Source organism: Catenulispora sp. GAS73 (assembly GCF_041262085.1).
GTDB lineage: Bacteria > Actinomycetota > Actinomycetes > Streptomycetales > Catenulisporaceae > Catenulispora.
Window position 1 is genome coordinate 115,344 of the sequence record NZ_JBGCCM010000027.1, and the last position, 46,499, is coordinate 161,842.

General features: G+C 70.9%; 47 protein-coding genes (1 of these 47 only partly in view). 19 read left to right on the forward strand and 28 right to left on the reverse strand.

From position 1 onward, the window contains the following. Positions 1-562 carry the 3' portion of a phosphate signaling complex protein PhoU gene (phoU, locus tag ABH935_RS34410; RefSeq protein ID WP_370382130.1) on the forward strand. Its footprint begins 92 nt before the window's first position, so only the last 562 of its 654 coding nucleotides appear in the window; its start codon lies beyond the left edge, outside the window; its stop codon occupies positions 560-562. An 84-nt stretch (positions 563-646) separates the two neighbouring features. On the opposite strand, the gene ABH935_RS34415 is transcribed toward phoU, so the two are convergent. The 7 genes from ABH935_RS34415 to ABH935_RS34445 all read right to left on the reverse strand — a co-directional run bounded on the left by ABH935_RS34415 (position 647) and on the right by ABH935_RS34445 (position 8,858). Continuing rightward, the gene (locus tag ABH935_RS34415; RefSeq protein WP_370382131.1) at positions 647-1,936 is read right to left on the reverse strand and encodes a hypothetical protein; all 1,290 of its coding nucleotides are present in this window, start codon (positions 1,934-1,936) and stop codon (positions 647-649) included. 7 nt (positions 1,937-1,943) lie between these two features. Continuing rightward, positions 1,944-2,477 (reverse strand): SigE family RNA polymerase sigma factor, encoded by a 534-nt coding sequence (locus tag ABH935_RS34420; protein ID WP_370382132.1) that lies wholly within the window; start codon positions 2,475-2,477, stop codon positions 1,944-1,946. 78 nt (positions 2,478-2,555) lie between these two features. Further along, a complete protein-coding gene (locus tag ABH935_RS34425) occupies positions 2,556-4,490 on the reverse strand; it encodes a GTP-binding protein (protein ID WP_370382133.1) in 1,935 nt (644 codons plus the stop codon). Between the two features lie 207 nt (positions 4,491-4,697). Beyond that, the gene (locus ABH935_RS34430) at positions 4,698-5,453 is read right to left on the reverse strand and encodes a phosphoglyceromutase (protein WP_370382134.1); all 756 of its coding nucleotides are present in this window, start codon (positions 5,451-5,453) and stop codon (positions 4,698-4,700) included. Positions 5,454-5,462: 9 nt separating this feature from the next. Then, on the reverse strand, positions 5,463-6,011 hold the full coding sequence (locus tag ABH935_RS34435) for a YbjN domain-containing protein (protein WP_370382135.1): 549 nt from the start codon (positions 6,009-6,011) through the stop codon (positions 5,463-5,465). Between the two features lie 57 nt (positions 6,012-6,068). After that, positions 6,069-7,352 (reverse strand): D-inositol-3-phosphate glycosyltransferase, encoded by a 1,284-nt coding sequence (gene mshA, locus ABH935_RS34440; RefSeq protein WP_370382136.1) that lies wholly within the window; start codon positions 7,350-7,352, stop codon positions 6,069-6,071. Between the two features lie 786 nt (positions 7,353-8,138). Further along, the gene (locus tag ABH935_RS34445; RefSeq protein WP_370382137.1) at positions 8,139-8,858 is read right to left on the reverse strand and encodes a hypothetical protein; all 720 of its coding nucleotides are present in this window, start codon (positions 8,856-8,858) and stop codon (positions 8,139-8,141) included. 185 nt (positions 8,859-9,043) lie between these two features. Between ABH935_RS34445 and ABH935_RS34450 the strand changes: the two genes are divergently transcribed. The 4 genes from ABH935_RS34450 to ABH935_RS34465 all read left to right on the forward strand — a co-directional run bounded on the left by ABH935_RS34450 (position 9,044) and on the right by ABH935_RS34465 (position 11,567). Further along, positions 9,044-9,517: a helix-turn-helix domain-containing protein gene (locus ABH935_RS34450; protein WP_370382138.1), complete on the forward strand. Its 474-nt coding sequence runs from the start codon at positions 9,044-9,046 to the stop codon at positions 9,515-9,517. Positions 9,518-9,532: 15 nt separating this feature from the next. Beyond that, complete coding sequence (locus ABH935_RS34455; protein ID WP_370382139.1) at positions 9,533-10,222, forward strand: hypothetical protein; 690 nt, start codon at positions 9,533-9,535, stop codon at positions 10,220-10,222. A gap of 161 nt (positions 10,223-10,383) precedes the next feature. Next, positions 10,384-10,710 carry a DUF2516 family protein gene (locus ABH935_RS34460; RefSeq protein WP_370382140.1) on the forward strand — a complete coding sequence of 109 codons (327 nt, stop codon included), beginning with the start codon at positions 10,384-10,386 and terminating at the stop codon, positions 10,708-10,710. Further along, complete coding sequence (locus ABH935_RS34465) at positions 10,707-11,567, forward strand: alpha/beta fold hydrolase (RefSeq protein WP_370382141.1); 861 nt, start codon at positions 10,707-10,709, stop codon at positions 11,565-11,567. The genes ABH935_RS34460 and ABH935_RS34465 overlap by 4 nt, the downstream gene beginning before the upstream one ends. 514 nt (positions 11,568-12,081) lie before the next feature. Here ABH935_RS34465 and ABH935_RS34470 read toward each other — a convergent pair. Continuing rightward, positions 12,082-12,585: a MarR family winged helix-turn-helix transcriptional regulator gene (locus ABH935_RS34470; RefSeq protein WP_370382142.1), complete on the reverse strand. Its 504-nt coding sequence runs from the start codon at positions 12,583-12,585 to the stop codon at positions 12,082-12,084. 287 nt (positions 12,586-12,872) lie between these two features. Between ABH935_RS34470 and ABH935_RS34475 the strand changes: the two genes are divergently transcribed. Beyond that, a complete protein-coding gene (locus ABH935_RS34475; RefSeq protein ID WP_370382143.1) occupies positions 12,873-14,396 on the forward strand; it encodes an MFS transporter in 1,524 nt (507 codons plus the stop codon). Here the strand turns inward: ABH935_RS34475 and ABH935_RS34480 are convergent. Further along, entirely contained in the window at positions 14,317-15,327 is a 1,011-nt protein-coding gene (locus ABH935_RS34480; protein WP_370382144.1) for a permease prefix domain 1-containing protein, read from the reverse strand. The genes ABH935_RS34475 and ABH935_RS34480 overlap by 80 nt on opposite strands. A gap of 82 nt (positions 15,328-15,409) precedes the next feature. Then, on the reverse strand, positions 15,410-15,781 hold the full coding sequence (locus tag ABH935_RS34485) for a PadR family transcriptional regulator (protein WP_370382145.1): 372 nt from the start codon (positions 15,779-15,781) through the stop codon (positions 15,410-15,412). Between the two features lie 148 nt (positions 15,782-15,929). On the opposite strand from ABH935_RS34485, the gene ABH935_RS34490 reads away from it, so the two are divergent. Together ABH935_RS34490 and ABH935_RS34495 are read left to right on the forward strand one after the other, a co-directional pair. Beyond that, on the forward strand, positions 15,930-16,349 hold the full coding sequence (locus ABH935_RS34490; protein WP_370382146.1) for a YciI family protein: 420 nt from the start codon (positions 15,930-15,932) through the stop codon (positions 16,347-16,349). 39 nt (positions 16,350-16,388) lie between these two features. Then, the gene (locus ABH935_RS34495) at positions 16,389-17,738 is read left to right on the forward strand and encodes an RNA polymerase sigma factor (RefSeq protein ID WP_370382147.1); all 1,350 of its coding nucleotides are present in this window, start codon (positions 16,389-16,391) and stop codon (positions 17,736-17,738) included. A 45-nt stretch (positions 17,739-17,783) separates the two neighbouring features. Here ABH935_RS34495 and ABH935_RS34500 read toward each other — a convergent pair whose 3' ends face one another. After that, the gene (locus ABH935_RS34500) at positions 17,784-18,296 is read right to left on the reverse strand and encodes a hypothetical protein (protein WP_370382148.1); all 513 of its coding nucleotides are present in this window, start codon (positions 18,294-18,296) and stop codon (positions 17,784-17,786) included. 208 nt (positions 18,297-18,504) lie between these two features. Between ABH935_RS34500 and ABH935_RS34505 the strand changes: the two genes are divergently transcribed. Both ABH935_RS34505 and ABH935_RS34510 read left to right on the forward strand, forming a co-directional pair. Beyond that, positions 18,505-19,410: a M64 family metallopeptidase gene (locus tag ABH935_RS34505; protein WP_370382149.1), complete on the forward strand. Its 906-nt coding sequence runs from the start codon at positions 18,505-18,507 to the stop codon at positions 19,408-19,410. Between the two features lie 102 nt (positions 19,411-19,512). Then, positions 19,513-19,911, forward strand: coding sequence for a hypothetical protein (locus tag ABH935_RS34510; RefSeq protein ID WP_370382150.1), 399 nt, complete (start codon positions 19,513-19,515; stop codon positions 19,909-19,911). 67 nt (positions 19,912-19,978) lie between these two features. On the opposite strand, the gene ABH935_RS34515 is transcribed toward ABH935_RS34510, so the two are convergent. The 4 genes from ABH935_RS34515 to ABH935_RS34530 all read right to left on the reverse strand — a co-directional run bounded on the left by ABH935_RS34515 (position 19,979) and on the right by ABH935_RS34530 (position 23,839). Further along, a complete protein-coding gene (locus tag ABH935_RS34515) occupies positions 19,979-20,974 on the reverse strand; it encodes a DUF5996 family protein (RefSeq protein ID WP_370382151.1) in 996 nt (331 codons plus the stop codon). Positions 20,975-21,057: 83 nt separating this feature from the next. Then, complete coding sequence (locus ABH935_RS34520) at positions 21,058-22,014, reverse strand: asparaginase (protein WP_370382152.1); 957 nt, start codon at positions 22,012-22,014, stop codon at positions 21,058-21,060. 8 nt (positions 22,015-22,022) lie between these two features. Continuing rightward, positions 22,023-22,583 (reverse strand): aerial mycelium formation protein, encoded by a 561-nt coding sequence (locus ABH935_RS34525; protein WP_370347925.1) that lies wholly within the window; start codon positions 22,581-22,583, stop codon positions 22,023-22,025. A gap of 248 nt (positions 22,584-22,831) precedes the next feature. Continuing rightward, positions 22,832-23,839, reverse strand: a complete 1,008-nt coding sequence (locus ABH935_RS34530) for a folate-binding protein YgfZ (protein ID WP_370382153.1) — start codon at positions 23,837-23,839, stop codon at positions 22,832-22,834. A gap of 95 nt (positions 23,840-23,934) precedes the next feature. Between ABH935_RS34530 and ABH935_RS34535 the strand changes: the two genes are divergently transcribed. Then, positions 23,935-25,317: a hypothetical protein gene (locus ABH935_RS34535; RefSeq protein WP_370382154.1), complete on the forward strand. Its 1,383-nt coding sequence runs from the start codon at positions 23,935-23,937 to the stop codon at positions 25,315-25,317. On the opposite strand, the gene ABH935_RS34540 is transcribed toward ABH935_RS34535, so the two are convergent. The 11 genes from ABH935_RS34540 to ABH935_RS34590 all read right to left on the reverse strand — a co-directional run bounded on the left by ABH935_RS34540 (position 25,277) and on the right by ABH935_RS34590 (position 33,223). Continuing rightward, entirely contained in the window at positions 25,277-25,738 is a 462-nt protein-coding gene (locus tag ABH935_RS34540) for a Fur family transcriptional regulator (protein ID WP_370382155.1), read from the reverse strand. The two genes, ABH935_RS34535 and ABH935_RS34540, sit on opposite strands and share 41 nt — an antisense overlap. Before the next feature lie 68 nt (positions 25,739-25,806). Continuing rightward, complete coding sequence (locus ABH935_RS34545) at positions 25,807-26,340, reverse strand: FABP family protein (RefSeq protein WP_370382156.1); 534 nt, start codon at positions 26,338-26,340, stop codon at positions 25,807-25,809. A 271-nt stretch (positions 26,341-26,611) separates the two neighbouring features. Next, positions 26,612-26,911 (reverse strand): DUF1416 domain-containing protein, encoded by a 300-nt coding sequence (locus ABH935_RS34550; RefSeq protein ID WP_015796793.1) that lies wholly within the window; start codon positions 26,909-26,911, stop codon positions 26,612-26,614. Continuing rightward, complete coding sequence (locus tag ABH935_RS34555; RefSeq protein WP_370382157.1) at positions 26,908-27,771, reverse strand: sulfurtransferase; 864 nt, start codon at positions 27,769-27,771, stop codon at positions 26,908-26,910. Before ABH935_RS34555 ends, ABH935_RS34550 begins: the two co-directional genes overlap by 4 nt. A 207-nt stretch (positions 27,772-27,978) precedes the next feature. Then, positions 27,979-28,059, reverse strand: coding sequence for an Ms5788A family Cys-rich leader peptide (locus ABH935_RS34560; protein WP_370382177.1), 81 nt, complete (start codon positions 28,057-28,059; stop codon positions 27,979-27,981). A gap of 100 nt (positions 28,060-28,159) precedes the next feature. Further along, positions 28,160-28,849 carry an anti-sigma factor gene (locus tag ABH935_RS34565; protein ID WP_370382158.1) on the reverse strand — a complete coding sequence of 230 codons (690 nt, stop codon included), beginning with the start codon at positions 28,847-28,849 and terminating at the stop codon, positions 28,160-28,162. Next, on the reverse strand, positions 28,846-29,379 hold the full coding sequence (locus tag ABH935_RS34570; protein ID WP_194910193.1) for a sigma-70 family RNA polymerase sigma factor: 534 nt from the start codon (positions 29,377-29,379) through the stop codon (positions 28,846-28,848). Before ABH935_RS34570 ends, ABH935_RS34565 begins: the two co-directional genes overlap by 4 nt. 251 nt (positions 29,380-29,630) lie before the next feature. Then, complete coding sequence (locus tag ABH935_RS34575; RefSeq protein ID WP_370382159.1) at positions 29,631-30,392, reverse strand: DUF2993 domain-containing protein; 762 nt, start codon at positions 30,390-30,392, stop codon at positions 29,631-29,633. Next, the gene (locus ABH935_RS34580) at positions 30,389-31,582 is read right to left on the reverse strand and encodes a hypothetical protein (protein ID WP_370382160.1); all 1,194 of its coding nucleotides are present in this window, start codon (positions 31,580-31,582) and stop codon (positions 30,389-30,391) included. The genes ABH935_RS34575 and ABH935_RS34580 overlap by 4 nt, the downstream gene beginning before the upstream one ends. A 55-nt stretch (positions 31,583-31,637) precedes the next feature. Next, a complete protein-coding gene (locus ABH935_RS34585; RefSeq protein WP_370382161.1) occupies positions 31,638-31,889 on the reverse strand; it encodes a MoaD/ThiS family protein in 252 nt (83 codons plus the stop codon). Beyond that, positions 31,889-33,223 (reverse strand): alpha/beta hydrolase, encoded by a 1,335-nt coding sequence (locus ABH935_RS34590; protein ID WP_370382162.1) that lies wholly within the window; start codon positions 33,221-33,223, stop codon positions 31,889-31,891. Before ABH935_RS34590 ends, ABH935_RS34585 begins: the two co-directional genes overlap by 1 nt. Positions 33,224-33,338: 115 nt before the next feature. Between ABH935_RS34590 and ABH935_RS34595 the strand changes: the two genes are divergently transcribed. Both ABH935_RS34595 and mshD read left to right on the forward strand, forming a co-directional pair. Continuing rightward, complete coding sequence (locus ABH935_RS34595; RefSeq protein ID WP_370382163.1) at positions 33,339-34,136, forward strand: response regulator transcription factor; 798 nt, start codon at positions 33,339-33,341, stop codon at positions 34,134-34,136. Continuing rightward, positions 34,133-35,071: a mycothiol synthase gene (gene mshD, locus ABH935_RS34600; protein ID WP_370382164.1), complete on the forward strand. Its 939-nt coding sequence runs from the start codon at positions 34,133-34,135 to the stop codon at positions 35,069-35,071. The genes ABH935_RS34595 and mshD overlap by 4 nt, the downstream gene beginning before the upstream one ends. A gap of 487 nt (positions 35,072-35,558) precedes the next feature. Here the strand turns inward: mshD and ABH935_RS34605 are convergent, their stop codons facing one another. Then, positions 35,559-36,266 carry a class F sortase gene (locus ABH935_RS34605; RefSeq protein ID WP_370382165.1) on the reverse strand — a complete coding sequence of 236 codons (708 nt, stop codon included), beginning with the start codon at positions 36,264-36,266 and terminating at the stop codon, positions 35,559-35,561. Continuing rightward, positions 36,256-36,960, reverse strand: coding sequence for a hypothetical protein (locus tag ABH935_RS34610; protein WP_370382166.1), 705 nt, complete (start codon positions 36,958-36,960; stop codon positions 36,256-36,258). Before ABH935_RS34610 ends, ABH935_RS34605 begins: the two co-directional genes overlap by 11 nt. A gap of 216 nt (positions 36,961-37,176) precedes the next feature. Here ABH935_RS34610 and ABH935_RS34615 point away from each other — a divergent pair, with 216 nt between their 5' ends. The 6 genes from ABH935_RS34615 (at position 37,177) to pstB (ending at position 45,941) form a co-directional block, all read left to right on the forward strand. Continuing rightward, positions 37,177-39,270 carry an RNA degradosome polyphosphate kinase gene (locus ABH935_RS34615; RefSeq protein ID WP_370382167.1) on the forward strand — a complete coding sequence of 698 codons (2,094 nt, stop codon included), beginning with the start codon at positions 37,177-37,179 and terminating at the stop codon, positions 39,268-39,270. A gap of 273 nt (positions 39,271-39,543) precedes the next feature. Then, on the forward strand, positions 39,544-40,485 hold the full coding sequence (locus tag ABH935_RS34620) for a CHAD domain-containing protein (protein ID WP_370382168.1): 942 nt from the start codon (positions 39,544-39,546) through the stop codon (positions 40,483-40,485). Continuing rightward, positions 40,485-41,402, forward strand: coding sequence for an NUDIX domain-containing protein (locus ABH935_RS34625; RefSeq protein WP_370382169.1), 918 nt, complete (start codon positions 40,485-40,487; stop codon positions 41,400-41,402). The genes ABH935_RS34620 and ABH935_RS34625 overlap by 1 nt, the downstream gene beginning before the upstream one ends. 287 nt (positions 41,403-41,689) lie before the next feature. Beyond that, positions 41,690-42,877: a phosphate ABC transporter substrate-binding protein PstS gene (gene pstS, locus ABH935_RS34630; RefSeq protein WP_370382170.1), complete on the forward strand. Its 1,188-nt coding sequence runs from the start codon at positions 41,690-41,692 to the stop codon at positions 42,875-42,877. A 214-nt stretch (positions 42,878-43,091) separates the two neighbouring features. Continuing rightward, entirely contained in the window at positions 43,092-45,152 is a 2,061-nt protein-coding gene (pstC, locus tag ABH935_RS34635; RefSeq protein WP_370382171.1) for a phosphate ABC transporter permease subunit PstC, read from the forward strand. A 12-nt stretch (positions 45,153-45,164) separates the two neighbouring features. Beyond that, entirely contained in the window at positions 45,165-45,941 is a 777-nt protein-coding gene (gene pstB / locus ABH935_RS34640) for a phosphate ABC transporter ATP-binding protein PstB (RefSeq protein ID WP_370382172.1), read from the forward strand. The last annotated feature ends 558 nt before the right edge of the window (positions 45,942-46,499 follow it).

The window sequence follows — 46,499 nt, forward strand, 5'->3', positions numbered from 1 at the left end:
CACCGCGCTCCTGGACGCGGACCTGACCCTGGCCGAGTCCGTGATCGACGCCGACGACAAGGTCGACGAGCTCCAGCACACGCTGGACGACAACAGCTTCGACCTCCTGGCCCGCCAGCAGCCGGTGGCCGGCGACCTGCGCACCATCATCACCAGCCTGCGCATGAGCGCTGACCTGGAGCGCATGGGCGACCTGGCCCGGCACGTGGCCAAGGTGGCCCGCCGCCGCTACCCGCAGTCGGCGATCCCGCCGGAGATCCGCGGCACCATCGTGGAGATGGGCGACATCGCCTCCGAACTGGTCGCCAAGGTCGGCTCGATCATCGCCGCCCGCGACGTCGAGGCCGCGCTGGCCCTGGAGTCCGAGGACGACGAGATGGACCGCCTGCACCGCGGCCTGTTCAAGTCGCTGATGGACGACAAGTGGAAGCACGGCATCGAGACCGCCGTCGACGTCACCCTGTGCGGGCGCTACTACGAGCGGTACGCCGACCACGCGGTGTCGGTGGCCAAGCGCATGGTGTTCCTGGTGACCGGCGAGCACCCCGAGGCCATCAGCTGAGCGAATCGCTCACCGAGACACGGCTCCGGCCGGCCGCCGGGAACGGCAGCCGGCCGGGGCCGTGTCTTTTCGCTGGTCAGCGGGTCAGTACAGTGCGGCCAGCTTTTGGACGTCGGCGATCACGGTGGCCACGTTCGGCGCCTTGACGATCGCCATCGCCTGCTGCGGCGTCAGCCCGGGGCCCTGAGGCCCGGTCTCGGTGGGCTTGCCCATCTGCGTCGGGTCCACCGACGTGCCCAGCTCCGACTTGCCGAAGACATGGATCACGACCGACGAGTCGGCGGACTTCCCGGTCCATCCCCCGTACACACCGAGCCGCGCTTTGCTGTCGGGGCCGACCGTGCTTCCGAGCCCGTCGCCGCTGTACGGAGCGAAGCACAGCGACTGGGCCGGGCAGGAGATCTGCTGGTCCTTGCCCAGGAGACTGAACCACTCGAAAGTGTTGACCCCGCCGGGGCCGACGAGTTCGAGCCCACCGGGCGCGCCCGGGTTGAGCTTCAGCCGGAATCCCGGCGGCAGGGCCTTCTGCGCCTCGGCGTTGATCTTCGCCTCGGTGGCGTACCGCTGCCGGACCGCGTCGGCCGAGGCCGGGACCGACGGGTCGAGAAGCTGCCGGAGCTTGGCGAACGCCGGCGACTCCACCATGTGCTGGAAAGCCGTGGGGCTGATGGGAGTGGTACTGCCGGAGCCGTAGAGATAGAAGTGGAACGCCTGCTTGGAGTCGGTGGGTGTGAATTCGTACCACGCGGAGAACCCGTGCTGCGGTGACTCGGTGCCGCCCTGCACAACCGCGACCCGGATCGTGCCGCCGGCCACTGCGATCGAGGGGGAAGACGCTCTCGCGAAGGCGCTGGCGTACCCTGCCGCGTCGGTGTTGTCGAAGCGCAGGGGGTAGTCGTCGCCTCCGGAGCGCAGCACGATCCCCGGCACGTAGTCGCCGGTCAGCATGGACGAGCCACCGGCGGCCTGCGTTTGGTTCGGGCTCACCGTCACCCCCGCCGGGAGCAAGGGGCGGAACACCGACGGCAGCTGCTCGACGATCTCCCGCTGCCGGTCCGCGTAGGTGGGACCAGTGTCCTCATAAGCCTGCGGCGCGATGTTCGCGGTGGGGTCCGGGCCGAGCGACCAGTCGCCGCCTCCCGTCCTCGGCCCGCCGCCGGCCATCGCGACAGCCCCGCCGACCACCACGAGCACGCTCAGCGTCGCCCCGGCGACGGTGAAGCCCCGGCGGCGCGTCACGGCCATGCCCTGCGCGATCGCGCCGTCTGCCAAGTCGGTGCGGTGCATCGGCTCCGGCTCCTCGAAGAGCCGGCCGATCATGTCGTGGACCATCAGGTCCGTGGTGTCTCGGTTCTCTGAGTTAGCTGGTGTCATTTCCAACTCACCTGGTTTCTACGGAGTCGGGAAGCAGGCTCGCGAAGTCGCCCAGCCGCTCACGCAGCTGCGCCAGCCCGCGCGCGGACATGCTCTTGACGGTGCCCGGGCTCATGCCCAGCGCGGCCGCCGTCTGCTCGACGCTCTGGTCCTCCCAGTAGCGCAGGGCGACGACCGCGCGGGTGCGCGGGGCCAGCTCGGCCAGCGCCGCCAGGATCGTCAGCCGCATCGCGGCGTCGCCCTCCTGGACCGGCCGGTCGATCAGCGCCTCGATCGAGGCCGCCTCCCGCTGCCATTTGCGGCTGTCGAGATAGCAGCGGTAGACGACGCGGCGCGCGTACGCGTCCGGCATGTCCACCAGCCGCACCCGCTGCCAGGCCCGGAAGATCCGCTGATAGGCGGTCTGGACGAGGTCTTCGGCAAAGTGCCAGTCGCCGCACAGCACATAGGCCGAGCGCCTCAGGTGGCCCTGACTTCCCGTGACGAAGGCCCGGAATTCCTCTTGGTACTCCGGGCTGGTGCCTTTCCTGAGAGATCTCACGCAGATATAACCCGCGTCTGCGCGCTCGGGGTTCTAGCGCCTCTCCGTACTTTCTCCGGGCCCTTTCTCATAACGGCTCTACGCCTTCTCCAACGCCAGGTGACGCAGGTATTCGCCGAGCTCGGCCGGGTTCCCGTCGGTCCGCTCCCGGGCCGCCGGCCGGCTCCGCGCCGGCCGGTCCCCCGCCGCCTGCGACAGCCAGACCGCCTCGCCTCGGGTGAGCGCAGGCAACGTCTTCTCGACGTCCTGCACCGTGCGCGCCGGCAGGTTCCCCCGCAGGGACCAGGACGCGGTACCGCCCTCGGACACCTCGATCTCGGCCTCCGCCGCGATCAGCGCCGACAGCACCGCCGACACCGTGTCCGCCGGGACGTCGAGTTCGAAGGCGTGGCAGGGCTCGTGGACCTCGGTCCCGGCCTCGGTCAGCGCCCGCATCAGCACGAACGGCGCCAGCTTCCGGAAGTCGGCCGCGGTGCTGGTCACCGAGCAGAAGCCGCTGTGCACCATGGTCACCGCCACGTCCGTCACCTCCCAGCCGTCGAGCCCCTGGTCCAGTGCCCGCAGCACGGTCTCCTCAGTCGCCCGGTGGTACACCGGCGGCAGCGCGCCGAGCTCGGTCTCGTAGCGGAACACCCGGCCGCTGCCCGCCGGGCCCCGGGCGACCCGGAATCCGAGGGTCGCACGGAACCGGGTGCTCGGGTCGTGGGTCATGTCCTCGCGGTACTCGCCGACGCCGACGGGGCGCTCGGTGTAGACGGTCCGGCTCGGCTCGAAGAGCGCCTGGACGCCGTACTCCTCGGCCAGCGTCGCTGCGACGACCTCCTTCTGGACCTCGCCGTAGAGGAGCACCGAGCTTTCGCCGCCGGGCAGTGCGCGGGTGCGGATCAGCGGGTCCTGATCCGCCATGGCGACCAGGGCGGCGTGCAGGCGGGTGCGGTCGCCGTCCGCCGCTCGGACCACGGTTTCCAGGCTTGGTGTCGCGAAGTCGGCGGCGGTGTTGGTGGCGGTGTCGGCATGCACAGCTCGGTCGGTCTCGCCGGATCCGAAGCGGTCGCCGACCCGGATCCCGGGCAGCCCTCTGACCTTCGCGATGTCGCCGGGGCGGGCCTCGTGGGCGCCGTGGAGTCCGACCACCTCCAGGCCGGTGACCGTGCCGAACTCGGTGCGGTCTCGGACACGGAGGACACCGTTGCGCACGCGTACGTAAGCGATCTTCTCTCCCGCACGCCCGCGCTCGATGGCGAAGACGGTGCCGCGGGTCTCGCCGTCGGCGTCTCCGCCGGCGCGCGGCAACAGATCACGTACTCCGTCGACGAGTTCGGCGACCCCGACTCCGGTGATCGCCGAGCCGAAGTAGACCGGGTACGCGCGGCCGAGCGCCGTCTGGCGCGCCAGGGCTGCGCGCAGCTCGGACTCGACCGGGAAGCGGTCGTCGACCAGGGCGGCCAGGATGGCGTCGTCGTGTTCGGCCAGCCGCTCGGCGTCGGCAGTGCTGAGGATCGCGGACCGCACACGCGCCACCTTCGTCCCGGCGTCCTCGGCTGCGGTCACGGCGACGGCGCCGGGCGTCAGCAGCCTGCGCACGTCCGCGAGCAACTCGTCGTGCCGCGCCCCGACCCGGTCGATCTTGTTCACGAACAGCAGCGTCGGCACCCGCAGCCGCCGCAGCGTCTTCATCAGCCGCCGGGTGTGCGCCTGCACCCCCTCGACCGCCGAGAGCACGAGCACCACGCCGTCCAGCACCCCCAGCGCCCGCTCGACCTCGGCGACGAAGTCGGAGTGCCCGGGGGTGTCGATGAGGTTGACGCGCAGATCCCCGACGCCGAACGCGGCGACCGCGGACTTGATGGTGATCCCCCGACGCCGCTCGATCTCACCACGGTCGGTCTGCGTGGTCCCGGCATCCACACTCCCGAGCCGGCCAATGACCCCGGTCTCGAAGAGCAGACGCTCGGTCAGGCTGGTCTTACCCGCGTCGACATGCGCGAGGATTCCGATGTTCACAGTGGGCACGGTTGGTTGCGTCCTCGAAAGCTCGATCCATAGGGGAAACGAAGATTTCGGAACGACGGCGCATGCCCATGGCCTTTCCAGAGAACGACAGTGCCGCCGTGCAGGCTCGCACGACGGCACCGGTGGGGCAAACGATTATTCGGCGCTGCTTTGCCCTGGCTGCTATCAGGCCCTGACTTCTTCCAGCCGGGCTGATTCCAGCTCGGACTACTTCTTCCCCTGGTTCTTGACCGCCTCGATCGACTCCGCCGCGGCCGCCGGGTCCAGGTACTCGCCGCCGGTCTTGGTCGGCCGGAAGTCGGCGTCCAGCGTGTAGAGCAGCGGGATGCCGGTGGGGATGTTCAGGGCGGCGATGTCCGCGTCGGAGATGCCGTCCAGGTGCTTCACCAGTGCGCGCAGGGAGTTGCCGTGCGCGGCTACCAGGACCGTGTTGCCGCCGCGGAGGTCCGGGACGATCGCGTCGTACCAGTACGGCAGCATGCGGCCGACGACGTCCTTCAGGCACTCGGTCTGCGGGCGCAGCTCGGTCGGGAGGCCGGCGTAGCGCGCGTCGTCGAACTGCGAGTACTTGTCGTCCACGGCGAGCGGGGGCGGGGGGACGTCGTAGGAGCGGCGCCAGAGCATGAACTGGTCCTCGCCGAACTCCGCCAGGGTCGCGGCCTTGTCCTTGCCCTGCAGGGCGCCGTAGTGCCGCTCGTTGAGGCGCCAGCTGCGGCGCACCGGGATCCAGTGGCGGTCGGCGGCCTCCAGCGACAGGTTCGCGGTGCGGATCGCGCGGCGGAGCACCGAGGTGTGGACCACGTCCGGCAGCAGGTCGTGCTCGCGCAGCAGTTCGCCGCCGCGCACGGCCTCGGCCTCGCCCTTGGCGTTGAGGTTGACGTCCACCCAGCCGGTGAACAGGTTCTTGGCGTTCCACTCGCTCTCGCCGTGGCGGAGCAGGATGAGGCGGTATTCGGCGGTCATGGCGCCAGCCTACTTCGGGGGTTCGATCCCGTTCTCGTCCCGGGTGTCGGGTGTCCGCTCGATGAGATGGCGGAACGCCGCGAGGTTCGCCAGCGACTCCCCGCGGGAGGTCCGCCACTCCCACTCCCGGCGGATCGCCGAGGCGAAGCCCAGCTCCAGCAGCTGGTCGAAGGACGAGTCGGAGGCCGCGACCGCCTCGCCGAGCAGCTGGTCCACGGTCTCGGCGGTGATCAGCCCGAGCGGCAGCCGGCCCACCAGGTAGACGTCGCCGAGCCGGTCCAGCGCGAAGGCCAGCGAACCGAGCCGGGTGTTGCGCTCCAGGAGCCAGCGGTAGACGCCCTCGTGGTTCTCGTCGGGACGGCGCGCCACGAAGGCGTTGAGCGACAGTGTGTGGTCGCCGACCACCAGCGAGCACGTGGTCCACAGCTTGTGCTCGCCGGGGAGCTTCACGACGAACGTGCCCTCGTCGGGCTGCTCGTATTCGACTCCGGCGTCGGCCACCGCGTCCCGTACCGCCGCGCGCGCCGCGGCCTTGAGGCTCTCTCGATCACCACCCATGGGACGACCTTATTGCCGCCGCGGCGCCGGGCAACTCCCGCCCTACTACTGCGACCGCTACTGCCCGGCGCACAGCTCCCGGTACCGAAGTGCGCGCAGATCCTCGATCGAGCGGCTGTAGACGTCGGCGGTCGCGGCCGCGGTGGCCGACCAGCCGAACCGAGCGGCGTGCTCGACGGCGTTCTCCCCGTAGTCGGCCAGCAAGTGCGGCGCGTCGAGCAGCCGGGCGGTCGCCGTGGCGTAGTCGCCGGGGTCGTGCCCGGTGACCAGCGTGCCGGAGCGGCCGTCGGCCACCGCGGTGGCCAGCCCGCCGACCCGCGCGGCCACCACCGGGGTGCCGCAGGCCTGCGCCTCGATCGCGACCAGCCCGAAGGACTCGCTGTAGGAGGGGACGACGGCTATGTCCGCGGCCCGGTACCAGTCGGCCAGCCGGGTCTGGTCCACCGGCTTCACGAAGCGCACCACGTCCGCGATGCCGAGCCGGCGCGCCAGCCGGTGCAGGTGCGTGGGCTCGGCCAGCCCGGACCCGCTGGGCCCGCCGACCACCGCGACGACCAGCTTCTCGCGCCGCTCCGGGTCGCGGGCTATCAGCTCGGCGGCGGTCCGCAGCAGCACGTCCGGGGCCTTCAGCGGCTGGATCCGCCCCACGAACAGCAGGACCGAGGCGTCCGGCGGCAGCCCCAGCGACTCCCGGGCCGCCCGCTTGTCCCCCGGACGGAAGCGGTCCAGGTCCACCCCGGGGTTCACGGTCGAGACCCGGTCGGGGTCGGCGCCGTAGAGCCGCACCAGTTCCGAGGCCTCCTGGTCGGTATTGGCGATCAGCCGGTCAGCGGCGTCCACCACCTGGTCCTCGCCGACCAGCCGGGCCGTCGGCTCGGGGTCGTCACCGAGCGCGAGGGCGGCGTTCTTCACCTTGCCGAGGGTGTGCATGGAGTGGATGAGCGGGACGCCCCACCGCTCCTTGGCCAGCCAGCCCACCTGGCCGGAGAGCCAGTAGTGGGAGTGGATCAGGTCGTAGTAGCCGGGCTCGTGCATGGCCTCGGTCCGCAGGACGCCGGAGGTGAAGGCGCACAGCTGCCCCGGCAGGTCCTCCTTGGACAGCCCCTCGTAGGGACCGGCGGTCACGTGCCGCACCAGAACCCCGGGCGCGAGATCCACGGCCGGCGGCAGCGCGCCGGTGGTGGCCCGCGTGAAGATCTCCACCTCGATGCCCAGATCGGCCAGCCGGCGCGAGAGCTCGACGATGTAGACGTTCATGCCTCCCGCGTCGCCGGTACCCGGCTGGTGCAGCGGAGAGGTGTGCACGGAAAGGAGCGCCACACGCCTGGGCAGCGATTCCACGGCGCTCTACCTCCTACATCGGGGCCATCCGGGGGCGTCGTCGCAGGCACGCAACCGGGCCACGCGAACGTGGCCGGCGGCCGTGGCCGACAACGATGCAACGGCAGGACCTCGGCGGCGCATTCCCGGCGGGACGGGCGCCACCCGGCGGTCCGATCATCGGATGACTTTACGGGGCAGCAGCACGGCGGGCTCAAACGCGACTGACCTGTGAGACGGGCAGCTTGAGCACGCACACCCGGCCACGGCCGCCACAGGGGAAGCCCTGCGGGACGGCTGCGTGTGAGGAGGAACACGCCAGGCGCGAAGCGGCGGAAGGAGCCCCGAAAAAGGACCCGGCCCCGCACAACCGATCACGCGGGGACGCGAACGGAGCGGGGCCGGGCAGGCGCGCGGGTCTGCACTCGCACACCGCCGAGGGTCGGGCTCCCTCGGAGGGCTCTCAGAGTGGCATGTCCGATGTCAAAACCACATAAGAAAATTGACTACGCATCGTAGTAGATACCTGGCACTGGGCCTCCCTCCGCAGGTCAGAGCCCAATCCGGCGGCGTATGGCGCGGGGGTGGCGAGTATCGGTGTCTTTATTTCGGGCGGTTTTTCGGGGCCCCGAAGGGCATCCGGCGGGCCCGCGAGGCCGATCGGAGCAGCGCCGCCAAGGGAACCGCCACCGGAAAAATGCCGCCAGGGATTGGGTGGTTTTGCCGTCGCGGAGGGTTGGCGGACGCTGGGCCGTCGTCGCGCGGTTACGGAGCGGAGGCCGCAGGACGGCCCCTCCCGCCCAGGCCTCAGCTCCAGTCGAAAGTCAGCAGCGCGAGCCGCTCGACAGGCTCGAAGAACAGCAGAATCCAGTCGGCCCCGCTACGCCGGTAGTGCCAGCCCGGCACCGCCGCCACGAACCGGAACGGATTCCCGGCCGGGCTCACGGGCCACGCGATCCGGTCGTCGTGCTCGATGTCGAACAGATCGGGCTGAGCCCAGTTGCCGTGCGCGTCCGCCTCGCCGCCGAGTTGCTCCAAGAAAGCCACCGCCTCGGCCCCGTCGAACTGCGGAGAGCCGTCCTCGCGCCGCATGAGCAGGACGCCTTCACGGCGGAAGGCGTCCCGGTGTGCCAGGTAACTGCGTTCCTCGGACTCGCAGTGCTCGTCGAGCTGCGCACGGAACCCGGGCCAGGGATCAGGCAGCTCCTCGGGGGTCGTCGCCCGCGCGAAGTAGCGCCAGTCGCCGAGCAGACGGTAGCGGTCGTCCTCCATCGAGAAGCCGAGCCAGTTGGTTTTCTGCAGGGGCGAGTGGAAGGCCTCCGTGTGGTCGCCGAGATAGCCCTCGGACGGCTCCAACGGGCTGACCAGGTGGATCCACCCATGCCAGGCCGCGTCCACCCCGGCGAGGTCGATCGAGATCAACGGGTGCAGGTGCTCGGCCAGTCCGGCCTGGTCGGCGACGAACACCTCCGCGGGCTCGGGGTAGACCCGCAACCCCGCCCCGGCCGTCATGACGTCTTCCTGCATCGTGAACCTCCACCGCTGTCCCCCCCCGGTATTCGGCCGAGGCCGCCGGGCTGTAGATCGATCGGGGGACAGTCAACCGTCCCCATCGGACACTCGGGCGGTCAGCGGCGGGCGTCGCAGTGCCCTCCATCACATCAGCAAGCACCCGCTTGCAATTGCAAGCACCCGCGTGCGACCCTGAACGCATGCCCCACAACCCCCTGGGAGCTATCCCGATCGGACCGCTCGGCGAGTACATCCGCGAGCAGCGCCGCAACGCGCAGTACTCCGTGCGGCAGCTGGCGCAGGCCGCGGGGGTGTCGAATCCCTACCTCAGTCAGATCGAGCGGGGGTTGCGGAAGCCCAGTGCGGAGATCCTGCAGCAGTTGGCCAAGGCGCTGAGGATCTCGGCCGAGACCCTTTATGTGCGGGCCGGGTTGCTGGACGGGGGCGTCGACGTCGATGGGGACGCGGCGACCGACGGCCATGATGTGCGCTCCGCTGTGGCGGGCGATCCGTGGCTCAACGCGCGGCAGAAGCGTGCGCTGCTCGACATCTATGAGGCGTTCCGTATTGAGAGCGCTCGGGATGCGGCGGTGTCTGATGAGCTGGCTGCCCAAGACGACGAATCCACCGAAACCACCCATGGTCCGGCGAAGGCCGGGCTCACCGAGCAGTGAATCGAGAGGCATCTCATGAACCTCGTGGACAACGCCCGTAAGACCGTGGCGACCACCGTCACCAACCCCAAGCCCTTCTACTTCGCCGCCGGTGTCGGTGACGCCGCCGTGTCGGCGCTCAAGGACGCCCCCTCGCTGCTGAGCGAGGCCGGGGGCAAGGCCGGCGAGGTCGCCACCTCCGTGGCCGGGAAGGTCGCCGGGGTCGCCGAGACCGTGCAGTCGAAGATCGCGCTGGGGCAGCTGCAGGACGACGCCAAGGCGCTGCGCGACCGCATCGCCGAGCCGGACCTGCGGGCCGCCCGGGAGAAGGCCCAGACCCTGCTGCTCATGCAGGTCGGCCGGGCCCTGGAGGTCGCGGGCAAGGCCGTGGAGACCTACGACGGCTACTCCGAGCGGGGCAAAGCCGTCGTCGAGCGCGTGCTCGCGGGCCGGGTCACCGAGGTCGAGGTCGTCGCGGTGCAGGAGACGGGCGGCGCCGAGCCGGTGCGGGTCGAGTCGGTCGTGGTGATCGAGGACGACGAGCCGAAGACCGAGGCCGCGGCCAAGCCCGCCGCCACCGCCGCCCCGAAGACCGAGGCCCCCGCCGCCGCGCCGAAGGCCGCCGCCGAGCAGCCCAAGCCCAAGACCGCCGGCAGCACCGCCAAGAAGGCCGCGCCCCGCCGCTCCGCCAACGGCAGCGGCGCCAAGAAGGCCGACCAGGCCTGAGCGCCGCGGCGGACCGTCGACGGACCGTCGACGTTCGGCGATCCGTCGACGGATCGCGTCGGTAGATCGTGAGGAGACTGGGAACGAGCCCGCCGGTCCCGTACGTTGAACCTAACGACCGGCAGGCCTCCCGGCCGCCACCCTAGAAGGAGGACGGCGACATGATCGGCTCCGCCCTGCGCGACGGCCTCTCCAGTTTCCTCGCCATCATCTCCCTGGCCGTGCTGGTCGGGCAGGTCGTCGTGCTCGTCGACGCCGCCATGCGGCGCGAGGACGCCTACCGCGCCGCCGGCAAGCTCACCAAGCCCGGCTGGCTGATCATCCTCACCGTGGCCATCGCCGCGAACCTGATCCTGGGCCTGCTGTTCACCATCGTCGGCGTGGTCGTCGCGATGGTCTACTGGGTGGACGTCCGCCCGGCCCTGAAGGAAGTCTCCGGCAGCAAGCGCAAGAGCGGTAGCAACCAGGGCCCGTACGGCCCCTGGTGAGGACCCTGACGCTGCCCTACGCCGGCCCGGCCGGCGGCGGGACCGTCGAGTACGCGTGCGCCGGCGCCGAACACGGCGCCGGCGTCAGCACTCCCGCCGACACCCCCGCGCCGCCGACCACCCTCTTCCTGCACGGCCTGGCCGGCTCCATCGACGACACCCGCCCCCTGGCCTCCGGCGTCCCCGGCCGCAAAGTCTTCGCGCACCTGCCCGGCCACGGCCGCTCCACCGGCCCGGATCCGCTCGGCTACGACACCCTCGCCGCGGCCGCGCTCGCCGTCGCCGACCGCGAACACGCCACCGCCGCCCTCGGCGTCTCCCTCGGCGCGGCCACGCTCCTGCGCATCCTCAGCCGCACCCCCGACCGCTTCGAGCGCGTGGTGCTCTACCTACCGGCCGTCGCCGACGTCCCGCGCCGCCCCGAGGCCGTCGCCCCGCACCGCGACCTCGCCGACCGGCTGGCCGCCGCGGACGCCCCGGGCGTCGCCGAGGCCCTGCTGCGCACGCAGCCGCTCGCGGTCCGCCACACCCGCATCGCCGAGTCCTGGGCCGAGCGCCACGCCAAGGAGCTCATCGCCGAGGACGGCGACCCCCGACGCTGGCTGCCGCTGGCCGCCGCCGTGCCCCTGGATCCGCAGGGCCTGGAGCGGCTGCGCGCCGTCCGGGTCCCGGTCCTCGTGATCGCCCAGGAGGGTGACCCGGCGCATCCGGTCGAGGCCGCGCGGCGCGTCGCCGACGCGCTCCCGACAGCCCGCCTGATCGTCTTCGACGAGGCCGGCGCACTGTGGGGCCATCGCGCCGAACTCAGGGAACTCATCGCGGGATTCCTCACGTCGACAGATGCTCTTCAGCGTTGATGTACGTTCGGTAACACACCGGCCTCGACCTGCGATTTCTTTTCTCAGGGTTTTCTCACAGCGGTCTCAGCGAAACCGTGGGACTGCCGGGTCATAGTTGTCTCACCCCCGAAAAACCCGGGAGAGCCCGACTCCCGGACGGTGTGGCTGCTGACGAGACGGCCATGCTGGGCCCCGGTCCTTTGGGACCGGGGCGTCGGGTCAAATTTCAGGACCAACCGCCCGTCCGGCGAGGCCGCTCAGCCCTCCTCCCTGAGCCGCGGCCACGCCGGGCGGGCGGTTCGGCGTTCCCGCAGATGATTGCGGTGTTGCCTCGGATGAACACAGAACGGTCTCCTTTAAAGCCCGCTTAACGGACTCATGCTCTGATGACTCCAAGCGTCGCGGCGTGGGCGGGCCTGGGACGCCCCCCGCCGCGGCGCTCCACTCCTTCAGCAGCAGGTCAGAGCCCGTACCCGCGCGCTCGCCGAGCGCGCGGGAATCCTCGCGGACAGGCCGCTCGCATACGGGATCCTCACGCCTGCCGAGCCCGCCGCGCTCCCGCCGGACTCTCTTCCGGCGTCGCGAGGTGACCACGGGTCAGCAGCTTCAGCGCCTCCAGCAACACCGGGCGCATCTCCTCCGGCAGCGAGCCGATCGCCTCGGCGTGTACACGGTCGACGATCTCCTGCGTCCGCTTCGCCATCTCGGCGCCGGCGTCGGTGACAGCGATGATCCGGGCCCTGCGGTCGGTCGCTGAGGGACGGCGCTCAGCCAGGCCCGCCTTCTCCAGGGCGTCGACGGTCACCACCATCGTGGTCTTGTCCATGTCGCCGATCTCGGCGATCTGGATCTGCGTGCGCTCCTCCTCCAGCGCCTTGACCAGCACGCAGTGCATGCGCGCGGTCATGCCGACCTCGGCCAGCGCCGCGGCCATCTTGGTGCGCAGCACATGGGAGGTGTGATCGAGCAGGAAGGACAGGTCGGGCGCCGTGCACGCGACGGCGCCTGCGGGACGCGCGGGGGCCAGGGAGGTCATGGCGCCAGTCTACTCCGCGAGAACTCCACCAGCAGATCTTCCCGAGAGGGATTGTCTGCTTCAAGACTATCCGCTACGGTCATTCATGACGGCATGCGGTGCAGCTCAGCAGGCCGACAGCTGAGCAGCTCAGCAGGCCGACAGCTCGCCGACCCGACAGCCGACAACCCCGACAGCTCAGCAGCCTGGCAGGACGGCATCTCGCCAGTCCGAGGGCCCGACAGCTCACCAGCCCGCCGGCCCGGCACCCGGCCGCGTCCCGACTTCCTGCCTCCAGGAGTGATCGCATGTCCCCCGAATCCCCCGCACCTCCCGCACTCCCAGTACCTCCCACTCCCCGCGCCGGCGGCACGCGCCTGGCGCTCGCCGTGATCGCCGCCAGTGCCCTGATGGCGGTGCTGGACGGCAGCATCGTCACGGTCGCCATGCCCGCGATCCAGTCCCGCCTGGGCTTCTCCCCGGCCGGCCTGAGCTGGGTGGTGAACGGCTACCAGCTGGCCTTCGGCGGTCTGCTGCTGCTCGCCGGCCGGCTCGGCGACCTGCTCGGGCGCAAGCGGATGTTCCTGGCCGGCATCGCGCTCTTCCTGGCCGCGTCGGCCGTGGCCGGGGCCGCGACCTCGCCGGCGATGCTGGTCGCGGCGCGGTTCGCGCAGGGCGTCGGGGGCGCGGCGTCCTCGGCGGTGAGCCTGGGGATCCTGGTGACGTTGTTCACGGAGCCGCGCGAGCGGGCCACGGCACTGGGCGTCTTCGCCTTCACCGGGGCTGCCGGGGCCTCGATCGGCCAGGTGCTCGGCGGGGTGCTGACCGACGCGCTGAGCTGGCACTGGATCTTCCTGATCAACATCCCGATCGGTGTGCTGACGCTGGCCGCGGCCGTGAAGGCGATCCCCGCCGACCGGGGCCGGGGTCTGCGGGCCGGCGTCGACGTGATCGGCGCACTGCTCGTCACCGGCGGCCTGATGCTCGGCATCTACACCGTGATCGGCACCGCGGACCACGGCTGGGGCTCGGCCCGCACGCTGGGCCCGGCGGCGCTGTCCGCGCTGCTGATCGCAGGGTTCTTCGTCCGCCAGGCCACCGCGGCGAATCCGCTGATGCCGCTGCGGATCCTGCGCTCACGCGGTGTGGCCGGCGCGAACGTGGTGCAGATGCTGATGATCGCGGCGATGTTCGCCTTCCAGATCATGGTGGCGCAGTACATGCAGAAGGTGCTCGGTTACGACGCCACCCAGGCCGGCCTGGCGATGCTGCCTGCAGCGGTGGCGATCGGCGGTGTGGCGCTGGGCGTCTCGGCCCGCCTGATCGCGAAGTTCGGCGCCCGCAGCATCCTGATCACCGGCCTGGCGATGCTCACCGGCGCGCTCGCGCTGCTGCTCCGCATGCCGACACACGCGAACTACGTCCGCGACCTGCTCCCGACCATGCTGCTGATCGCCGGCGGCGGCCTGGCGATGCCCGCGACGGCCGGCCTGGGCATGTCCGGCGCCCGCGACCAGGACGCCGGCCTCGTCTCCGGGCTCTACAACACGACAGCCCAGGTCGGGGCGGCCGTCGGCGCCGCGGTGCTGTCCACGCTGGCCGCCGCCCGCACGGCGCACCTGCTCAGCGGCGGCCGCACCCCGGCGGAGGCGCTGAGCAGCGGCTACCACGTGGCGTTCACGATCGGCGTCATCCTGCTGGCGGCGGCGCTGGTGGTCGCGGTGGTCGTGCTGCGGCGCGTCGAGACGCCCGCTACGCCCGCACCGTCTCAAGACCCTCGACCCGCACCGCGTCACGAGGGGTACGCGTCCGCAGCCCGAGCAGGCCACTGAACAAGCAGTAGCCGAAGAACGCCGCGACGGCCTCGATCGCGGCGGCACGCACGTCGAGGTCGCCCTTCAGCAGATCCGGCGCCTTCAACGCGACCCCCGCCGCCACCGAGAGGGTGACCGCCGAGCGCCACGGATGCCGCCGCATCTCCAGCCAGCTCATCAAGCGCGGCATCCGTGCGGCCGCCGTCGACCAGACGCCGGTCACCAACTCGTACAGGCGCGTACTCCACGTCCAGCGCATCGCCAGCGTCTCGCAGCAGTCTGCGATCACGTCAAGGGTCGAAGCCCTGCCGGACACGGTCCCGGCACGCAGCGCGGAGCGGACGCTGAAGACCAGCGCGACCGGCACGGCGAGCGCCACCAGCGCCGACATCGCGCCCACGTCCCACGCGGAGTGAGCGATGTTCCCGGCCGAGATCACCGCGATCGGGACCAAGGCCAGGACCGCGACGGCCTGCGCCCGGACCGCCGTCGCCAGGCTCCGCGGAGTCCGGCCCAGCAACCAAGGCGCGAGCACCACCAGAAGGAACGCGGTCCCGGCGCACATCCCCGCCACCTGCCCCAACAGCACCGGAGCGGCGTAGTACGCAGCCTGATCCGGCCACGGCACCGCCGGCGCCCCGCCCCGGTTCGCGAGCCCGGCGGCCCCGACCGCGGCCGCCACACACGCCACCAGCGCCCACGCCGCGACACGTGCGCTGTGCAGCGCGCAGTCGCGGTTGAACTCCGCGGCCAGCTCCTCCGGGGCGCCGAAGCGGACGGTCGCCCGGCGCGCCGCCGCCTGCGGGGTGAGGCCGGCCGCCTCCTCCTCGGCGACGAGATCGGCGAGATGCGCCGTGACCTCGCTGACGATGCGGCGCCGGCCGCGCGCGCCGACGCGGAGCCGCCAGGCCAGGTCGTCGGCGTAAGCCTCGATCGAGCGGTAGCTCATCGTGCGACCTCCACGCGAGGATTCCCGACAAACCGCAGGACCGCGCTCCCGAAAGCGCCGCAGCCGCACCAGCCGCCGCGCATCACACCGCCGCCCCGTCCGCGAATCCGGCCGCCGGACCGGCCTCGGCCCGGTCGCCGACGCCGAACACCCGCTCCACCGCCGCCGAGAACGACCGCCACTCGGTGCGCCGTTCCTCGGCCGCGCGCCGGCCGGAGACCGTCAGGCTGTAGACCCGTCGGCGGCGTCCGCCGACCTCGGACCAGCCGCTGGCGACCAGCCCGGCCCGCTCCAGCCGGTGCAGGGCTGGGTAGACCGAGCCCTCGGGTAGGTCGAAGACCCCGCCGCTGCGGTCGCGCAGCGCCTCGATGAGTCCGTAGCCGTGCGACGGCCCGGTGGCGAGCACCGCGAGCACCAAGCCGTCGAGGTGTCCGCGCATCATGTCCTGGCTCATACCTAGAAAGGCTAGGCTTAGAGACTCTCGGTATCAAGGCTCCAGGCGCCCGAAAAAAATCTCCCAGGGTTTTGTCGATCCCGCCGCGCGCCGCCCGACGCAGTCAGAGAGGCTGGACCGACCAGCCACGACGTGAGGAGCGACCGCCATGCCGAAGTTCATGGTCTTGGTACCGGGCAGTGCCGAATCCGAGGCCGGGGTCATGCCGCCGACCGAGCTGTTCGAGGAGATGGCCGCCTACAACAACCAGCTCGCGAAGGCCGGTGTGCTGCTCGCCGCCGAGGGCCTGAAGCCGACCTCGGCCGCCGCGAAGGTGCGGTTCGACGACACCGAGCGGCGCACCGTCATCGACGGGCCGTTCACCGAGGCCAAGGAGATCATCGCCGGATACTGGCTGCTTCAGGCCTCCTCGCTGGAGGAGGCGCTGGAGTGGGTGAAGCGCGCGCCGTTCGGCGGCGGGGTGACGCTGGAGGTGCGGCCGATCGGCTCGATGGACGAGCTCGGGCTGGAGTTCTCGCCGGAGCTGCGCGAGGCCCAGCAGCAACTGCGGCAGCAGCTCGGCCAGTAGACGGTTCATGCAGCCCAGAAGGGCTGCCAGACTGGCGATATGGCGCAGGCGACCGAGACCGTCGAGGCGGTGTGGCGGCTGGAGGCGGCCCGGGTCGTGGCCACCCTGGCCCGCTACACCGGCGATCTGGGACTGGCCGAGGAGCTGGCGCAGGACGCGCTGGTCGCGGCGCTGGAGCAGTGGCCGGCCGAGGGGGTGCCGGCCACCCCCGGCGCCTGGCTGACCGCGGTCGGCAAGCGGCGGGCCGTGGACCACTTCCGGCGGGCCGAGACGCTGCGGCGCAAGGTCGGGGAGCTCGGCCGCGAGCTGGAGATCGACGGCGAGGGCTACGAGGACGGCGACGTCCTGGACGCGGTGGACGCGGTCGACGCCGCGCGGTCCGACACCGCCATCGACGACGACCTCCTCCGCCTCGTCTTCACCGCCTGCCACCCGGTGCTTTCAGCGGAGGCCCGGGTCGCGCTCACGCTGCGCGTCCTCGGCGGCCTGACCACCGCCGAGATCGCGCGCGCCTTTCTGGTCCCCGAGGCCACGGCCGCGCAGCGCATCGTGCGGGCCAAGCGCGCGCTGGCCGACGCCGGAGTGGCGTTCGAGGTCCCCGACGGCCCCGAGCGCCGCCGGCGCCTGACCTCGGTGCTGGAGGTCGTCTACCTGATCTTCAACGAGGGCTACTCGGCGACCGCCGGCGACGACTGGCTGCGCGCCGACCTGTGCGAGGAGGCGCTGAGGCTCGGCCGCGTGCTGACCGGGCTGATGCCGGCCGAGCCGGAGGTGCACGCGCTGGTGGCGCTGATGGAGATCCAGGACTCGCGGCGGCACGCCCGGACCGGGCCCGACGGGGAGCCGGTGCTGCTGCTGGATCAGGACCGCGCGAAGTGGGACCGGATGCAGATCGAGCGCGGGCTGGCCGCCCTGGTCCGGGCCGACCAGGCGTTCGCGGCGGAAGTCACGGCGGCGGCCGCGGCAGCCGCGCCCGATGCGGATTCGCAAAGCGCTGCGGTCGTCGAGCCGGGCACGTATCACCTGCAGGCCGCACTCGCCGCCTGCCATGCCCGGGCCCGCTCCGCCGAGGACACCGACTGGCGGCTCATCGCCGACCTCTACCAGCGGCTGGTGCAGCAGACCCGATCCCCGGTCGTGGAACTGAACCGCGCGGTCGCGGTCGGGATGGCCGAAGGCCCGGAAGCCGGCCTGGCGATCACCGACGCGCTCACCGGCCTGCGCGCGATGCGCGGCTACCACCTGCTCCCCAGCGTGCGCGGCGACCTGCTGGTCCGGCTCGGCCGGCTCGCGGAGGCGCGGGAAGAGTTCGAGCGCGCGGCCGAGCTCACCGCGAACACGCGGGAGCGCGCGCTCCTGCTGGCGCGCGCCGCCGCGTGCGGTCCCTGATTCAGCTCACTCGGTCAGCTCATGTATTCAGCTCACCCGATCGGCTCACTTGGTCAGGTCGACGACGTCCGACATGCAGTCCGCCTGCGGCTGCCAGCCGTTGTCGCACGTCCCGGGCGAGGACGCGGTGTCGTACTGGTCGGCGCGCACGACCTCGGTCGTGGTGCGGATGAAGCCGGCGTTCTCGTCCGGGATCGTGGTGACCACCGAGAACTCGGCGTGTCCGCCGGCCGGGATCGAGCCCAGGGCGGTCTCGAAGTCCATGGGCTTCGAGGGGTCGAAGCGGTCCGGGATCGGCTTGCAGGCCTCCTGCGACTGCGCGTTCGCCTCGCAGTCGAAGCCCGTCGTACGCAGCACCACGCCTGTGGCAGTGTTCGGACCGTTGTTCGTCACGACGATGTCGTAGCCCAGGCCGTTGTTGTCGGTGAAGATCGGGCCGTGGTGGGTCACGGTCAGCTGGATCTGGCCGTAGTCGGTGTAGGCGGGGGTGGAAGCGTGGGCGGGGACGGCACCAGCCGCACCGGCGACGGCCGCGAAGGCCAGAGTCGCGAACGCCACAGGAAGGTTTCCGCCACCCGTCGCCCACCACCGCCCGTTATGGAGCTGCTGCGCAGCGCTGTGTTGCATTTTCATGTCCCCCAGCTTCGCGGCGCCTTGCGAAGCAACCCGCATCCCTGCCGCCAAAAGGATGAATGTCCGCCGTCTTCAACCGTGTCGGTGACTGACCCGCGCGTTTCCGGACGAAATGCGGAGTTTGAATGGCCGCATGCTCCGTCACGCGACTGACGCCCACCACGACTCCCCCCGCCGCCGCGCGCCCCGCCGGGCCGCGGCCGTCGCCCTGCTGTCCGCCACGCTCGGCGTCTGCCTGCTCGCCGCCACCGCCGCCGGGCCCGCTTCGGCCGGCGCGCTCCGCTTCGGCGGGACCCCCAACGCCGAGGACCGCGGCGACGGGGTCTACGAGACGTTTCTGCCGGACGGCAGCATCACGCTGCGCCCCGGGGCCGCCGACCAGGCGCCCTCGGCGCTGCCGGTACCGTCCGACCTGCGCCTGGCCACCAGCGGCCGGCCGACGGCCAACACCCCGGTGCTGATCCCGATGCACGACAACGGCCGCCACGACAACCGGATCGACCTGGTCTTCGTCGGCGACGGCTACCTCGCCTCGGAGACCCCGGCCTTCGCGCAGTCGGCCGAGGCCGCCTGGCAGGCTCTGATGAGCTACGAGCCCTACAAGACCTACCAGAACTTCTTCGACGCCTCGCGCGTCGAGATCGCCTCCCCGGTCTCGGGCATCTCCAACGACCCGACCGACGGCGTGGCCAAGCAGACGCCACTGGGCATGCACTTCTGGTGCCACGACATCGAGCGGCTGCTGTGCGTGGACACCAAGTCCGCCAACGCCTACGCCAACCTGGTGCCCGGCATCAACCACGTGATCTCGCTCGCGCACACCGCCGCCTACGGCGGCGCCGGCGGCGCGATCACCACGCTGGCCGGCGAGAACTCGCTGTCCGACGGCGTGATCGTGCACGAGATGGCCCACACCCTCGCCGGCCTCGGCGACGAGTACGACGTCCCCTTCGACACCGCCGGCGGCAGCGACTCGGACCTGCCGAACATCACCTCGCAGTCGGCCGCGACGATGAGTGCCAACCACACCAAGTGGTAGCGCTGGATCGGCAAGCCGAGCGGCGACGGGAGCACCGTCGGCGCGTACGACGGCGCGAACTACTACGCTCATGGCTTCAACCGCCCCTCCCAGGACTCGGAGATGCGCAGCCTGGGCAAGCCGTTCAACCCGCCGTCGATCGAGGCGCTGATCGAGTCCTTCTACCTGAGCAAGTCCGGCAAGGGCTCGATCAACCCGATCGACTCGGTGACGCCGGCCGCGACCGCGTCCGGGATCAGCGCGAAGAACGGCGTCACCCTCACCGCCGACCTGATCCCGTTGGTCGGCGTGAACTACAAGGTCTACTGGGGCATCAACGGCACCGCGGTCACCGGATCGCTGGGCAAGACCAGCCTGGACCTGACCACCGCGCCGCTCACGAAGGGCCAGTGGAACCAGGTGATCGTCTACGTCGTGGACGACAACCCGGCGGTCGCGGACCCCGACTTCCGGACGAAGTACATGACGAAGTCCGCGAAGTGGTGGGTGTGGGGCGGCTGACGAGCTGCCTCTGGAAACCTCTTAGGGAGAGAACGCTTAGGCGGAATCCGCTTAAGCAGAGAAACGCTTAGGGCCGCTCGGGCCAGTGCCGTCCGAGCGGCTCTTTGCTGCGCAGCAGCGGATCGGTGATGCCGTCCCAACACGCCAGCGCCGCGTGATCCCACTTCGCGAGTTCCGCTCCGGCCTCATATGCGGACTCGTAGAAGGCCAGCGCGCAGCCCACAGGATCGTCCGACATACGCGCCTCGTCATAGGAGTAGTACGCGGTGTGGCTTCCCCGCGCGGTGACCCACCGAGCGGGCTCAGGACGCAGCGTCTTCTCCTCGATGCCCTTGGGCTCGGGATACGTATAGGAGTAGAACGTGGGCTCCGGGGTGTCGGGGTCGCCGAACCAGAACCCGGAGCTGATCTGCTCCCGGGAGTAGGACTCGCGGGTCGCCTCGTCCATGCCCTCCGGCGCGGGGATCTGGCGCGGCGAGTAGCGCTGGGTGGCGATGTCGAAGGTGTGCCAGAAGACCTGGACCGGGCTGACCTTGCCGGAGAAGGACGCGCTGAACTCCTCCAGAATGCGGCCCACCTGGCTATAGACCTTGAAGGCGCGATGCGCGTGTTCCGGCATATAGGTCTTGTGCTCTGTGTCCTCCGCGAACGGACGCTCTTTGTCCGGGAGGTCATAAGGGTGCGGATGCGCTATATGCGGATCGACGTCCAGCGAACGCAGAGCGTCCTGAGTCTGGCTGTAGAAGGACGCGACCGTCTGGTCCGTCAGCGGCACCAGCGCCTGGCCACCGTGATCGGTGTCGATGCGCAGGACGTGATCGAAGAAGTCGAATTCACAGGTGAACAGCGGACCTTGCTGCGCCGTGCCGAGTTCGACGGTGGACCAGCCGCGTGGCTGATTCCGCAGGGTCATGTGCCACCAGTGATTGCGGCGGATGCCCCGCGCGAGGGCGATCTTGCCGACGATCTGCAGATAGCGGTGCAGGGTTTCCCGCGTGGGACGCCACTCCTCATAGGGGATGGCGGGGAGAACTTCCGTCGGGGTCCACGGCGACTCGGTCATGCTCGCGAGCCTAAGCGCGAAACCGGCGGAGCGCCCGTCATGGAACGCCCCGCCTGGAACAGCCTGGATGACGCTACGACGACCTAGATCGCTGAACGCACGGCGCCGACCGGGTGCCCGCCGCCCAGCAGCGGTGACTCGGCATAGCGGCTGAGCACCGGGGCCTCGACCCCGAGCCGGCGCAGCGCGGCGACCAGCACCGGGCCCACGGCGCGCCGCTCGTGGTCGCCGTCGCCGACCTTGAGCGCGACGGCGCGGCCGTCGGGCAGCGCCACCGCCTGCACGCCCTCGGCGCCGCCCTTGGCCAGCAGGCCGGGCACGCCGGCCATCAGGTCGGTGTCGAGGCGGTCGGTGCCGGAGACGTACTCGGGGTGGGCCCGCATCGCGTCCGCGACGCGGCGCTCGGGGGTGGCCGGGGCGGCCAGGACGGCGGCGCGGAAGGCGCGGGCAAGGCCGACGAGCGAGATCCCGTACAGCGGGGCGCCGCAGCCGTCGACGGCGTCGTGGTGGACCTGCTCGCCGGACAGGCGCTCGACCGCGGTGCGGGAGGCGCGCTGCATCGGGTGGTCCGGAGCGAGGTAGTCCGCGGTCGGCCAGTGATTGATCACACATGTGGCGAGCATCGCGGCGTGCTTGCCGGAGCAGTTCATGGTGACGCGCTGCTTGTCGCCGCCGGCCCGCACCATGGCCAGCTTCGCCTGCTCGGCCAGCGGCCAGTCCGGCGGGCAGGCCAGCGTCTGCTCGTCCAGGCCCACGCCGGCCAGGATCTTGCGCACGCCCTCCAGGTGGAAGGGCTCGCCGGCGTGCGAGGCCGCGGCCAGCGCCAGGAGCTCGCCGGTCAGGTCCAGGCCGTTCTCCAGCATGGCGACCGCCTGCATCGGTTTGTTGCTGGACCGCGGCATCATCACCGCTTCCACGTCGCCGTAGGCGAACTCGACGCTGCCGTCGGCGGCGAGGGCCACCAGGCGGCCGTCGTGCCACCCCTCGGTGAACCCGGAACGGACTATCTCGGCGAGGGGGACGACTCCCTGTGCGGTCATGTGCGGTGTTACTCCATCTTCTGCTCCTCATTGAGCAGATCGTCGACGGTTGCCTGACCCTCACGGTAGCGGCGCGCCAGCTCCGCCGCGAACCGGTCGATCACGGACTGCGCGATGCGCCGGTACTCGGACACCTCCCGCTCATAGGCCTTCAGCGTCAGTCGCGCGTCGGCCAGCTGTCCGTCGGACAGGTCCAGGACGATCGCCGGGCCCACGGCGTCGATGCGCTCCTCCATCTGCGAGCGGTACTCCCCCGGATCGGGATCGGGCACGATGACGATCTCCATGTGCCGCGGCGAGCGCGCGTTCGCCGGCGGATCGTCGGCGAGGATCGCCGCCAGCGACTGGACCAGGGGCTCCGGAGAGCCGGCGGCGCGCCGGCGGAGCTCGGCGTCGATTATGTCGATGCGGCCGTGCAGGACCCGGCGCAGGTAGGAGAGCTCGGTCTCCTCGCGCAGCGCCGCGCCGCGCTCCCGGCGGATCGCGGCGAGTTCGAGGGCCTCGACCTCTGCGTCCGGGCGGCGGGCGGCGACGAGGACGCGGTCGAGTCTGGTGGCTTGGGTGCCCATAACAGCATCGTTCCATGGTGGGGAATAGCGGGGATTGAGGTTGGGGGTATCGCCACCCGATCGCGATGGCGTGGCGCGCGCGAGAGCGGCTGCCCGCGGACTTGTCACACTCGGGTGACCGTACGGTGCCATACCGGTCGCCGCCCTGCTGCTCGTCCTTCGGGCCCTGCCGCTCTACCCGCTCTCCGCTCTTCCCTTACCCGCTCACCGCCCCCCAAGCCGGCCGCGCTCTTGCCGGGCTTTCCCGCTTACCGAGCGGCGCGGAACGTCGGCCGCCGGTTCGCGCCGGCGTCCGGTGCCACCACGAGCTCCTGCGCCGCCGGGATGCCGTCGGCGAGCAGCTGGTCCTCGACCGGTGTGGTGCGCTTCACCACGGCGAGCGCCACGTGGCCGAGTTCGTAGTGGCGCGCGGCGGAGGTCACCTGGCCGACCACGCGGCCGTCGCCGGTGGTCACGTCGGTACCGTGCGCGGGCAGGCGCTCGGGAGTGCCGTCCAGGTGCAGGAAGACCAGGCGGCGCGGCGGGTGGCCGAGGTTGTCCACGCGCGCGACCGTCTCCTGGCCCCGGTAGCAGCCCTTGTTCAGGTGCACCGCGCCCGGATGGCCAACGGATGCGATCCAGTCGAGCTCGTGCGGGATGGTGCGGTCGTCGGTCTCCAGGCCGACGCGCGGCCGGTGCGCGGCGATCCGGAGAGCTTCGTAGGCCCACATGCCCACGGGGTCTCCCGCGCCGCCGTCCTTGGCGAAGTCCGCAAGGCGCTCCCTGGGGAGGAACAGCTCATGGCCCAGCTCCACCTCGCGGGCCAGTACGCCCTCGGGCACCGGGCCGGTCGTGAGCACCACCGCGTAGCGGTCGGTCACGTCCTCCGGCTCGACGCGCATCATGAAGCGCATCTTCTCCAGGAACGCCAGCACCTCCGGCGCGGTGCCCGGTTCCACGTGGAACCACGTCGCCTCGCCGTCGTCCACCAGGTAGAGCGCGTGCTCGACCCGGCCCTGGGGCGACAGGATCAGCGCCTCGACGGCCACTCCCGGCTTCAGCGACTCCAGGTGCTGGCTGGTGAACGAGTGCAGCCAGGTCAGCCGGTCCGGCCCGGCCACCCGCAGCACGCCGCGGTGCGACAAGTCCACGAACCCGCGGTGCTCCTCCGACAACCGGCGCTGCTCGCCGTGCGGATCGCCGTAGTGCGCCGCGACTCCCGCGTCCGGCGGGTCGGCCGGGACGGCGGCGGGCAGGGTCAGCAAGGGGCTCGTCATGGCTCTAGTCTCTCCTATCGCAAAACGCCTGTTACGCTGCCGTTCTCCCCGCACGCGGGGCTCGATCAGATGTAACGCGCAGGGCGGGGAAATCCATGGCAAGGCCGACACGGACCACGTGGGTGGCGTGCGCCGCGCTCGCCGTGGCCGGCACGCTCGCCGCCGGCGGCCTCGCGGCGGCGACGGCGGAGAAGCACCCGGGGCACGGCGCGCCGTCCGCGCAGCCGCCTGCCAGTTCCCAGTCCGCGAGCTCTCCGAAGAGCTCGCCCGACGAGCCGCCGGCCGCCGCGAGCACGCCGGACGCCTCCATATCCGTCGCCGACCTCGACACCTTCGTGGCGGCGCACTCCGCGGCGCTGAAGGCCAAGAACCGCGCCGGCTTCGTCGCCGCCGTCGATCCCGGGCACCCGGATCTCGTCACGCGCCAGGGGCAGCTGTTCGACAACCTGGAGAAGATCCCCTTCACCACCGCGAGCTACTCGGTCACCACGGTCGACGACCAGAGCACCCTCCCGCAGGACGCGACCGCGACCGTCACGGTGGCCTTCGACCACCAGATCACCGGCGTGGACAGCGTCCCGGTCGAGGAGCGCTACAAGTGGACCGTGCAGCGCACCGGCCCGAACGCTCCGCTGCGGGTGACCGCGGTCGACGGCGCCGACTCGGAGCACAACTACCCGGCGCCCTGGGACGCCGTGGCCGGTCTCACGGTATTCACCAGGTCGAAGGTGGTGATCATGGCGGACGACACGTCGGTGTCCTTCGCCAAGAGCCATGCGGACGCTCTGGAGCGGGACGCGGAGTATGACTTCGCACACTGGACCGGCGGCTCGGGCACGGCACCCGGCTTCGCCGTCTTCCTCACCGCCGACCGCTCCCGCTATCAGGCCATCTACAGCCAGAACCGCGCCGAGTCGGTCGGGGTGACGGTGCCTATAGCCGCGGCGGGTAAGGACGACGGCTTTTATCCGAGCTCCCGTATAGCGGTCGACACCACGCAGTACAAGAACGTCGACCCCGCCGACGCCGACATCGTGTTCAAGCACGAGATGGCGCACGCGATGATCGGTCCGTTCGAGGACCAGAGCGCGACCTCCGGACAGCAACACCTGTGGGTCATAGAGGGGTTCGCAGAGTGGGAATCACAGAGGATGTACTCCACGTCGGAACTCCTCTATGACGGCGACTCGCTGCACGCCTACGTCCGCAAGCACGGCGTTCCCCAGGCCCTCCCTACAGACAGCCAGGTCTACAGCTCCGACTCCGACACGTCCGGGCTGAACTACTTCTACTCGCACATGGCGATCCGCTATATGGCCGACGAGTACGGCCCGGAGAAGGTCGACAAGTTCGTCCTGGCCGTCTACAAGAACGCGACCGCGTCCACGTGTGTCGACGACGCCATGAAGAACGTCCTGGGGACCACCACGGATCAGTTCACTCGGAGTTTTGCGAAGTGGCTTCGGAACTCTGTGTGAGAGCGGAGCACTCCGCGCACGTCCCGAACACCGCCAGGTGCCGCACGTCGGTCTCGAAGCCGTAGTCCTGCTTCAGCCGCTGCACCAGCGGTTCGGCGGCGGAGTCGGCGGCCTCCAGGATGCGCCCGCAGCCCCGGCACACCAGGTGCACGTGCGCCGGCTGATCCGCCGTGTGGTAGATCTGCGCGCCGTGGCCCAGGTGGGTGTGGGTGACCAGACCGAGCTCTTCGAGCAGCTCCAGGGTCCGGTAGACCGTCGACAGGTTCACGCCGCGGGCGGTGCGGCGGACTTCCTCGCAGATGGCCTCGGGGGTGGCGTGGTCCATGGCGGCCACGGCTTGCAGGACGAACTGCCGCTGCGGCGTGAGGCGGTAGCCCTTCGCGCGCAGCTCCTTCGTCAGGTCCGTGGGCGCGGTCTCCATACCACCACTATCCCACCGGGCGGGGACAGCGGTCGCCACCGTCCATCCGTGCAGAGTTCCCGGAAGACTTACTTGACCGGCTTGAGCTGCGCCGAGAGGTGCGACTGCATCGACTGGCCCATGGCCGCCATGTCGAACGCCCACAGCAGATCGCCCTGGACCAGACCGTACAGGCGGTGCCCCGCGGTGTACTCCTTGGCCGTCTCGGTGCGCGCGACCACGTCGGTGCGCAGCTCGATCTTCGCGCCGTCCGCCTCGCCGACCCAGATCTCGGAGAAGCCGGTGGGGTGCGCCAGCACCACTTCCAGCTGGGTGCGGGTGGTGCCCGCGGTGCCGTTCTCCTCGGTGCGGGGCTGGGGACGCCAGTAGCCGGACTCCATGGCCAGCGGCCGGACCTGGTTGCCGTCCTCGTCGAGCAGCCAGGACCGCGACTCGTACTTCAGGAAGGGCTTGTCCGGCGTGTAGGAGAACACGACCTCCTGCCCGAAGTTGAACGACTCGATGGTCGGGTACCCGCCGACCCCGGCGCCCGCCCAGGTGCCCAGCAGGAACGCCAGCGGCACACAGTCCGGGTGCAGGTCGGACGGGATCTCCAGCGGCATCAGTTCTGGCCCTTGAACAGCCGCAGCACCGTGAAGGACGCGAACCACGCGACGGCGAGGGCCACCAGGACCAGGAGGATGTCGAACAGAGCTTGGACGGTCATGGTGGGGAGTTTATCGGAGCGGGTGGGGCGCTGTTCGGTGAGCTGGGTCTCTTCGGGTGTCGGGGCGGCGCGGGGCGAAAACGCGAAGGCGCCCGCCGCCGATCACCAGATCGGTGGCGGGCGCTCCCCTCACACTCCGGGGGTCCGGCGTCGCCGGGGCGAGCCGCTCAGACCGCGAGCGCGACCTCGGCGACCTCGCCCAGCGTCGCCTCGACCGAGGCGTCCACCGTGCCGCCGGGCACCAGCGCGCGCACGGTCCAGGTGCCCGGGGCCGCGAAGAAGCGGAAGCCGCCCTCCGGGCTGGTCGGGACCTCGGCGGTGAACTCGCCGGTGCTGTCCAGCAGCCGCACGTACCCGGTCACCGGCGCGCCGTCGCGGCTGACCGCTCCCTGGATGACAGTTTCCTTCGCCACGTCCACTCCTTCGATGCTGAATCCGCCGGCGGGGGCGCCGCACGAGGCCGTCACTGCTGGCCGCCCTCGGGCGAGCCGGGGTTGGAGCCGAGCGCGACCGGCACACCGACCAGCGAGCCGTACTCGGTCCACGAACCGTCGTAGTTCTTCACGTTGGCCTGGCCCAGCAGCTCGTGCAGGACGAACCAGGTGTGCGCCGAGCGCTCGCCGATGCGGCAGTAGGCGATGGTGTCCTTGGACAGGTCCACGCCCTCGGCCTCGTACAGCTCGGTCAGCTCCTCGTCGGAGCGGAAGGTGCCGTCGTCGTTGGCCGCCTTGGACCACGGGATGTTGCGCGCGGTCGGCACGTGGCCGGGGCGCTGCGACTGCTCCTGCGGCAGGTGGGCCGGGGCCAGCAGCTTGCCGGAGTACTCGTCGGGGCTGCGCACGTCGACCAGGTTGTCGGTGCCGATCGCGGCCACGACGTCATCGCGGTAGGCGCGCAGCGCCTGGTTCTGCGGCTGCGCCGTGTAGGTGGTGGCGGCGCGGGTCGGCTGCTCGACGACCAGCTCGCGGGAGTCCAGCTCCCACTTCTTGCGGCCGCCGTCCAGGAGCTTGACGTCGCTGTGGCCGTAGAGCTTGAAGTACCAGTACGCGTAGGAGGCGAACCAGTTGTTGTTGCCGCCGTACAGCACCACGGTGTCGTCGTTGGCGATGCCGCGCTCGGAGAGCAGGGCCTCGAACTGCTGCTGGTTCACGAAGTCCCGGCGGACCGGGTCCTGCAGGTCGCGCTTCCAGTCGATCCGGACGGCGTTGCGGATGTGGTTCTTGTCGTAGGCGGCGGTGTCCTCGTCGACCTCGACGAGGACGACTTTCGGGTCGTCCAGGTGCGCCTGGACCCAGTCGGCGTCGACCAGGACGTCGTTGCGACTCATGGGGAGTCCCTCCGGATGGTTCGGGGTTCGGATCGATCGGAGTGAGGTGGTGCTCGCGGACACGGTTGTTCCAGGTCCGCGGGCATGCGGAAGCACGAAGGTGTCTTGCTTGGGTCCGCGCTGATGGCAGAGGGCCGCCCGTCCTACAGCGGTCGGGCGTCGTGTCCCCACGAAGACGGGGTCACGGAAGCAGCCGACCCTCCGGGGTCAGCGCATTCGACACAGGCAGGCGGCGACGCGGCACAGATCGACTGCGCGTCGCTTGGTGAAGTTCGCCTGCTGCTTCATGTCACCGACTCTAGAGACGCCTCGGGGCGGTGTCACGCACGTACCGTACTGTGAGACGACGGTCTTATGTTTTTTACACCGCGCTGGTCACGCCGGGCTTTCACGAGGTCATAGGCACGGTGATGTCGTACGCGCCCCAGCCGGTGACCTTCACCTCGAAGTGGTCGATCTGCTCCGCGGGCAGCGCGGTCGCGGCCGGGATCGCGATCGCCCTGCCGGCCACCGACCGCCAGTTCGAGAGCTGGACCACGGCGTGGTTCTTGGCCACGACGTAGAGCGTGCAGTTCAGGCCGTCCGGCGTCCCGCTCATCGTCGCGGTGACCGAGGTCCCCCAGCCGTGGTCCTGGTAGGAGATCTGGGCCGTCACGCCGCTCTGCGTCACGGCGGGCAGGGCCTCGCCGGGAGCGGTGGTGGACCTGCTGTGCCCGGCCCAGAACCCGCCGATGACCAGCACCATGGCGCCGGCGAAACTGCCGGCGCCCAGGAGGATCCGGCGGCGGCGCGGCGCGCGGAACGGAGCGGGGACGGGGCTGCGGAACGGCGAGCGCCGCCGCGGCGGCACCGGCTCCGGCAGCTCCGGCATCGGCGCCCCGACCAGCCCGATGTCCATGACCCGCTTCACGCCGACGAACGAGGCGTACTCCTCCTGGCACTCGGGGCACTCGGCCATGTGCCGGCGCACCTCGCGGGCCTCGTCCGGATCCAGCGCCCCGAGCGCGAGGGCTCCGACGGCGATCCGCAGGTCCTCGTTGTCGCAGGCACCCGGCCGCACCTCTGCTTCCCGGTTCACGGTTTGATCCCCCGTTCCTCGAAAGCGGCCCGCAGCGCGCGCAACGCGTAGTACGTGCGCGATTTGACGGTACCTGGGGGAATGCCGAGTACGTCGGCGGCTTCGGACACGGACAGGCCCTTGAAGTACGTCTCCCGGAGCACCGCACGGTGGTCGGGGCTCAATGTCGTCATCGCTTCGGCCACCTCCCATCCCAGCAGCATCCGGTCGTGATCGTCCTCGACGACCGCCTCGCGGGCGGTCCCGAGCGCGAGTCCCTCGTCGCCGACCTCCCGGGGGCGGGAGCGGCGGGCGCGTGCCTGGTCCACCACGATGTTCCGGGCGACCGTGCACAGCCAGGCCCGCGGCGAGCCGCGGTCCGGAGCGAACGCCTCGGCGTGCTGCCAGGCCCGCAGGAAGGTCTCCTGCACCACGTCCTCGGCCCGGCCGCGGTCGCCGTCGGTCAGTTTGAGGACGTACCCGAGCAGCGGACCCGCGTGGTCCGCGTAGAGAGATCTGAGACGCTCCGCGTCCGCGCTCGCGACGTCCACACCGGGGACACGGAAAGCCGGAGGTTCTGGTTCAACCCGCCGCCACCATGTCACACGCCGATGATGGCATCGCCGGTGACCGTTCGACAGCGGATCGGGCCGGACGGTTGCGGGAGAGTTGAGAAACGGCTGGTGGGGGCGACGGCCGCCGGCGGCGGCTCGTGAGATCGAACCACCGCCGGGGCGCATACGTATATCTGGATCGCGGGACGGACGGTGTTCGTCTTCCTCCGAAGGCCTTCCGCGAGGCCTCAGCTGGAGGAGACGCCCGAACCGGTGACCCGCACGTGGTCGGCCTCGGCGTATACGCGCAGCCCGTCGGCCGACGTCTGCATGTTGGCCATCTGGAGGGTGAGTTGCATCGGCAGGGTGCCGACGTTGATCGGGAAGTCCAGCTCGCGCGGGACACGGCCGTTCAGCCCCAGGGAGGAGGACTCGACCTTCGACGCCGTCAGTTGCAGGCGGTTGCCGCCGGCCAGCGACAGGTGGCTCTGCAGAGTGGTCTTGCCCAGGCCCGGGACGTTGCCGGTGACCCGGACGGTGTTGTCCGGCCCCTCGGCCAGCGTCACGTCCAGGCCCTGCGCGGCGGCCGCCGACTCCATGTCGGTCCAGCTGAACAGTGCGGTGCCGGACAGGTGGTCGACGTCGGCCTCCTTGAAGCCGTTGGAGGGCGAAACGCCGTTGAGGTCCACGTGCAGATCGGTGACCCGGACGCCGTTGCGGGTGATGCCGCGCGCGTCCACCGAGACCTTGTCCAGCTTCATGCCGATCAGCTGGGTCAGGAACGGGAAGTTCGCGATGGTCACGGAGGGTTTGGACTGGAGGTTCTGTGACTGTTGGATGCGTTTGGCGATCTGGCTCTCCGCGATGCCCACACTGATCCGGTCCGCGGCCACGAACAGACCCACGAGCACCAGCAGCGCGATCGCCAGCCTGGTCGGCCACTTGCGGCGTCTGACCGGCGGCGGATGCGCCTGCCACTGCAACTGGTCGAGCCCCTCCTCGGAAGTCATGGGACGAGGATAGCCGCGGCGTATGAAGCCAGGGCGGCGATCGTGACCGGTATCGCGACGACCGCGGCCCGGCTCCCCCCTAGTTCGGAGTTGCGCGCGGCGGACACCGAAAGCACCGCGCAGACGCCCGCCCCGGCCGCGACCGAAGTGAGGTGCAGGATGGCGGCCGGCAGGAACAGGCCGGTCAGGCTGGCGAAGAGCAGCGCCGAGGCGGCCGCGGCGAGGGCGCGGACCGCGCCGGGCTCGACACCGTGCCGACGGGCGCGGAAGACGGCGTCCGCGGCGATGAGGACGAACCCGGCGCCGAGTCCCGCGGCGACGGGGAGCACGGCGTCGTCGGGCTGGAACTTGAAGGTCGCGGCGGCACCGGCCATCGCAGGCAGCGCGGCGAGGACGGCGGTGCGGCGCGAGGCGAAGCCGGCGAGGTCGAGGACGGCCCAGGCGACGACGAGTTGGAGCGGGAGGACCGCGGCGGCCACGGCTTTGGCGGAGACGAAGGCGGTGACGGCCAGGGCTGCTGTCGCCGCGCCGGCGTAGGGGAGGTGCTGGAGGGGGGAGAGGCGGGGGCGGGGGGTTGTGGGGTATGGGGTTTCGCGGACGGGTGCGTAGTCGTCGGAGTACTCGCCCGCGTACGGCTCGGCGTATGGCTCGGCGGCGGGTGCGGAACGGCGGCGGCGGGACTGGACCGGCGGTTCCTCATAAGGCTCTTCGTAATAAGGCTCCTCGTAGTAGGGCTCTTGGTAGCCCTCGTAGCCTTCTCGTTGGTAAGCCTCTTGCTGATAGCCGTTCTGCGGGTAGTCCTCGTAATACGCGCCTTGCTGTTGGTCGTAGCCCTGCCCCTGGTTGTACTGCTCGTAGCTCGGGGCGTTCTGGTACCCGTAGGCGGGATCCGGGGCGTATTCGTAGCCCTGATGCGGCGGCTGCTCGTATGACGGTGCCGCCTCGTACCCGTACTGCTGCTGGGCCTCGTAGCCCTGGTACTCCGCTTGGTACTCGGCTTGGTACTCCGCTACCGGCTGCTCATAGCCGTACTCGTATCCGTAGCCCTCAGGCTGCTGCTGCGCATAGGAGGAGTCATCGGCGAAGTAACCCTGTTGGTAGGCGGGGTCCTCCGGATACACGTACTCGGGCTCCTGAGCCGACGGCTCTGAAGCCGCCCGCCCACGCCGTCGGCCCGTGTACTCGCCCACCCTGACTTCCTCCTGCCGACACCTACCCGTCTGCAAGGTATACCAGCCGCCCCGCTCAGCCTCCGGCGAACGGCGGAAGCACCTCCACCACCGCCCCCTCGGCCAACCGCACGTCGGACGGATCCCGCCGCCCCACCGGCGCCCCATCCACCAGGAACGACGCCCGCCGCACCACCTCCCCGAGCCGCACCCCATGCCGCGCCACCGCGGAGGCCAGCACCTCAGCCAGCACCTCGCCCTCGAACGGCTCCTCGGCGATACCCGCCGCCGCCTTCGCCGCCGCCCAATAGCGGATCAGCCCACTCATCACGCCTCGCTTTCCATGACCTCGCCCGGCTCGCCGGACTCGCCCGCGCCGGGTTCGCTGTCGCCTGCCGCCTCGCCGAGACCGCCGCTGCCACCGCCTACCTCGCCGAGACCGCCGGCGTCGATCCCACCGCCCGCCTTGCCGGCTCCGCCGCCACCGAGCTCACTGCCGCCTGCCGCCTCGCCACTATCCGCCTCACCGAATGCGCCGCCGCCTTCGCCGAGTCGGCCCGCGCCTCGCCCACCGGCTGCCTTACCAAGACCAGCCCGATCTCGCCCTTCGCCGCCAAGCGCGCCGCCTGCCTTGCCGCGACCGCCTGCGCCGGACTCGCCGCCGCCTGCTTCTCCGAGTCCACCGCCAGATTCCCCTGGCCCGCCGTCCCGTCCTCTATATCTGTATCCGCTATATCCGCGCTCTCGATCTTCCTCGCCGGACAGCCCATCGGCAGCTTCACCGGTGCTGTCAGCCCCGGCGCTCTCGCCACCCACCGGCAGCGCCCGCACCCACCGCCCGATCCGCCCCACCATCTCCAGCCCCGCCGCCTCCCGCGCCGCCCCGGCCTCGGCGTGCCCGAAGCCGGGCTCGACCCACAGTTCCCGCGGCTCCCGCGCCGCCGCGTACAGCGCCTCGGCGTGTCCGAGCGGGAAGTACTTGTCCGCGTCGCCGTGCACCACCAGGAGCGGCACCGGTGCGATCCGGCCCACCAACTCCACCGGCGACTCCGGGACCGGGTCCCAGCCGCCGGGCAGGATGCGCGTCTTCAGATGCCATGCCGAAACCATCCGGCCGAGCGGATGTTCCACCAGAAAGTGCACCAGCTTCATCGGCCGCGTCGAGCGCTCGAACCACCATCCCGGGCCGCTCACCGACACCACGGCGTCGGTCGCGGAGCCCGGGCCGATGCCGGAGCCGCACAGGCCTGCGTGGCGTACGACCACGGAGGCGCCCATGGAGAAACCGACCGTCGCCACATGCTCGTAACCCAGGACGCGGGCCCACTCCACCGCGGCGTGCAGGTCGAGGACCTCTAGATCACCGAGCGTCGATCTTCCGTGTGACTGTCCGTGACCGCGGAAGTCGAACGCGATGATTCCGCCATACGGACGCAACGTGGCGGCGATGTGCGCCATGTCGCCGGTGCGCCAGGAGCCGCTGAATCCGTGGCACAGGACGAACGCCCAGCGTCGATCGACACCCCCTCTGTGCACGGCGTTCAGCCGGACGCCATCGGCCGTCAACAGGGTCTGACCGGGCTCCGCGTGCCCCGAGCTGCGCCTTTGTCCAGGTAAAATACGTGTGAACTCCGGCACGGAAACCTCGGGGAAACGCTTCATGACGGCTATCCTTGCTCACAGAGGATCCGGGCGACGAAGCCCCACGGGTCCTCTTGTGTGTTTTCTGGCGGGTGTGACAAGAGGCGCCCCCGGACAAATGAGGAGCGATCCGCGGATGTCCAGTTTGCTGTTGCTGACCAACTCACTGACCCCCTCCTCCGAGGTGCTTCCGGCTCTCGGCCTGCTGCTGCACAACGTTCGCGTTGCGCCGGCGGAGGCATCCGCCCTTCTAGACACCCCGCCCGCCGACGCGATCCTGGTGGACGCGCGCCGGGATCTGCCGCAGATGCGCTCGCTGTGCCGGCTGCTGCGGACCACCGGGGTGGACTGCCCGCTGTTGCTGATCACCACCGAGGGCGCGCTGGCGGCGGTGACCGCGGACTGGGGCATCGACGACGTGCTGCTGGACTCGGCGGGCCCGGCCGAGGTCGAGGCCCGGCTGCGGCTGGCGGTCGGAAAGCTGGCGGCCGGGGCCGTCGCCGAGGACGTCCCGCTGGAGATCAGGAGCGGCGACCTGTCCATCGACGAGGGCACGTACACCGCCCGCGTCCGGAGCCGGGTGCTCGACCTGACCTTCAAGGAGTTCGAGCTCATCAAGTACCTCGCGCAGCACCCCGGCCGGGTGTTCACGCGGGCACAGCTGCTTCAGGAGGTGTGGGGCTACGACTACTTCGGCGGCACCCGCACCGTGGACGTTCACGTCCGCCGGCTGCGCGCCAAGCTCGGGGTCGAACACGAGGCTCTGATCGGGACGGTGCGCAACGTCGGTTACCGCTTCGTCATGCCCGACAAGCGCAACGGATCCACCCCCGCGGCCGCCGGCTCCAGCGCCGGCACCGAGACCGCCGAAGAAGGCGCGGACGAGGTTCGAGCCTCCGACGCGCTGATCGCACCCCGTACCGTGGTGGGGTGACAGGTATCTCCATCGGCGTCGTCCGCCGACTGAACGAGGCGGACGTCGCCACCATCCGGTCCCTCGCCGAGACCGCCGAGCAGGCCGACGGAGTGGCACCGCTCCCCGAGCAGGTGCTGCTCCACCTGGAGCACCCCGGCGAGACCGACGCCTGGCACTTCGTGGCCCGCCGCCTGGCGAGCGCGGATCTGGCTTCGGAGCTGATCGGCTACGCCGTGCTCGACAAGTCGAACCCTGAGGAGGGCCCGACCGCGGAGGTCGTGGTCGCGCCCGACTCCCGGCGCCAAGGCGTCGGCGGCGCCCTGCTGGACGCCCTGCGCATGAAAGTGCGGCGCGGCGACAAGCCGGTGCGCGTGTGGGCGCACGGCGCGCTCCCCGCCGCGGCCGCGCTGGCCGCGAAGCGCGGTCTGGAGCCGGTCCGCGAGCTGTGGGTGATGGCCCGGCCCCTGGACGACGTGCCGCCGCCGGCGCTGCCCGACGGCATCCGCGTCGCGACGTTCCGGCCCGGCGTCGACGACGAAGCCTGGGTCGAGGTCAACGCCCGGGCCTTCGCGCACCACCCCGAGCAGGGCTCGATGACGGTCGAGGACCTGCGCGTGCGGATGGCGCAGCCCTGGTTCGACCCGGAGGGCTTCTTCCTGGCCTGGCGCGGCACGAAGCTGGCCGGCTTCCACTGGACCAAGGTCCACGACCACAGCGCCTACGGCGAGGACGGCGACGGCCCGGTCGGCGAGGTCTACGTCCTGGGCCTGGAACCGGACGAGCAGGGCAGCGGCCTCGGCCGGACGCTGACCCAGGTCGGGCTGCGCCACCTGCACGACCGCGGCCTGAAAACGGTCATCCTCTACGTCGAGGCCGACAACGCGCCCGCGATCGCCGTCTACACCAAGCTCGGCTTCACGCGCCGCAGCGCGGACATCATGTACCAAGTCTGATACCGAGTCTGACCTCGGAGACCCCGTGCCCTGAGTCCGGACCAGGGACTCAGGGCCGGCGACCCCGATTCGCGCACGCCGCCACAGCACCGCGAACCGCCTCGGCCCGCCCGACTACCGCGCTCGCCGCAGCCCGCAAGCCCCGAGCCGCGAGCCGCGAGCCGCCTCAGACCGACCGATCGCCAATCACCGCGCGCCACGGCCTACGAACCGCAAGCCGCCGCAGCCCGGCCGCCACTCGCCGCAAGCCGCAAGCCGCCGCAGCCCGGCCACCGCTCGCAGCATGCCGCGAGCCGCAAGCCGCCGCAGCCGGGCCGCCGCTCGCCACTCGCCGCATGCCGCCAGCCGCCAGCCATCGCAGCCCGGCAGCCGCTCGCAGCGTGCCGCGTGCCGCAGGCCGTCGCAGCCCGGCCGCCACTCGCCCCACATGCCGCGAGCCGCAGGCCGCCACAGCCGGGCCGCCGCTCGCCGCGAGCCGCCAGCCGCCTCAGCCCGTAACCCCCACCAACTGCGTGTACACCACAAGGTTGTCCGCGTAGTGCTTCCCGTCGAACGCCCCGCCGCACGTGATGATCCGCAGCTGCGGCGTCCCGTTGTCGTCGCTGCCGTACACCCGCTGCGCCGGGAACCGGTCCTTGTCGACCACCTCGACCGAGGTCACGCGGAACTGCGCGTGCTTCTTGTCCGCGCGGTCCACGATCACCAGCGCGCCGGGCTGCACGTTCCCCAGCGGGTAGAACACCGCGCGGCCGTACTCGGTGTCGACGTGGCCGACGATCACCGCCGCGCCGCGCTCCCCCGGGGTCGGGTCGCCGGTGAACCAGCCCGCCTCGGTCGGCACCGACATCGGCGGTACCGCCACCGCGCCGTCGCGGTCCAGACCGAGCCGGATCAGCGGGGCGTCGATGCCCACCGAGGGGACCTGCACCCGCAGCGGTACCGAGCGCTCCAGCGGTGCGGCCGCCGGGCCGGACCAGCTGCCGAACAGCGCGCCCTGGGTCGGGGACGGCGGTCCGGACAGCGCGGTCACGCCGTTGCCCAGCAGCTTCGCGCCGGCCACGACCACGGCCACGGCGATCACGACCTTCACCACGTTGTGCCGACCGCGCGGCGGGCGAGAAGACGGGCCCGGATCGGCGCCGCCGCCGTCCAGGCCCGTCTTCTCGCCCGCCGCCGGCGAGGGGTCAGCCGGCATGCGTGCCGTCGGCGCCGCGACGGCGCATGCTCCACAGGCCGTAGCCGACGCCGCCGACCACCAGGGCCACGCCGCCGGCGGTCATGCCGAGGTCGCCCTTCATCACCGAACCGCCGCCGCCGGCCTTCGGCGGATTCGTCGGAGTGGCGTTGGTCCCGCCGTAGACCGTGATGCTGGTGACGCCGTTCAGGCTGTTGGAGCCGGTGCCGCAGGTGACGTTCACCGACCACTGGCCGTTCTGCGCGTTCGGGACGATCGTGGCCGTGCCGGCCAGGCCCGCGCCCTTGGGGTTGCGGGTCAGCGAGACCGAGCCGTTGTTGGTGAACACCGAAGACGTCGCGGTCCCGGAGTCGGGTTGGATACAGGTCGGGACCGTGATCAGGACCTGCTGGCCGGGTCGGGCCGCGCTCGGGTTCAGCTCCACGGCCGGGCCGCTCAGGCCGCCGCTCCCGCTGGCGCCGCTGCTGGAGCTGGTGCTGGTGCCGGTGCTCACGCCGTTCAGCGCGTTCTGGACCGCCGAGACCCCGTTCGACACGGTCTGCGCGCCGCTCTGCACGCTCTGGACGCCGTTGGACACCGTGGACGCGCCGTTCTGCACGGTGTCCACGAGGCTCCCGGCGCTCGCGTGGTTGTTCATCATCCACAACAGCGCGACGGCGCCGCCGCCCACCACCAGCGTCTTCATCCCGAACATCGCGGGGGCCTCCTCCGTACAGGGTTCGAAGCGGCAAAAGCAGGGAACGGTGGACCCCAGCGGGGTACACCTTCCAGATCCATCGATACCGTCGCGGAAGGGGTTTCACCTGTTGAGCAGCGCATTTTCGCCCGGATGGCGCACGCGTTCACCCGGACGCCGAGAATCCACCCTCCCGCTACCCGCCGTTCACACCCGCGTGTCAAGCTCGGAATCATGACCGGCCCGGCCCCCGAGACCCGCTTCCTGGACCGGGAGATCTCCTGGCTTCGCTTCAACGAACGAGTCCTGGAACTCGCCCAGGACGCCGAGCAGGTGCCGTTGCTGGAACGGGCCCGCTTCCTGGCGATCTTCGCCTCGAACCTCGACGAGTTCTACATGGTCCGGGTCGCCGGCCTGCGCCGGCGGCTGGCCACCGGTGTGGCCACCACCTCGGCCTCCGGCCTGCCGCCGCGCGAGGTGCTGCGCCGGATCCTGAAGGAGACCGGCGAGCTGATGGCGCGGCACGCCGCGGAGTTCCAGCACCGGCTGCGCCCGGAGCTGGCCGCGGTCGGGATCAGCATCATCCGCTGGGCGGAGCTGGACTCCGAGGAGCGGGAGAAGCTGTTCCAGCTGTTCCGCTACCAGCTGTTCCCGGTGCTGACCCCGCTGGCCGTCGACCCGGCGCATCCGTTCCCTTACATCTCGGGCCTGTCGCTGAACCTCGCGGTCTCGCTGCGCGACCCGGACACCGGGCAGGAGCACTTCGCCCGGGTCAAGGTGCCGCCGCTGCTGCCCCGGTTCGTCGAGGCCAAGCCGGGCCGCTACGTGCCGGTCGAGGACGTCATCGCCGCGCACCTGGAGCTGCTGTTCCCGGGCATGGAGATCCTGGACCACCACGCCTTCCGGGTCACCCGCAACGAGGACCTGGAAGTCGAGGCCGACACCGACGAGAACCTGCTGCAGGCGCTGGAGCGCGAGCTCATGCGGCGCCGCTTCGGGCCGCCGGTGCGCCTGGAGGTGGACGAGAACATCCGGCCGCAGGTGCTGGACCTGCTGATCCGCGAGCTGGACATCAACGAGGACGAGGTCTTCAAGATCTCCGCACCGCTGGACCTGACCGGCCTGAACCAGATCGCCGACATCGGCAAGTCCGGGGAGTACAGCGAGCTGCGCTTCAAGCCGTTCGTCACCAAGACCCACCCGGACCTGGCCGACGAGGGCCCGGGCAAGCCGGCCGACATCTTCGCCGCGATCCGGCGCCGCGACATCCTGCTGCACCACCCCTACGACTCCTTCGCCACCAGCGTGCAGGCGTTCCTGGAGCAGGCCGCCGAGGACCCCGACGTCCTGGCGATCAAGCAGACGCTCTACCGCACCAGCGGCGACTCGCCGATCGTGGACGCGCTCATCGACGCCGCCGAGGCCGGCAAGCAGGTGCTGGTGCTGGTCGAGATCAAGGCCCGGTTCGACGAGCACGCCAACATCTCCTGGGCCCGCAAGCTGGAACAGGCCGGCTGCCACGTGGTCTACGGCCTGATCGGCCTCAAGACGCACTGCAAGCTGTCCCTGGTGGTGCGCCGCGAGGGCGCGGTCCTGCGCCGCTACTCGCACGTCGGCACCGGCAACTACAACCCCAAGACCGCCCGGTTGTACGAAGACCTGGGCCTGCTGACCTGCGACAACGAGATAGGCGCGGACCTGTCGGACCTGTTCAACCGGCTGTCCGGGTTCGCCCATCCGACCAAGTTCGGCCGGCTGCTCACCGCGCCGAACGCGCTGCGGGGCGGGCTCATCGAGCTGATCGGGCAGCAGCGGGAGCGGGCCGAGGCCGGGCAGCCCTCGCGGATCCGGATCAAGGTGAACTCGATCGTCGACGAGGACCTGATCGACGCGCTCTACGAGGCTTCGCAGGCCGGCGTCCCGGTGGAGATCTGGGTGCGGGGCATCTGTGCCCTGCGGCCGGGGGTCGAGGGGATGAGCGAGAACATCAGGGTCCGCAGCGTCCTGGGCCGCTTCCTGGAGCACTCGCGGGCGTTCGTCTTCGGACTCGACGAAGAGGCCCAGGTGTGGATCGGCAGCGCGGACCTGATGCACCGCAACCTCGACCGCCGGGTGGAGGCCCTGGTCCGGCTGGTCGAACCGGTGCAGCGGCGGGCCATCTCGGCGCTGTTCGACATGGCCATGGATCCCAAGACCGCGGCCTGGGACCTGGCCGGCGACGGCACCTGGACCCGGAGCGAGTACGCCGAGGACGGCTCGCCCCTGGCCGACATGCAGAACACGCTGATCTCCGAACGCGCCAACTGGTGGAGCCGGCGAGCCGGATGAGCGCGGAGGGGGCGGGATCACGCGCACAGCAGGGCCGTCCGGCGACGACGCCGGGCGGTCCGCGCGGTGGGCTCGGGCAGGGGCTCGGGCTCGGGCTCGGGCAGGCGCTCGGGCGTGACGGCGGGCGTGGGCCCGGGCGTGAGGTCGTGCACGGGGTCGGGCGGATCGCACAGGTTGGACCAGCAGCAAAGAACAGTGCCGCCATCCGGGCAACGGCGGAACCGAACCGTCAGGCAAAGGCCTGACACACGTCGTGGGGGCAGTGGCGGACACATGGATGCAGCGACTCAGCGCGCGATGGCCGGATTCGGGGCGGCCACGCCGGACGGACCGGCGGGACTGGCGGTGCGGGGGTACCTCGCCGAGCAGTCGCGCGCATTCCTGACCCACAGCGCGCTGCCGGTGCAGCAGCCGGCCGCGGTGCGGCTGCGCGCCGCGTGCCTGCGGGTGGCCACCGCGCTGGCGGCGTGCCGGGAGTTGGTGGACGCGGCCTGGGCCGACGAGCTCGGCCGGGAGCTGCGCGGCACCGCGGTGGTGCTCGGCGCCGAGCGGGACGCCGACGCGGTGCGCCCGCGGCTGCTGGCCCCGCTGGACCAGTGGATCGCCGAGGGGCGCTACCCCGACGGCGGCGCGGCCCGCACCCGGACCCTGCTGACCCGGATGCTGGACCGGGAGCGCTCCTCGGCGCACGGCATGGCCACCGCGGCGCTGGTCGGCCCGGCCTTCCACGCGCTGGCCGACCGGATGGCCACGCTGGCCCGGGACGTCCCGCTCACCCCGGCCGCCGAGCGGCCCTGCCGGCAGGTGCTGCCGGGCCTGGCCGAGGACGCCTACGAGGAGTTCGTACGCCGGATCGAGGACCTGCCGGCGCCGCTGGCCTCCGAGGACGCCGACGGCGACGCCGCCTGGCTCTCCGCCGAGGACGCGGCCCAGGCCGCGCTGCACACCGCCGAGCTGTGCCGGCCCGCCGGTACGATGATCGCCGGCGACGACGCTGCGGACCTGCTGGTCCGGCTGGGCCGGATCGTCGAGGCGCTCGGCGAGCAGCGCGACGCGGTCCTGGCCGCGGCGTGCGTCCATCGGGCGGCCGACACGCCGCGCATCGCCGCCACGACCGGCTATGTACTGGGAAGACTGCACGAGGAACAACGCCTGGCCGTGCTCCGGGCCCGGAGCACCGCGCCGCTGGCGGTACAAGAGAGGTCCGCACACTGATGAACGCCGCCGACGCCGACGACGCCGCCGAGGACTCGCCCGCGATCCGGGTCCGGGCCGCCGGCTGCGTCCTGTGGCGCCCCGGCCGCACCGGGCCGGAGGTGGCGCTGATCCACCGCCCCCGCTACGACGACTGGTCCTTCCCGAAGGGCAAGCTCGACCACGGCGAGGGCTACGTGCAGGCGGCGGTCCGCGAGGTGCGCGAGGAGACCGGGTACCCGGTGGTCCTCGGCCGGCGGCTGCCGACGCAGGTCTACGACGTCTCCTTCGGCGGGCCGGCGCGCATGAAACGGGTCAAGTACTGGGCCGCGCAGGCCGCCGTGGACGCCGACTTCGAGCCGAACTCCGAGGTGGACCGGCTGGACTGGCTGGACCTGCCGGCCGCGCCGGCCCGGCTGACCCGGCAGACCGACCGCGACCTGCTGCGGGCGTTCGCGGCGGCGCCGGTGGACACCGTGCCGGTGATGCTGCTGCGGCATGCCGAGGCGGTGCCCCGCAAACGCTGGGACGGCGCCGAGCAGGAGCGTCCCCTGACCCCCGAGGGCCGGATCCAGGCCCGGGCGCTGGTCCCGGTGTTGGCGGCGTACGGGGACGCGGCGCTGACGGCCTCGCCGTACGCGCGGTGCGTCACGACGCTCCAGCCGACCGCCGAGTCCGCGCGCGCCGACCTGGCCCTGGAACCCGCGCTCGGCGAGGACGCGGACCCGGACGCCGGACGCGCCTGGCTGCGGCAGGTCCTGAAGTCGGGACACGCGACCGTCGGGTGCACGCACCGGCCGGTGCTGCCCGAACTGCTCGCCGAGAGCCCGCTCGGACAGGCGGTGCACTCCGGGCGCCGGGCTCTGGCGCCGGCCGAGGCGTGGGTGCTCCACGTCCGCGAGGGCGGGGTGGTCGCGGTGGACCGGCTCAAAGCTTGAGATTTTTCTCGAAATCGTCACCGAGCGTGTGTTGTCAAGCCCCGGCAGTCGTCTTCCGCCGATGGACCGCAGATGAGCGCCGGATCGTGCACCGCCGTTCGGGTGAGGTTTGCGGAAACCGAACGCGTCGACACATTTACCCGCCCTGGCCAGGGCATCCAGATCCCGAGCGCCTGGGACCGTTCACCCCCCGTTCACCTTCACCCGTCCATCGATTCACCTGGCCTGCCTAGCTTCGTCGTTGACAGCGCATGCAAAGACTTCCGATGATTCGAAGGGACTTCCCGGTGAAGATCCACGCTGGTTTCAATGGGCGCAGTGCCGCGGTCGGCGCCGGAGTTCTGGCTCTCGCCATGGCCGGCCTGACGGCCTGTGGTTCTGACAACAACACCTCGTCGTCGAGCACGGGCGGTTCCTCGTCCACCACGTCGGCCGCCGGTGGCAGCACCTCGACCTCCGGCTCCTCCTCGGCGGCGGGCGGCGGCGGTGCCATCACCTGCGCCAACGGCACGCTCTCGGCCCAGGGGTCCACGGCCCAGAACACCGCGATCGTGAAGTTCATCAAGGACTTCCAGACCAAGTGCGGCAACAGCACGAACATCAGCTACAACGGCACCGGCTCCGGCCCGGGCGTGACGGCGTTCATCCAGAAGCAGGCCGACTTCGCCGGCTCGGACTACCCGCTGAACGCCACCCAGCAGCCGCAGGCCGACGCCCGCTGCACCGGTGGCAAGGCGCTGTCCGTGGGCACCGTCCCGGGCATCATCTCGGTGATGTACAACGTCCCGGGCGTGACCAAGCTGAACCTGTCCGCGTCGAACCTGGCCAAGATCTTCAACGGCAAGATCACCAAGTGGAACGACCCGGCGATCGTCGCCGACAACGCCGGCGTGACGCTGCCGGACCTGGCGATCCAGACCTTCCACCGGTCCGACGCCTCGGGCACCTCGTTCAACTTCTCGAACTACCTGAACAAGACCGCCCCGACCGACTTCCCGACCGCGGCGAACAAGCAGTGGCCGGCCACCGGCGGGCAGTCGGCGCAGGGTTCCAAGGGCGTCGCGCAGGCCGTGAAGAGCACCTCCGGCGCGATCGGCTACGCCGAGGTCTCCTACGCCACCTCCAACAACCTGCCGACCGCCAACGTGGGCAACGCCGCCGGCAAGTTCGTGCCGCTGACCGCCGCCAACGCCGCCAACTTCATCGGCAAGGCGAAGGTGGACACCACCGGCGGGAACTACCTGTTCAACTTCGACTACACCTACTCGGCCGACGACGCGTACCCGGCCGTCCTGGTGACCTACGAGATCGTCTGCTCGGCCGGCAACGACTCGGCCAAGCTGCCCCTGCTGAAGGACTTCCTGTCCTACACCGCCGGCAGCGGCGCGCAGTCCCAGCTGGAGGGCCTGGGCTACGTGGCCCTGACCTCGGACCAGCAGACCGCGGTCGCCGCGGTCTTCAGCGGCCTGAGCTGAACCGGCTCGGCGCAGCAGGACTGAGCTGAACGATGCGACACGTCGGAGCCGTCGGTGACCACCGATCGGCTCCGACGTGTCGGTGCCGGAACGCCGTACCCAGGCCGTCCTGGCTTGTCCGTTTTGGTCTAACGGAATCGAAACCCGCAGTGAACAGAAATCTTCCGGGCCCAGCACCAGCCGTTGGGCGCCCGAGCGACGAGGCAGGACCCGAATGAGCGGCATAGCGCCGACTGCCACCCGGCCCACGCCGCGCCGCGGCGGCTCCGACGCGAACTCCCTGAACTCCGGCACCCGCCGCGGCGACGCCGTCTTCTCCGGCACGGTCCGGGCAGCCGCGATCTTCCTGCTGCTGCTGATGGCGGCGATCGCGATCTTCCTGATCTGGCGCGCCACGAACGCGCTGTCGGTGAACAAGGCCAACGTGCTGACGTACACCGGCCAGTGGGCCCCGGACGACTCCCCGCCGAAGTTCGGCATCGGCGCCGCGGCCTGGGGCACCCTGGTCACCTCCGCGATCGCGATCGTGATCGCGGCGCCGGTGGCCGTCGGCGTGTCCCTGTTCATCACCCAGTACGCGCCGCGCCGGATGGCGCAGGTGCTCGGGTTCATCATCGACATGCTCGCCGCGGTCCCGTCGATCGTCTACGGCCTGTGGGGCATCCTGTTCCTGGTGCCGCACATGCAGGGCGCCTCCCAGTTCGTCTCCGACGTCCTGGGCTGGATCCCGATGTTCTCCTCGGGCATCTTCGGCCGCTCGGTGTTCACCGCCGGCGTGATCCTGGCGATCATGATCCTGCCGATCATCGCCGCGATCTCCCGCGAGGTCTTCCTGCAGACCCCGCGCGAGCAGGTGGAGGCCGCCTACGCGCTGGGCGCCACCCGCTGGGAGATGATCAAGCTCGCGGTGCTGCCCTACGGCCGCAGCGGCGTGGGCTCGGCGATCGTGCTGGGCTTCGGCCGCGCGCTCGGCGAGACCATCGCGGTCGCCATGGTCCTGTCGGTCAGCTACAACTTCGTCACCAAGTGGCTGCAGCCCGGCGGCAACACCATCGCCGCCAACATCGCGCTGCAGTTCGGCAGCGCGTTCAAGGTCGGCCAGGGCGCCCTGATCGCCTCCGGTCTGGTGCTGTTCGTGGTGACGTTCCTGGTGAACCTGCTGGCCCGGCGGATCACCGCGCGCGCCGGGACCCCCGAGGACGAGCGCTGGAGCCTGTTCTCGGTGTTCCGCGGCCGCTCCGGCCGCTCGATGAGCATGGACTCGGCCTCCAACGTCGAGGCCGCGGACGTGCCGGACCGGCGCGGGGCCTTCGAGGCCAAGGACGAGCCCGGCGAGGTGGCCGCGGACGACGCGGCGGGCCGGGCCCGGCCACGGCGGGCGGCGCACGGCGCCATCGGCGGCGACGTGCTGGTCTCGCCCTCACCGGTGCGCCGGCTGCGCAGCGGGATCGCCGGCGGGGCCACGGTGGCCACCTTCGTGCTCGCGGTGCTGCCGCTGCTGTCGATCCTGTGGCTGGTGACCTCGCGCGGTGTGCACGCGCTGAACGTCGACTTCCTGACCCACTCGCTGCGCAACATCGACGAGTCCCAGACCGGCGGCGGCGTCTACCACGCCATCCTGGGCACCCTGGAGCAGGCGGGCCTGGCCACGCTGATGGCGGTGCCGATCGGCATCCTGGTCGCGGTGTACCTGGTGGAGTACGGCCGGGGCGTCCTGGCCAAGGCGGTGACGTTCTTCGTGGACGTGATGATGGGCCTGCCCTCGATCGTGGCCGGCCTGTTCATCCTGTCGCTGTGGATCATCACGCTGCACCAGTACGCGAACGGCTTCGCCGGCGCGCTGGCGCTGATGATCCTGATGCTGCCGGTGGTGATCCGCTCCAGCGAGGAGATGCTGAAGCTGGTGCCGGACTCGCTGCGCGAGGCGTCCTACGCCCTGGGCGTGCCGAAGTGGCGCACCATCACCAGGGTGGTGATCCCCACGGCCTTGCCGGGAATCGTCACCGGGGTGATGCTGGGTGTGGCCCGCGTGATGGGCGAGACGGCCCCGATCCTGCTGGTGGTCAGCTACGTCGCCTACATCAACCCCAACCCGTTCAGCGGGGTCCAGGGACAGGCGACGCTGCCGACGGTCATCTACAACACCTACACCTCGTCGGAGCACGCCTCCAACGACCGCACGTGGTCCGCCGCGCTGCTGCTGATCATCATCATCATGCTGCTGAACATCATCGCCAGGCTCATCGCCTGGTGGAAGAAGCCCGGCCGGGCCTAGGAGAGATCGATTATGGCGAAGCGCATTGACGTCGCGGGCCTGCACGCCTACTACGGCCCGACCCGCGCCATCGAGGACATCTCGATGACCATCGAACCGCGCACCGTGACGGCCTTCATCGGCCCCTCCGGCTGCGGCAAGTCCACCTTCCTGCGCACCCTGAACCGCATGCACGAGGTCATCCCGGGCGCGCGGGTCGAGGGCAAGGTCACCCTGGACGACGTGGACCTCTACGGCGCCCAGGTGGACCCGGTGGCGGTCCGCCGCCACGTCGGCATGGTCTTCCAGCGCCCGAACCCGTTCCCGACGATGAGCATCTACGAGAACGTGGCCGCGGGCCTGCGCCTGGCGGGCGTGAAGAAGCGCGGCGAACTGGACGACATCGTCGAGCAGTCGCTGAAGGGCGCGAACCTCTGGAAGGAAGTCGAGAACCGCCTGAAGAAGCCGGGCGCCGGCCTGTCCGGCGGCCAGCAGCAGCGCCTGTGCATCGCCCGCGCCATCGCGGTCAGCCCGGACGTGCTGCTGATGGACGAGCCCTGCTCCGCCCTGGACCCGATCTCCACCACGGCGATCGAGGACCTGATCTCGCAGCTGAAGTCGGAGTACACGATCGTCATCGTGACCCACAACATGCAGCAGGCGGCGCGCGTCTCGGACCGGACGGCGTTCTTCAACATCAGCGGGACCGGGACTCCGGGGCGGCTGATCGAGATCGACGACACGTCTCGGATCTTCGCCAACCCGACGGAGAAGGCCACGGAGGACTACATCACCGGCCGGTTCGGATGACGGTCCGCTAGAGCTGGCGGCTTCGGCCGTCTTGCCGGAGGCTCCCAGCATTCGAGGGATGTGCTGGGGGCCTTCGGGCTTTTTTGGGCGCCCCTGCTTGATGTGTGGGTGTGGGTGTGGGTGTGGGTGGCTGGGGTGTAGTGGGTACGGTTTGTTGGTGGGTCTTAGGAGCTTTTTACGGCTTCGCACTGGTTTAAGAAGGATCCGCTGGGGGGCGCAGTTCGGTGGCGTGCCTGGCGTGGCGTTGGCGGCTGGCGGTGTTCGTGTCCACGACCGCGCACCGGTCCGAGTCACTGCGCACGCGTTGCGTAGGCGGCAATCGTCGGGCGTGGTGGGCGCCAAAAGTCAAAGACAGGGCCTCCGGCGGCGCCTGCGCGGCGAGCGGCACTCGCTCCGGGGAGGGGGGCCGCGTAGTTGGCTGCCGGTCGCTGCTTGTGGTCGCCTTGTCCCGGGTTCCCCGTCACGTCGTCGCCTGACAGTGATGATGGTCGGCAGTGATGGTGCGGGGTGGGCCTGACCCACCGCCTGACCGACGCTCCCCGGGGTTGTCCTGGTTCC

Coding starts and splice junctions, on each gene's coding strand:
- ABH935_RS34415 (WP_370382131.1), bottom strand. CDS start 1,936: ATGACACCAGCTAACTCAGAGAACCGAGACACCACGGACCTGATGGTC.
- ABH935_RS34430 (WP_370382134.1), bottom strand. CDS start 5,453: ATGACCGCCGAATACCGCCTCATCCTGCTCCGCCACGGCGAGAGCGAG.
- ABH935_RS34435 (WP_370382135.1), bottom strand. CDS start 6,011: ATGGGTGGTGATCGAGAGAGCCTCAAGGCCGCGGCGCGCGCGGCGGTA.
- ABH935_RS34445 (WP_370382137.1), bottom strand. CDS start 8,858: ATGCAGGAAGACGTCATGACGGCCGGGGCGGGGTTGCGGGTCTACCCC.
- ABH935_RS34450 (WP_370382138.1), top strand. CDS start 9,044: ATGCCCCACAACCCCCTGGGAGCTATCCCGATCGGACCGCTCGGCGAG.
- ABH935_RS34455 (WP_370382139.1), top strand. CDS start 9,533: ATGAACCTCGTGGACAACGCCCGTAAGACCGTGGCGACCACCGTCACC.
- ABH935_RS34460 (WP_370382140.1), top strand. CDS start 10,384: ATGATCGGCTCCGCCCTGCGCGACGGCCTCTCCAGTTTCCTCGCCATC.
- ABH935_RS34470 (WP_370382142.1), bottom strand. CDS start 12,585: ATGACCTCCCTGGCCCCCGCGCGTCCCGCAGGCGCCGTCGCGTGCACG.
- ABH935_RS34475 (WP_370382143.1), top strand. CDS start 12,873: ATGTCCCCCGAATCCCCCGCACCTCCCGCACTCCCAGTACCTCCCACT.
- ABH935_RS34480 (WP_370382144.1), bottom strand. CDS start 15,327: ATGAGCTACCGCTCGATCGAGGCTTACGCCGACGACCTGGCCTGGCGG.
- ABH935_RS34485 (WP_370382145.1), bottom strand. CDS start 15,781: ATGAGCCAGGACATGATGCGCGGACACCTCGACGGCTTGGTGCTCGCG.
- ABH935_RS34490 (WP_370382146.1), top strand. CDS start 15,930: ATGCCGAAGTTCATGGTCTTGGTACCGGGCAGTGCCGAATCCGAGGCC.
- ABH935_RS34495 (WP_370382147.1), top strand. CDS start 16,389: ATGGCGCAGGCGACCGAGACCGTCGAGGCGGTGTGGCGGCTGGAGGCG.
- ABH935_RS34505 (WP_370382149.1), top strand. CDS start 18,505: ATGCTCCGTCACGCGACTGACGCCCACCACGACTCCCCCCGCCGCCGC.
- ABH935_RS34510 (WP_370382150.1), top strand. CDS start 19,513: ATGCGCAGCCTGGGCAAGCCGTTCAACCCGCCGTCGATCGAGGCGCTG.
- ABH935_RS34515 (WP_370382151.1), bottom strand. CDS start 20,974: ATGACCGAGTCGCCGTGGACCCCGACGGAAGTTCTCCCCGCCATCCCC.
- ABH935_RS34520 (WP_370382152.1), bottom strand. CDS start 22,014: ATGACCGCACAGGGAGTCGTCCCCCTCGCCGAGATAGTCCGTTCCGGG.
- ABH935_RS34525 (WP_370347925.1), bottom strand. CDS start 22,583: ATGGGCACCCAAGCCACCAGACTCGACCGCGTCCTCGTCGCCGCCCGC.
- ABH935_RS34530 (WP_370382153.1), bottom strand. CDS start 23,839: ATGACGAGCCCCTTGCTGACCCTGCCCGCCGCCGTCCCGGCCGACCCG.
- ABH935_RS34535 (WP_370382154.1), top strand. CDS start 23,935: ATGGCAAGGCCGACACGGACCACGTGGGTGGCGTGCGCCGCGCTCGCC.
- ABH935_RS34540 (WP_370382155.1), bottom strand. CDS start 25,738: ATGGAGACCGCGCCCACGGACCTGACGAAGGAGCTGCGCGCGAAGGGC.
- ABH935_RS34545 (WP_370382156.1), bottom strand. CDS start 26,340: ATGCCGCTGGAGATCCCGTCCGACCTGCACCCGGACTGTGTGCCGCTG.
- ABH935_RS34555 (WP_370382157.1), bottom strand. CDS start 27,771: ATGAGTCGCAACGACGTCCTGGTCGACGCCGACTGGGTCCAGGCGCAC.
- ABH935_RS34560 (WP_370382177.1), bottom strand. CDS start 28,059: ATGAAGCAGCAGGCGAACTTCACCAAGCGACGCGCAGTCGATCTGTGC.
- ABH935_RS34575 (WP_370382159.1), bottom strand. CDS start 30,392: ATGACTTCCGAGGAGGGGCTCGACCAGTTGCAGTGGCAGGCGCATCCG.
- ABH935_RS34585 (WP_370382161.1), bottom strand. CDS start 31,889: ATGAGTGGGCTGATCCGCTATTGGGCGGCGGCGAAGGCGGCGGCGGGT.
- ABH935_RS34590 (WP_370382162.1), bottom strand. CDS start 33,223: ATGAAGCGTTTCCCCGAGGTTTCCGTGCCGGAGTTCACACGTATTTTA.
- ABH935_RS34595 (WP_370382163.1), top strand. CDS start 33,339: ATGTCCAGTTTGCTGTTGCTGACCAACTCACTGACCCCCTCCTCCGAG.
- ABH935_RS34605 (WP_370382165.1), bottom strand. CDS start 36,266: ATGCCGGCTGACCCCTCGCCGGCGGCGGGCGAGAAGACGGGCCTGGAC.
- ABH935_RS34610 (WP_370382166.1), bottom strand. CDS start 36,960: ATGTTCGGGATGAAGACGCTGGTGGTGGGCGGCGGCGCCGTCGCGCTG.
- ABH935_RS34615 (WP_370382167.1), top strand. CDS start 37,177: ATGACCGGCCCGGCCCCCGAGACCCGCTTCCTGGACCGGGAGATCTCC.
- ABH935_RS34620 (WP_370382168.1), top strand. CDS start 39,544: ATGGATGCAGCGACTCAGCGCGCGATGGCCGGATTCGGGGCGGCCACG.
- ABH935_RS34625 (WP_370382169.1), top strand. CDS start 40,485: ATGAACGCCGCCGACGCCGACGACGCCGCCGAGGACTCGCCCGCGATC.
- pstC (WP_370382171.1), top strand. CDS start 43,092: ATGAGCGGCATAGCGCCGACTGCCACCCGGCCCACGCCGCGCCGCGGC.
- pstB (WP_370382172.1), top strand. CDS start 45,165: ATGGCGAAGCGCATTGACGTCGCGGGCCTGCACGCCTACTACGGCCCG.